At 71.6% G+C, this 56842-nt stretch carries 47 protein-coding genes and 1 pseudogene (2 of these 48 cut by a window edge); 26 read left to right on the forward strand and 22 right to left on the reverse strand.

Annotated features, from left to right (window positions below; all coding sequences use genetic code 11):
- The 4 genes in view from ACGF8A_RS20305 to ACGF8A_RS20320 are tightly spaced (at most 13 nt apart) and all read left to right on the forward strand, a layout consistent with a single transcriptional unit that may run on beyond the window.
- Positions 1-253, forward strand: the 3' portion of a protein-coding gene (locus tag ACGF8A_RS20305; RefSeq protein ID WP_393110016.1) for a hypothetical protein. Its footprint begins 821 nt before the window's first position; the window shows 253 of its 1074 coding nt (coding positions 822-1074); its start codon lies off the left edge, out of view; its stop codon occupies positions 251-253.
- A gap of 13 nt (positions 254-266) precedes the next feature.
- Positions 267-1478 (forward strand): toxic anion resistance protein, encoded by a 1212-nt coding sequence (locus ACGF8A_RS20310; RefSeq protein ID WP_393110018.1) that lies wholly within the window; start codon positions 267-269, stop codon positions 1476-1478.
- A complete protein-coding gene (locus ACGF8A_RS20315) occupies positions 1475-3016 on the forward strand; it encodes a substrate-binding domain-containing protein (RefSeq protein WP_393110020.1) in 1542 nt (513 codons plus the stop codon). The genes ACGF8A_RS20310 and ACGF8A_RS20315 overlap by 4 nt, the downstream gene beginning before the upstream one ends.
- Positions 3003-3605 (forward strand): hypothetical protein, encoded by a 603-nt coding sequence (locus ACGF8A_RS20320; protein ID WP_393110022.1) that lies wholly within the window; start codon positions 3003-3005, stop codon positions 3603-3605. Before ACGF8A_RS20315 ends, ACGF8A_RS20320 begins: the two co-directional genes overlap by 14 nt.
- A gap of 198 nt (positions 3606-3803) precedes the next feature.
- Here ACGF8A_RS20320 and ACGF8A_RS20325 read toward each other — a convergent pair whose 3' ends face one another.
- Complete coding sequence (locus ACGF8A_RS20325) at positions 3804-5627, reverse strand: phosphoenolpyruvate carboxykinase (GTP) (protein WP_393110024.1); 1824 nt, start codon at positions 5625-5627, stop codon at positions 3804-3806.
- A 328-nt stretch (positions 5628-5955) separates the two neighbouring features.
- Here ACGF8A_RS20325 and ACGF8A_RS20330 point away from each other — a divergent pair, with 328 nt between their 5' ends.
- From ACGF8A_RS20330 to ACGF8A_RS20340, 3 genes are read left to right on the forward strand one after another with little or no spacing between them, the layout of a single operon-like run.
- On the forward strand, positions 5956-6669 hold the full coding sequence (locus ACGF8A_RS20330) for a hemolysin III family protein (RefSeq protein WP_393110026.1): 714 nt from the start codon (positions 5956-5958) through the stop codon (positions 6667-6669).
- A gap of 56 nt (positions 6670-6725) precedes the next feature.
- Complete coding sequence (locus ACGF8A_RS20335) at positions 6726-7352, forward strand: TetR/AcrR family transcriptional regulator (protein WP_393110028.1); 627 nt, start codon at positions 6726-6728, stop codon at positions 7350-7352.
- Positions 7353-7385: 33 nt separating this feature from the next.
- Positions 7386-8117 (forward strand): Mut7-C RNAse domain-containing protein, encoded by a 732-nt coding sequence (locus tag ACGF8A_RS20340; RefSeq protein WP_393110030.1) that lies wholly within the window; start codon positions 7386-7388, stop codon positions 8115-8117.
- Here the strand turns inward: ACGF8A_RS20340 and ACGF8A_RS20345 are convergent.
- From ACGF8A_RS20345 to ACGF8A_RS20365, 5 genes are all read right to left on the reverse strand, one after another.
- Positions 8114-10516 carry a galactose oxidase-like domain-containing protein gene (locus tag ACGF8A_RS20345; protein ID WP_393110032.1) on the reverse strand — a complete coding sequence of 801 codons (2403 nt, stop codon included), beginning with the start codon at positions 10514-10516 and terminating at the stop codon, positions 8114-8116. The two genes, ACGF8A_RS20340 and ACGF8A_RS20345, sit on opposite strands and share 4 nt — an antisense overlap.
- Positions 10513-11715 (reverse strand): glycosyltransferase, encoded by a 1203-nt coding sequence (locus ACGF8A_RS20350; protein WP_393110034.1) that lies wholly within the window; start codon positions 11713-11715, stop codon positions 10513-10515. The genes ACGF8A_RS20345 and ACGF8A_RS20350 overlap by 4 nt, the downstream gene beginning before the upstream one ends.
- Positions 11712-13361 (reverse strand): ArnT family glycosyltransferase, encoded by a 1650-nt coding sequence (locus ACGF8A_RS20355; protein ID WP_393110036.1) that lies wholly within the window; start codon positions 13359-13361, stop codon positions 11712-11714. The genes ACGF8A_RS20350 and ACGF8A_RS20355 overlap by 4 nt, the downstream gene beginning before the upstream one ends.
- Positions 13358-14620 carry a glycosyltransferase gene (locus tag ACGF8A_RS20360; RefSeq protein WP_393110038.1) on the reverse strand — a complete coding sequence of 421 codons (1263 nt, stop codon included), beginning with the start codon at positions 14618-14620 and terminating at the stop codon, positions 13358-13360. The genes ACGF8A_RS20355 and ACGF8A_RS20360 overlap by 4 nt, the downstream gene beginning before the upstream one ends.
- Positions 14621-14815: 195 nt before the next feature.
- A complete protein-coding gene (locus ACGF8A_RS20365; protein WP_393110040.1) occupies positions 14816-16849 on the reverse strand; it encodes a thioredoxin domain-containing protein in 2034 nt (677 codons plus the stop codon).
- A 335-nt stretch (positions 16850-17184) separates the two neighbouring features.
- Between ACGF8A_RS20365 and ACGF8A_RS20370 the strand changes: the two genes are divergently transcribed.
- A complete protein-coding gene (locus tag ACGF8A_RS20370) occupies positions 17185-20385 on the forward strand; it encodes a tetratricopeptide repeat protein (RefSeq protein WP_393110042.1) in 3201 nt (1066 codons plus the stop codon).
- A gap of 112 nt (positions 20386-20497) precedes the next feature.
- Here ACGF8A_RS20370 and ACGF8A_RS20375 read toward each other — a convergent pair whose 3' ends face one another.
- Both ACGF8A_RS20375 and mca read right to left on the reverse strand, forming a co-directional pair.
- Positions 20498-20758, reverse strand: coding sequence for a hypothetical protein (locus tag ACGF8A_RS20375; protein WP_393110044.1), 261 nt, complete (start codon positions 20756-20758; stop codon positions 20498-20500).
- Positions 20751-21611, reverse strand: coding sequence for a mycothiol conjugate amidase Mca (gene mca / locus ACGF8A_RS20380; RefSeq protein ID WP_393110120.1), 861 nt, complete (start codon positions 21609-21611; stop codon positions 20751-20753). The genes ACGF8A_RS20375 and mca overlap by 8 nt, the downstream gene beginning before the upstream one ends.
- A 168-nt stretch (positions 21612-21779) precedes the next feature.
- Between mca and ACGF8A_RS20385 the strand changes: the two genes are divergently transcribed.
- Both ACGF8A_RS20385 and greA read left to right on the forward strand, forming a co-directional pair.
- On the forward strand, positions 21780-22178 hold the full coding sequence (locus ACGF8A_RS20385; RefSeq protein ID WP_393110046.1) for a DUF4307 domain-containing protein: 399 nt from the start codon (positions 21780-21782) through the stop codon (positions 22176-22178).
- Between the two features lie 168 nt (positions 22179-22346).
- Entirely contained in the window at positions 22347-22847 is a 501-nt protein-coding gene (gene greA / locus ACGF8A_RS20390; protein WP_393110048.1) for a transcription elongation factor GreA, read from the forward strand.
- A gap of 148 nt (positions 22848-22995) precedes the next feature.
- On the opposite strand, the gene ACGF8A_RS20395 is transcribed toward greA, so the two are convergent.
- From ACGF8A_RS20395 to ilvA, 3 genes are all read right to left on the reverse strand, one after another.
- A complete protein-coding gene (locus ACGF8A_RS20395) occupies positions 22996-23841 on the reverse strand; it encodes an ABC transporter permease (protein WP_393110050.1) in 846 nt (281 codons plus the stop codon).
- The gene (locus ACGF8A_RS20400; protein ID WP_393110052.1) at positions 23838-24860 is read right to left on the reverse strand and encodes an ATP-binding cassette domain-containing protein; all 1023 of its coding nucleotides are present in this window, start codon (positions 24858-24860) and stop codon (positions 23838-23840) included. The genes ACGF8A_RS20395 and ACGF8A_RS20400 overlap by 4 nt, the downstream gene beginning before the upstream one ends.
- Before the next feature lie 209 nt (positions 24861-25069).
- Positions 25070-26299 (reverse strand): threonine ammonia-lyase, encoded by a 1230-nt coding sequence (gene ilvA / locus ACGF8A_RS20405; RefSeq protein WP_393110054.1) that lies wholly within the window; start codon positions 26297-26299, stop codon positions 25070-25072.
- Positions 26300-26460: 161 nt separating this feature from the next.
- Between ilvA and ACGF8A_RS20410 the strand changes: the two genes are divergently transcribed.
- The 3 genes from ACGF8A_RS20410 to ACGF8A_RS20420 all read left to right on the forward strand — a co-directional run bounded on the left by ACGF8A_RS20410 (position 26461) and on the right by ACGF8A_RS20420 (position 27950).
- The gene (locus tag ACGF8A_RS20410) at positions 26461-26967 is read left to right on the forward strand and encodes a MarR family winged helix-turn-helix transcriptional regulator (RefSeq protein ID WP_393110122.1); all 507 of its coding nucleotides are present in this window, start codon (positions 26461-26463) and stop codon (positions 26965-26967) included.
- A gap of 220 nt (positions 26968-27187) precedes the next feature.
- Complete coding sequence (locus ACGF8A_RS20415; RefSeq protein ID WP_393110056.1) at positions 27188-27688, forward strand: sigma factor-like helix-turn-helix DNA-binding protein; 501 nt, start codon at positions 27188-27190, stop codon at positions 27686-27688.
- 52 nt (positions 27689-27740) lie between these two features.
- Positions 27741-27950, forward strand: a complete 210-nt coding sequence (locus ACGF8A_RS20420) for a hypothetical protein (protein WP_393110124.1) — start codon at positions 27741-27743, stop codon at positions 27948-27950.
- A gap of 16 nt (positions 27951-27966) precedes the next feature.
- Here the strand turns inward: ACGF8A_RS20420 and ACGF8A_RS20425 are convergent, their stop codons facing one another.
- A complete protein-coding gene (locus ACGF8A_RS20425) occupies positions 27967-29121 on the reverse strand; it encodes a cystathionine gamma-synthase (protein ID WP_393110058.1) in 1155 nt (384 codons plus the stop codon).
- Positions 29122-29329: 208 nt separating this feature from the next.
- On the opposite strand from ACGF8A_RS20425, the gene ACGF8A_RS20430 reads away from it, so the two are divergent.
- Both ACGF8A_RS20430 and msrA read left to right on the forward strand, forming a co-directional pair.
- Positions 29330-30448 (forward strand): hypothetical protein, encoded by a 1119-nt coding sequence (locus ACGF8A_RS20430; RefSeq protein WP_393110060.1) that lies wholly within the window; start codon positions 29330-29332, stop codon positions 30446-30448.
- Positions 30449-30656: 208 nt separating this feature from the next.
- On the forward strand, positions 30657-31322 hold the full coding sequence (gene msrA / locus ACGF8A_RS20435; RefSeq protein ID WP_393110062.1) for a peptide-methionine (S)-S-oxide reductase MsrA: 666 nt from the start codon (positions 30657-30659) through the stop codon (positions 31320-31322).
- 312 nt (positions 31323-31634) lie between these two features.
- On the opposite strand, the gene ACGF8A_RS20440 is transcribed toward msrA, so the two are convergent.
- A complete protein-coding gene (locus ACGF8A_RS20440) occupies positions 31635-32552 on the reverse strand; it encodes a helix-turn-helix domain-containing protein (RefSeq protein ID WP_393110064.1) in 918 nt (305 codons plus the stop codon).
- Between the two features lie 172 nt (positions 32553-32724).
- Here ACGF8A_RS20440 and ACGF8A_RS20445 point away from each other — a divergent pair, with 172 nt between their 5' ends.
- The 3 genes and pseudogenes from ACGF8A_RS20445 to ACGF8A_RS20455 all read left to right on the forward strand — a co-directional run.
- Complete coding sequence (locus tag ACGF8A_RS20445; protein ID WP_393110066.1) at positions 32725-33765, forward strand: NAD(P)-dependent alcohol dehydrogenase; 1041 nt, start codon at positions 32725-32727, stop codon at positions 33763-33765.
- Positions 33766-34084: 319 nt separating this feature from the next.
- Entirely contained in the window at positions 34085-34468 is a 384-nt protein-coding gene (locus ACGF8A_RS20450) for a VOC family protein (RefSeq protein WP_393110068.1), read from the forward strand.
- 34 nt (positions 34469-34502) lie between these two features.
- Positions 34503-34801, forward strand: a pseudogene (locus ACGF8A_RS20455) (hypothetical protein); the annotation flags it as partial.
- A gap of 323 nt (positions 34802-35124) precedes the next feature.
- Here the strand turns inward: ACGF8A_RS20455 and ACGF8A_RS20460 are convergent.
- The 4 genes from ACGF8A_RS20460 to ACGF8A_RS20475 all read right to left on the reverse strand — a co-directional run bounded on the left by ACGF8A_RS20460 (position 35125) and on the right by ACGF8A_RS20475 (position 39399).
- Complete coding sequence (locus tag ACGF8A_RS20460) at positions 35125-35808, reverse strand: ABC transporter ATP-binding protein (protein WP_393110070.1); 684 nt, start codon at positions 35806-35808, stop codon at positions 35125-35127.
- A gap of 137 nt (positions 35809-35945) precedes the next feature.
- Positions 35946-37397 carry an ABC transporter permease gene (locus ACGF8A_RS20465; protein ID WP_393110072.1) on the reverse strand — a complete coding sequence of 484 codons (1452 nt, stop codon included), beginning with the start codon at positions 37395-37397 and terminating at the stop codon, positions 35946-35948.
- Positions 37398-37571: 174 nt separating this feature from the next.
- Complete coding sequence (locus ACGF8A_RS20470) at positions 37572-38819, reverse strand: Ig-like domain-containing protein (protein ID WP_393110074.1); 1248 nt, start codon at positions 38817-38819, stop codon at positions 37572-37574.
- A gap of 238 nt (positions 38820-39057) precedes the next feature.
- A complete protein-coding gene (locus tag ACGF8A_RS20475) occupies positions 39058-39399 on the reverse strand; it encodes a hypothetical protein (protein ID WP_393110076.1) in 342 nt (113 codons plus the stop codon).
- A 109-nt stretch (positions 39400-39508) separates the two neighbouring features.
- Between ACGF8A_RS20475 and ACGF8A_RS20480 the strand changes: the two genes are divergently transcribed.
- The 3 genes from ACGF8A_RS20480 (at position 39509) to ACGF8A_RS20490 (ending at position 40494) form a co-directional block, all read left to right on the forward strand.
- Positions 39509-39856: an LPXTG cell wall anchor domain-containing protein gene (locus tag ACGF8A_RS20480; RefSeq protein WP_393110078.1), complete on the forward strand. Its 348-nt coding sequence runs from the start codon at positions 39509-39511 to the stop codon at positions 39854-39856.
- A gap of 67 nt (positions 39857-39923) precedes the next feature.
- A complete protein-coding gene (locus tag ACGF8A_RS20485) occupies positions 39924-40148 on the forward strand; it encodes a hypothetical protein (protein WP_393110080.1) in 225 nt (74 codons plus the stop codon).
- Between the two features lie 100 nt (positions 40149-40248).
- Positions 40249-40494 (forward strand): hypothetical protein, encoded by a 246-nt coding sequence (locus ACGF8A_RS20490; protein ID WP_393110082.1) that lies wholly within the window; start codon positions 40249-40251, stop codon positions 40492-40494.
- Between the two features lie 112 nt (positions 40495-40606).
- On the opposite strand, the gene hutH is transcribed toward ACGF8A_RS20490, so the two are convergent.
- A complete protein-coding gene (hutH, locus tag ACGF8A_RS20495) occupies positions 40607-42145 on the reverse strand; it encodes a histidine ammonia-lyase (protein ID WP_393110126.1) in 1539 nt (512 codons plus the stop codon).
- Between the two features lie 202 nt (positions 42146-42347).
- Here hutH and ACGF8A_RS20500 point away from each other — a divergent pair, with 202 nt between their 5' ends.
- Positions 42348-44831, forward strand: a complete 2484-nt coding sequence (locus ACGF8A_RS20500) for a SpoIIE family protein phosphatase (protein ID WP_393110084.1) — start codon at positions 42348-42350, stop codon at positions 44829-44831.
- Positions 44832-44920: 89 nt separating this feature from the next.
- A complete protein-coding gene (gene putP / locus ACGF8A_RS20505) occupies positions 44921-48508 on the forward strand; it encodes a sodium/proline symporter PutP (RefSeq protein ID WP_393110086.1) in 3588 nt (1195 codons plus the stop codon).
- Positions 48509-48573: 65 nt separating this feature from the next.
- Here putP and ACGF8A_RS20510 read toward each other — a convergent pair whose 3' ends face one another.
- Together ACGF8A_RS20510 and ACGF8A_RS20515 are read right to left on the reverse strand one after the other, a co-directional pair.
- Positions 48574-49716: a diguanylate cyclase domain-containing protein gene (locus ACGF8A_RS20510; protein ID WP_393110088.1), complete on the reverse strand. Its 1143-nt coding sequence runs from the start codon at positions 49714-49716 to the stop codon at positions 48574-48576.
- Positions 49717-49854: 138 nt separating this feature from the next.
- Positions 49855-50655 (reverse strand): enoyl-CoA hydratase/isomerase family protein, encoded by an 801-nt coding sequence (locus tag ACGF8A_RS20515; protein ID WP_393110090.1) that lies wholly within the window; start codon positions 50653-50655, stop codon positions 49855-49857.
- 1808 nt (positions 50656-52463) lie between these two features.
- On the opposite strand from ACGF8A_RS20515, the gene ACGF8A_RS20520 reads away from it, so the two are divergent.
- Complete coding sequence (locus ACGF8A_RS20520; protein ID WP_393110092.1) at positions 52464-52994, forward strand: hypothetical protein; 531 nt, start codon at positions 52464-52466, stop codon at positions 52992-52994.
- Between the two features lie 16 nt (positions 52995-53010).
- On the opposite strand, the gene ACGF8A_RS20525 is transcribed toward ACGF8A_RS20520, so the two are convergent.
- Positions 53011-54117, reverse strand: coding sequence for an adenylate/guanylate cyclase domain-containing protein (locus ACGF8A_RS20525; RefSeq protein WP_393110094.1), 1107 nt, complete (start codon positions 54115-54117; stop codon positions 53011-53013).
- Positions 54118-54209: 92 nt separating this feature from the next.
- Complete coding sequence (locus ACGF8A_RS20530; protein WP_393110096.1) at positions 54210-55073, reverse strand: biotin--[acetyl-CoA-carboxylase] ligase; 864 nt, start codon at positions 55071-55073, stop codon at positions 54210-54212.
- Between the two features lie 110 nt (positions 55074-55183).
- Here ACGF8A_RS20530 and ACGF8A_RS20535 point away from each other — a divergent pair, with 110 nt between their 5' ends.
- The gene (locus tag ACGF8A_RS20535) at positions 55184-56803 is read left to right on the forward strand and encodes an acyl-CoA carboxylase subunit beta (protein ID WP_393110098.1); all 1620 of its coding nucleotides are present in this window, start codon (positions 55184-55186) and stop codon (positions 56801-56803) included.
- Positions 56804-56828: 25 nt separating this feature from the next.
- Positions 56829-56842 carry the 5' portion of an acyl-CoA carboxylase epsilon subunit gene (locus ACGF8A_RS20540; RefSeq protein ID WP_393110100.1) on the forward strand. The gene runs 196 nt beyond the window's last position, so 14 of the gene's 210 nt are visible here — the first part of the coding sequence; its start codon is at positions 56829-56831; its stop codon lies beyond the right edge, outside the window.

Genomic DNA, 56842 nt, shown 5'->3' on the forward strand with positions numbered 1-56842 from the left:
CACCGCCATCAGCGACCACACCGTCGTGCCGCTGACCGACGAGGGCCGCGCACTGGGGCAACTGCTCTCCACCGACCCGGCGTTGCGCGAACTGGCCGTACGGTACGGGTTCCGCCCGCAGGGCGCCTCCCCCGAGTTCACGGCGGCCACCGCCAAGCACACCGACTACCTGATGCGGAAGCTGAACGTGCGGCTGGTGCCCGTGCCCACCTTCGAGGTGCTGCACGAGATGGCGCGCCGGGCGCGCGGATAGGGGGATCAGCCAGATGAGCGACTACGACCTCGGCCACAGCGCCAGTCAGGACACCAGCGCCGGCCGCGACGACTCCTTCAGCCTCACCCCGCCCGAGCCGGTCTCGCCGGTCCCGCGGGAGAAGGCGGGCGGGCTCGTCCCCGTCGACGACGGCGTCCGCACGGACATGGCCCGCAAGGCCGCCGACTACGTCGCAGCTCTCGCCGCCCTCGACGCCCGCTCGCCCGAGTTCGCCGGCAAGGTCGGTGAGATCACCGCGCTCGGCGCCGGCGAGATGCGCACCGCGGCCTCACAGTCCAACCGCATGCTGGAGCGGACCGTACGCAGCCTGCCCGGCAAGGGCGGGGACGCCCAGGCGAAGGTCGCCGGGTCGCTGGTGGAGCTGCGGCGGGTCGTCGAGGACCTCGACCCGCGCGACCTGCCCGCCGGCAAGGGGCGCAGGTTCCTGTCCCGGCTGCCCGGCGGCAGCAGGCTGCGCGACCACGTCGCCAAGTACGCCTCCGCGCAGGGCACCCTGAACAAGATCGTCGGGTCGCTGCGCGGCGGCCAGGACGAACTGCGCCGTGACAGCGCGGCGTTGCAGACCGAGCGGGTCCGGCTGTGGGAGACCATGGGCAAGCTCCAGGAGTACGTGGTGCTGACCGAGGCCCTGGACGGCGCCGTCGAGGAGCACATCGGCAGGGTCGCCGACCCCCAGCAGGCCGACACCCTGCGCGCCGACGTCCTCTTCCCCGTCCGGCAGAAGCACCAGGACCTCCTCACCCAGCTCGCGGTGTGCGCACAGGGCTATCTCGCCATGGACGTGGTACGCCGCAACAACGAGGAACTGATCAAGGGTGTCGACCGGGCGGCCACGACCACCGTGTCGGCGCTGCGCATCTCGGTCATGCTGGCCTCCGCCCTCGACAACCAGAAGAAGGTGGTCGACCAGGTCAACGCCCTGCGCGGCACCACCGAGGACCTCATCCGGGGCAACGCGGAGATGCTCGCGACGCAGTCCGGCGAGATCCAGCGGATCGCCGCGGACCCGGCGGTCGGCGCGGAGACCCTGCGAACCGCCTTCCAGCAGATCTACCGCACGCTGGACGCCATCGACACCTACAAGGTCCAGGCCACCGAGGCGATGGCCGTCACCGTGGAGTCGCTGGCGGACGAACTCCGCAGCGCCGGTTCCCACCTGGAGCGCAGCCGCTCCCAGGGCGCGCTGGAAGGAGGCCGGACATGAGACGCCGGATCGCGGCCCTCGCCCTCGCTGCCCTCACCCTCCTCACCGCCTGCACCGCCGGGCAGGACACCCCCGACGACGACCCCACGGCCTACGCTCCCGGCACTCTGCGCGTCCTCGCCTCCAGCGAGCTCAGCGACATGGCGCCCGTCCTGGAGCGGGTCCGCGAGCAGACCGGCATCACCGTGCGGCCCACCTACATGGGCACCCTGGACGCCGTCGACCTGCTGGCCCGGGGCAAGGCGGACCAGGCGTACGACGCGGTGTGGCTGGCCTCCAACGACTATCTGCGGCTGCGCCCGGAGGCGGCGAAGAAGGTGGTGTCGCAGACGCCGGTCATGACGAGCCCGGTCGCCGTCGGCGTCAAACCGGCCACCGTCCGGGCCCTCGGCTGGGCGCCCGAGGACGTCACCTGGTCCCAGGTCGAGAGGGCCGTCCGGGACGGTGAGCTGACCTACGGCATGACCGACCCGGCCCGCTCCAACTCCGGTTTCGCCACCCTGGTCTCCGTCGCCTCCGCCCTCTCCGGCGCCCAGTCCGCGCTCACCGACGCCGATGTGCGTAAGGCGACGCCGCGGCTGCGGGAGTTCTTCAAGGGGCAGAAGCTGACGTCGGGTTCGTCGGGCTGGCTGGCGAGCGCCTACACCCGGCGCGGCACCGTCGACGCGCTGCTCAACTACGAGTCGGTGCTGAAGTCCGTGCCCGGTCTGACGGTGATCCGGCCCACCGACGGCGTGGTGAACGCGGACTACCCGCTGTCCTCCCTGGCGTCCGCGAGCACCGGCGCCCGCGAGGACGTCCGCCGGCTCACGGAGGCCCTGCTCACCCCGGGCGTCCAGCAGGACATCACCGACCGCACCCTGCGCCGCCCGGTCGTGCCGTCGGTGCCACCGGCCCGCGACCTGGACACCACCCGGCGGCGCGACCTGCCCTTCCCGGGCAGCCGTTCCGTCGCCGACGGGCTGCTCGACTCGTACGAGAACGAACTGCGCCGCCCGTCCCGCACGGTGTACGTGCTGGACACCTCCGGCTCCATGGTGGGCGAGCGGCTGACCCGGCTGAAGGCGGCGCTCACCGGACTGACCGCGGACTTCCGGGACCGTGAGGAGGTGACGCTGATGCCGTTCGGGTCGGCAGTGAAGAGCGTGCGCACGCATGTCGTGGACCCGGAGGATCCGAAGACCGGCCTCGACGGGATCCGGCGCGACACCCAGGCGCTCCAGGCCGACGGCGACACGGCGGTCTACACCTCGCTGGAGAAGGCGTACGAGCATCTGGGCGCCGACGACGACACGTTCACCTCGATCGTGCTGATGACCGACGGGGAGAACACCGCCGGCGCGACCGCGGCGGAGTTCGCGGCGTTCCACGCGCGGCTCAGCGGCGAGCAGCGCGACATCCCCGTCTTCCCCGTCCTCTTCGGCGACTCCGACCGCTCCGAGCTGGAACGCATCGCCGAGCTGACCGGCGGCCGTCTCTTCGACGCCCAGCAGGGCTCCCTGGACGGCGCCTTCGAGGAGATCCGTGGCTACCAGTAGGGCACTGACGTACCTGGAGTCCCGCAAGAACCTCACGGGCTGCGCCTGCGGGCTCCTGGGACTGGTGCTCACCTTCACGGGCGTGGCAGGGCCGTACTGGCCCGTCGTGGTCGCGGGTCTGTACGGGGCGGGCGCGCTGATCGCGCCGCCGGAGCGGCCGGCGCTGCCCGACTTCCCGGACCCGTCGGCGCAACTGGACGAGCTGCGACGCGACTTCGGCAGGCTGCGCGGCTATCTCACCGAGGTGGAGCTGCCGCCGGGCGCGTCGGGGCGCCTGGCCGGACTGACCGATCTGCTGGCGGCGCTGCTGGAGCCCGGCTGGGTCGCCGAGGTACTGGCGCAGGACCCCGAGGGCGTGCACGCGCTGTCCCGGGCCGTCCGGCAGGACGTACCCGAGGCCGTCGACGCCTTCGTCCGCACCCGGTGGTGGCACCGGATGACGCCGGGACAGGAACCGCCCGAGCGGCATCTGGAACGGCAGCTCACCCTGCTCCACGAGGAGGCGGAACGCCTGGCGGCGAACCTCAGGGAGACCGAGGCCCGCCGCCAGGAGTCCCACACCCGCTACTTGGAGGACCGCTCCCAGTAAGGCCCGTGGGCGCGCGCCCGAAGGGGCGCGGGGAACCGCGCGACCAGCCACGGCACACCCGCACCCGTCGGCGCGCGGCGCCCCTCGCGCGACGAGGCGCCCCGCCCCGCCCACGGAGTGAACCGCGGCCGGCCGTGACGATGTTGCTGGTCAGGGCACTGTCGGCTGGACCGGCCGCGGGGTCTTCTCGTGTGGGCGTCAGCCCAGGCGCCGCACCAGGGCGTGGTACTCGTCCCACAGCTCCTTCGGCGTGTGGTCGCCGAAGGTGTTGAGGTGGCCGGGGACGAGCCCGGCCTCCTCGCGCCACACTTCCTTGTCGACGGTGAGCAGGAAGTCGAGGTCCGAGTCGGCCAGTTCCAGGCCGTCGGTGTCCAGGGCGTCCTTGGTGGGCAGGACGCCGATCGGCGTCTCGACGCCCTCGGCCCTGCCTTCGAGGCGCTCCACGATCCACTTCAGGACGCGGCTGTTCTCGCCGAAGCCGGGCCAGACGAACTTGCCCTGGTCGTCCTTGCGGAACCAGTTGACGTAGTAGATCTTCGGGAGCTTCGCCTGGTCCTTGCCCTTGGCGACGTCGACCCAGTGGCCCATGTAGTCGCCCATGTTGTAGCCGCAGAAGGGCAGCATCGCGAACGGGTCGCGGCGCAGCTCGCCGACCTTGCCCTCGGCGGCGGCGGTCTTCTCGCTGGCCACGTTGGCGCCGAGGAAGACGCCGTGGTTCCAGTCGAAGGACTCCGTCACCAGCGGTACGGCGGTGGCGCGCCGGCCGCCGAAGAGGATCGCGGAGATCGGCACGCCCTTGGGGTCCTCCCACTCGGGCGCGATGATCGGGCACTGCGCGGCCGGGACCGTGAACCGGGCGTTGGGGTGTGCGGCCGGGGTGCCCGACTCGGGCGTCCAGTCGTTGCCCTTCCAGTCGGTGAGGTGGGCCGGGGTCTCCTCCGTCATGCCCTCCCACCAGATGTCGTTGTCGTCGGTGAGGGCGACGTTGGTGAAGACGGAGTTGCCCCACAGCGTCTTCATCGCGTTGGCGTTGGTGTGCTCACCGGTGCCGGGCGCGACGCCGAAGAAGCCGGCCTCGGGGTTGATGGCGTAGAGACGGCCGTCCTCACCGAAGCGCATCCAGGCGATGTCGTCGCCGATCGTCTCGACCGTCCAGCCGGAGATGGTGGGCTCCAGCATGGCGAGGTTGGTCTTGCCGCAGGCGGACGGGAAGGCGGCGGCGACGTACTTGGGCTCGCCGTGCGGCGGGGTGAGCTTGAGGACGAGCATGTGCTCGGCCAGCCAGCCCTCGTCGCGGGCCATCACGGAGGCGATGCGCAGGGCGTAGCACTTCTTGCCGAGCAGGGCGTTGCCGCCGTAGCCGGAGCCGTAGGACCAGATCTCGCGGGTCTCCGGGAAGTGCGAGATGTACTTGGTGCTGTTGCACGGCCAGGGCACGTCCTGCTCGCCCTGCTCCAGCGGCGCTCCGAGCGTGTGCACGGCACGCACGAAGAAGCCGTCGGAGCCGAGTTCGTCCAGGACGGGCTGTCCCATGCGGGTCATGGTGCGCATGGACACGGCCACGTAGGCGGAGTCGGTGATCTCGACGCCGATCGCGGACAGGTCGGAGCCGAGCGGGCCCATGCAGAACGGGACGACGTACATCGTCCGGCCGCGCATGGAGCCGCGGAAGACGCCCTTGTCACCGGCGAAGATCTCCCGCATCTCGGCGGGGTCCTTCCAGTGGTTGGTCGGGCCGGCGTCCTCCTCCTTCTCGGAGCAGATGAAGGTCCGGTCCTCGACGCGGGCGACGTCCGTCGGGTCGGACGCCGCGTAGTAGGAGTTGGGGCGCTTGATCGGGTCGAGTTTGCGGAAGGTGCCCTTCGCGACGAGCTCTTCGCACAGTCGCTCGTACTCGGCCTCGGATCCGTCACACCAGACCACGCTGTCCGGCTGGGTCAGTTCGGCGATCTCGTTCACCCAGGAGATGAGTTCCTGGTGGTTGGTGGGGATGACGGGGGGAGCCGCGATGTCGCGCGCCACGATCGCTCCTAAATGAGGGATTTTTTTTCTCTGTCTGCCCCGTGGGGGCCGCGACCCGGATGCTTCGCTTACTCCCTTTGGCGCTCATCCGGTGCCGACCGCACTCATTTGATCATCCGAGTCTACTGCGCATTTGTCCAGAGGGCCGCCCAACTGAGCGGCGTGAGGAACGCCACCACCTCCATGTTCCCCTGTGTTTCTTTACGTGCACGTTGAGTTCGCATGACCGACCCTTGAGGGTGCGCGGAATCCAACTGCCGTGAGATGATGGCCACTCCCGCGGGTGACCTGATTCGTAACCTACGGTTCCGTAGGTACGATGCGGCGCATGACTGCGTCCGCCCCCGACACTCCCTCGGAGACGCCGGTCGCCGACCGGATCTCCGAAGCGCTCTCCGTGCCGCACCCCATCAAGCCCAAGCTGCGCGGCTGGCTGCACCTCGGCATGTTCCCGGCGGTGCTGGTCGCGGGCCTGGTCCTGACCGCCCTCGCGGACTCGCCGCGCGGCCGTGTCGCCTGCGGCGTCTACGCCCTCACGGCCTGCCTGCTCTTCGGTGTGAGCGCGCTCTACCACCGGGGCACCTGGAGCCCCCGGATGGACGGTGTACTGCGCCGCCTGGACCACTCCAACATCTTCCTGATCATCGCCGGCACCTACACCCCGCTGACCCTGCTGCTCCTGCCGGGCAGCAAGGGCCGCTGGCTGCTGTGGGGCATATGGGCCGCGGCGCTGGCGGGCATCCTGTTCCGCGTCTTCTGGGTCGGGGCTCCGCGCTGGCTCTACACGCCCTGCTACATCGCGATGGGCTGGGCGGCGGTCTTCTTCCTGCCCGACTTCATGCGGACCGGCGGCATCGCGGTCCTGGTCCTGGTGATCGTCGGCGGTCTGCTCTACAGCGTGGGCGGAGTCGTCTACGGCATCCAGCGGCCGAACCCGTCACCGCGCTGGTTCGGCTTCCACGAGGTGTTCCACTCCTTCACGCTGGCGGCGTTCGTCGTGCACTACGTCGGGATCTCCCTGGTGGCGTACCAGCACGCATAGCGCCGACCTGCGGTTTTTCTTGACAGCAGGCCCTTTGTGACAGCTACTGTCACTTCATGGTTACGGTGCGTTCCACCCCGGCGGGCGGCCCCTCGCCGGGGCTGCGGGAGCGGAAGAAGATCAGGACCCGCGAATCGATCCGGTCGGCGGCGTTCGCGCTGGTCGGGCGGCAGGGGTACGACGCCACGACGATCGAGCAGATCGCCGAGCGCGCGGAGGTGTCGCCGTCGACCGTCCTGCGCTACTTCCCGGCCAAGGAGGACATCGTCCTCAGCGACGGGCAGGGGGCGCCCCTGGCCGACGCGTTCCGGGCCCGTCCGGCCGGCGAGCCCTGGCCGGAGTCGCTGCGGCACGTCGTGCGCGAGGCCGTCACGCGCGAGACCCGCGCACGGCCGGAGATCACCCGGCTGCGCTGCCGGCTGATGGCGGAGGTCCCCACGGTGCGCTCCCGGATGCTGGAGGCCATGGCGGGGGCGGGGCACACACTCGCGGCCGCCGTCGGCGAGCGCTCCGGGCGGGACCCGGAGAGCCTGGAGGTGCGTGTCTTCGCCATGTCCCTCGTCGGCGGGCTGGCCGAGGCCGCCCAGTACTGGGCGGGCACCGGCTTCCGCGACGACCCGGCCGACCTGGCCGATCGCGCCCTCGCCGTCCACCACCGGGGCCTCGGTGCCGAAAACCCCTGAGGCCCACGCCGTCCGCCGTGCGATGCTGATCGAGTGAACCGACCCGAGATCCACGTCGAATTCGGCGCCGAACTGCGCCTGTTCGTCCCGCACGGCCGGCGCCGCGGCCCCACCCCGGTGGCGACGGACGGGGTCTCCACGCTCGGCCATGTCGTCGAGTCGCTCGGCGTCCCGCTCACCGAGGTGGGCGCGCTCGTCGTCGACGGCCGCGAGGTGCCGCCCGCGCACGTCCCGGAGGACGGCGAGACGGTCACCGTCCGCGCGGTCCGCCGCCCGCAGCAGGTCACGGGCGCCCCGCTGCGGTTCCTCCTCGACGTCCACCTCGGCACCCTCGCCCGCCGGCTGCGCCTGCTCGGCGTGGACACGGCCTACGAGTCCACGGACATCGGCGACCCGGCGCTCGCCGCCCGCTCGGCCGCCGAGCGCCGCGTCATGCTCAGCCGCGACCGCGGCCTGCTGCGCCGCCGCGAGCTGTGGGCCGGCGCGTACGTGTACAGCACCCGCCCCGAGGACCAACTGCGCGACGTCCTCGACCGGTTCTCCCCCGAGCTGCGCCCCTGGACCCGGTGCACCGCCTGCAACGGGATGCTGCGGGACGCCACCAAGGAAGAGGTGGCCGAGCAGCTCAAGGGCGGGACGCAGCGGTCGTACGACGTCTTCGCGCAGTGCCGCGCGTGCGGGCGGGCGTACTGGAAGGGCGCGCACCACGAGCAGCTGGTGGCCATCGTGGAGCGCGCCCTCACCGAGTTCGACGGCCGGGGCTAGGCCCGGCGCACATCACCCTTTCCGCAGGCCACGCCGTCCCTGTTCGGGTCGAGGCGCAGCGGGTCGTCCTTGCCGTTGACCTTCAGACGGCCGTAGTCGTGGCTCTTCAGCCAGGTGCAGCGGGCCGCCGTCGTCTTCTTCACGTCCTTCGGGAAGGCCGTCGGGACGCAGACGTTGGCCGAGCCGTAGTGGCGGTCGCAGCCGGCGATCGTGGTGGGCACCTTCTGCGACGCCCGCTTCTTGCCGGGCTTGGTGACCTTGCCGGACAGGTCGTCGGCGAAGGAGTGGACGTGCGCGGAGGCGTCCGTCGCCCGCAGGGCCTGCGGGCCCGACAGGTGCACCCACTCGGCCACCGAGGGCACGCCGTTCGCGTCGACCGCGAAGAGCATGTACCAGCCGGGCGGGGCCAGGTCGGGGTTGCTCGTCACGTTGAGGTCGATGTTGTTGCCGTCCACGCTCAGCGGCAGGTCCACGAACCGCTGGTTCGGGTCGGAGGAGTGGGTCACCGCGGCGGGGCGGATCAGTTCGGCCTTGGCGATGGGCCGGTCGACCGTGATGCGCTGGGTGTCGCCGTAGTTCCACTCGGTGTCGATCACCGAGGTGATCTCCGGGCGCTCGCCCTTGAGCAGGTACGGCGGGGTGTAGATGGACACGTTGTGGTTCCAGGTGCCGTTGCCCGGGTTGTCGCCGGTGGTCATCACGCGGCCGTCGGGCAGCAGGAACGCCGAGGAGTGGTAGCCACGGGCCTCGGGGTCGGCGGCCACCGGGTCGAAGGTGTTCGTCTCCGGGTCGTAGATCGACGACTCGAAGACCGGGTTGGCCCGGTTGTGCAGGGCGCCGCCGGTCTCCAGGACCTTGCCGTCGGGCAGCAGCACGGCGGAGACGTACATCTTGCCCTGGTTGCCGGTCTGCGGGACGGGGCCGTTGCCGAGGTCGACGGTGCCCTGCGGGATGGGCGGGCCGGCGACGTACGACGGGTTCGGCTGCTTCAGGTCGATGACGTCCGTCAGACGGTTCGCCACCGGGTTGGAGTCGATGTTGCCGCCACCGAGGGTGAGGACCTTCTGGTCCTGCGCCGGGGGCAGCAGCACGCTCGCCGACTGGTCCCGCTCGTCCTTGTTCTGCAGTCCGGGCACCTGGGTGATGGTGTTGGCGTCGTAGTCGTAGATCGCCGAGCCGGTGCCGGGGATGTTGTTGCCGAACACATGGCTGCCCGAGTAGAAGAGGCGGCCGTCCTGCATCAGGATCATCGACGGGTACAGGCCCCAGTACGACCAGGTCTGGTTGACCTTCCACAGCGGCTGCCACTGCTGCTCGTCCTCGGACCACAGCTCGGCGGTCACCGAACCGGTGGAGTCCTCCTTCAGCCCGCCGAAGGAGATCACGTCACCGTTGCCGAGGATGGTCGCCGACGGGTACCAGTGGCCGTCGTTCATGTCGTTGGTCTTGAGGTAGGTCTCGGTGGTGGGGTCGAAGATGTACGAGTCCTTGTACCCCTGGTAGCCGATCGTGCCGTCGGCCGACGGGTAGCCCTTGTTGCCGCTCATGATCAGCACCCGTCCGTCGGACAGCTGCACATGACCGGCGCAGAACATGTCGTCCGGCGTCGGGATGACCTCGTAGTCGCCGGTCTGCGGGTCGTAGACGGCGGAGGTGAAGGTGCCCGCCTCGAACATGTCGGTGTCGTTGCCGGAGCCCGCGATCAGCAGCACCTTGCCGTTGTGCAGCACCACGGAGTGCATCGAGCGCACCGGGTTCTGCACCGGCAGCACGTCCCACCGGCCGTCGGCACACTCCTGCGCCGTGCCCGTGCACCCGGGCTCCGGGACCGGTTCGGCGACCTGCTCCATCGTGTAGTCGTCGGTGGTGGCCGAGCCCGTGCCGTAGACGGAGACCCCCCAGGAGATGCGGTCGGTGCCGGCCGGGACCTCCGGAGTGCGCACCGTCGCCTCGGTCCAGGTGCCCGCCATGTCCAGCGTCTTCAGGTCCGTCCAGTACTGCCAGCCGGCTGTGGCGTCGTGCCGGAACAGGGTGATGTTGGCGTCCGGCGTGGTCGTCTTGTACCACAGCCCCAGGTCGTACTGCTTGCCCGGCGTGACGACCGGTGCGCAGGCGGCGGACTCGGTGATCAGCGCCTTGCGGTCGCCCTCCAGGCGGCGCGTGAGGGTGACCTTCATGGCCTTGCTGCCCGTGTGGGCGTCGGCGACCGTCTCGAAGGTGAAGTCGTTGTCGCCCCAGCCGGACTTCGACCAGCAGTACGGCATGTCGCCGGTGCCGGCCGTCTCGAAGCCGGGGTTCTTGATGAGATTCGCGGCGGACGCGGGCTGGGGTGCGGTCAGCAGCAGTCCCCCGGTCAGGCCGGCCACGGCCAGCAGTGCGGTTCGGCGTCTTGATCTCATGTGGTGCTCCTTGCTGTGCGGCTCCGTTTTCCGTGCCGGCCTGAACGGCGCGGGAGATACACCAGCGCTTCGGTCCCCACGAAGCGCAGGACGAAGGTGATGACGAGCGCCAGCGCGGTGGCCGGGAGCGCGCCCATCCCGAACGTGGCGACCAGCAGTGCGATCAGCGGGATACGCACCAGCAGGTCGGCGTTGGCGAGCAGGGCGAACCGCGCGGTGCGGTCGGCCCAGTGCCGGAACTGCCGCCGCTCACGGAACAGCAGCTTCTCGATGAGCAGGAAGTTCCAGGCCACGCCGAGCTGGTTGGCGAGGATCTCGGCGGGCAGGTAGTGCATCCCGGCCTCGGTCAGCGCCCACAGTCCGGCGAGGTTCGGCACGAAGCCGGTCAGCCCGATCAGACCGAAGACGATCATCCGGGCCAGCGGGGAGGCGGTGCGCAGCCCGACGAGATGCCGCAGGAAGCGCATCCCCTCCTGCGCGGTCGACTTGGACTCCCCGGCGAAGCGGTCCTGGAAGACGAACGGGACCTCGGTGACCTCGCGGGGGCGGCCGCGCACCGCGAGTTCGAGAAGGATCTTGTAGCCGAGCGGCTGGAGCACCTCGGCGGTGACGGCGCTGCGGCGGATGGCGAAGAAGCCGCTCATCGGGTCGCTGATGCCGTGCAGCCTGCGCGGGAACAGCGACTTGGTCAGCCAGGTCGCCCCCCGTGAGACCGCCACGCGGTAGCTGCCGGCGAGTCCGGCGCGGCTGCCGCCCTTGATGTAGCGGGAGGCGACGACCAGTGCGGCGTTCGCCCGCTCCCCCGTCCCGACCAGCTCGGGCACCAGTGAGGGAGGATGCTGGCAGTCGCCGTCCATGACGACGACCCAGTCCGACCCGGCCGCCTTGATGCCCTCGACGACCGCGCCGCCGAGCCCGCCCACGGGCTCCGCGCGGTGCAGCACGGTCACCGGAAAGGGACAGTCCTGGGCGGCCTTCTCGATCACCTCCGGGGTGTCGTCGGTGGAGTCGTCGACGAAGACGACCTCGCAGGGCAGCCGGGACGGCACCGACTCGGTGATCTGGTGCAGCAGTTCACGGATGTTGGCGGACTCGTTGAAGGTCGGTACGACGATGGTGACGGCGCCCGGCTCGGGCACCTCGGCCGCGTACGCAGCCGGATCACCCAGCTCGCCGGGGACCACGGACTCCTGGCTCATCGCTCGCCTCCCGTCCCGGCGCTCCGAATCCGCCGGATCTCGATCCGGTCCTCACCGGCGCCGAACACGGCGACCGGCGTCGAGTGCTCCATCGCGGCCTTGACGTTCGGCAGATCGACCGCGTCCCGTCGTACCGTCGGCGAGGCGACCACGTAGTCGAGGTCGCGCCAGCCGTTCGGCATGGTCCTGGTGACGGCCGGGTCGAGGTCGGCCTTGTAGAACCAGATGACGCCGAGCCCCGGCTCGTAGCCCTCATGGACGAGGTCCAGCCACATCGCGTCGTCGACGAGCACCCGGGTGTCCTCGGGCCTGTCCACCTCGGTGGCCATCCACCGCGAGGCCGCCCGGTAGGGGGCGTTGGCGTCGGCGGTCATGGCGGTGCGGTCGCCGTCGTACCAGCGCGGTACCACGTAGGCGGCCGCGGCGAGGGCGAGGGCGAGGGCGAGCGCGTACCGGCCGCCCGTCAGGTACTTGCGCTCACCCGGCCGGCGCCACCGCCGCAGGACGGCGTGGGCGACGGAGGCGGTGCCCCCGGCGAGCACCAGGGCGAGGAACGGCAGCGCCTGGATGATGTACATGGCGGGCAGATAGCCCGGCCGCAGCGCCATCCCCGCGAGGATCGCCACGGCGAGCGCGGGCCCGGCGAGCGCCCGCGCGGTCACCGACCAGCGCCAGGTGACGACGAGCAGCAGCGCGCCGGCGAGTCCGCCGAGGGGCAGCACCCGGTCGTAGTACAGCCAGGACTGGAGCACGCCGTAGGAGCCGGTGCCCTGTTCGAGGATGAAGCCCGAGCCGGGGCGGCTCATCTGGTAGACGATGCCGTCCCAGAGCGAGACATGGCCGCTGCCCGGCAGCAACTCGCCCTTCAGCAAGGCGAAGAGCGGATACGAGATCCCCAGCAGGACGCACGCGGTGACCGCGCCGGTGATGGCGAACTTGCGGGTGTCGCGATGGCTGTGCCGCCACATGGTGACCAGCACGGCCGGCAGCACGAGCAGCATCGTCTCCTTGGTGAGCACCGCGGCCGCGGCCGCCATGCCCGCGCCGAAGTGATGCCACAGGTGCCGGCTCGGGGAGGCGGCGAGGGTGAACGCGAGCAGCGTCCACATCACCGCGAGGTTGTCCAGGAAGATCTCGCGCTGGAGGACGACCGACAGCGGGGAGAGACCGAACAGCGCCATGGCCAGCCCGGCCGCCCAGCGGGGCAGCGACAGCCGGCGCGCGAGGACGTACACCAGGACCGCGCTGATCGCGCTGATCAGCAGCATCATGACGCGCATCGAGCCGACGGTCATCGACTCGGGTGCGAAGTGCGCGGGGATCCAGGTCAGCAGGGCGATCTGGATCCAGCCGAGCGGCGGGTGGTCGTACCAGTACGTGTAGTGCGCGAGGCCCCGGCCCTCCTGCACGGCCCAGGCCTGGGCGAGGTAGGTGCCCTCGTCGTCGCTGAGGGTCGGGTAGTCGGCGATGTTCCAGCCCTGCACGACGAGGATCGCCACGAGCAGCAGGCCGCACAGGATGAGGTCGGGACGTGAGGAACGCAGTCTCTTGGGCGGCTTTGCCCGGTGTGTCGCCCCGGTTCTGGGCGCAGCTGTCCGCTGCGCGGGGACCTTGACTCCGGTCGCCGCGGGAAGTGTGGAGGTCACGCAGGAACGTCCTCTCGGTTCACGTGCGCGAGATGTGCGCCGACGTGGCTGGTCAACTCCCAGTCGTTGCGGCCGCGTTGTTCACGCCACACTGCGCGGACAGCGGCCCCGGCGAGCAGCACCTGGTAGAAGGGCCCACCGATGATCAGCTTGAGGTAGTGCACCAGACGGACCCGGAGCCCGTACTGCTTGCCGAAGTCGTGCAGTCCGACGAGCTCGAAGACGAAGGTGACGAGCGCCGTGACGGCCGGCAGGAAGGTGATGAAGGCGACGCCGACCGGCACGTCGAGGAACAGCGCGATGGCCACGTTGAGCGGGATGATCACGCCGGAGATCGCCTGGAGGTACGGCGTCATCAGGGTGTAGCGGGCGAGGAGCCGCTGGCGGAAACCGGGCAGCTGCTTCCAGTCCTTCTTCCGGTAGACCTGGAGGAAGCCCTGGTTCCAGCGGGTGCGCTGCTTGAGCAGCGACATCAGGCTGCCGGGGGTCTCCTCGCGGGTGACCATGTCGGAGTCGTAGGCGACGACGACCTTCTTGCCGACGCTGGACAGCCGCACGCCCAGATCGCAGTCCTCGGCGAGGCAGTTGGGGTCCCAGCCGTCGGCCTCGCGCAGCACCTCGGTGCGGACGAAGACCGTGTTGCCGCCGAGCGGGATGAACCCCTTCTGGGCGTGCAGATGGAGCCGCGAGCGGAACCAGAAGAAGTACTCCAGGCAGTTGCGCAGGCTGTACCAGCTGGAGTGGAAGTTGATCAGCTGTACCCCGCCCTGGACCACGTCCGCGCCGGTGGACCGGAACGCGTGGTCGACATGGGCGAGCAGCTCGGGATGTACCTGGTCCTCGGCGTCGAAGACCCCGACGACGTCGCCGCGGCAGTGCGGCAGTGCCGTGTTCATGGCCTTCGGCTTGTTCTTCTTCTCGTGGGTGTCGACGACGACCCGGACACGCGGGTCACGGGCCTCCGCCCGCCGGGCCACCGCGGTGGTCTCCGGGTCGTCGTGCCCGACGATGACGATGATCTCGAAGTCGGTATGGGTGGACTCCAGCAGGCGCTGGATGGTGTGGTCGAGCACGGCCTGTTCGTGCCGCGCCGGAAGCAGCAGCGAGAACGACACGTGCTCGGCGCCGTCCGGCCGGCTGAAACGGGTGGAGGCGAGCACTTCGGGCGTACGCCACGCGTGCATCTGCCACCACAGGGTGAAGGCCGCCATCCAGAACAGGGCAAGCGAAACGGCGGCAATGAAGACAGACGTCAGCAAAAGATCCCCCCAGATCTTCAAAAATCCCCCCAGGCACGGCGGAGCAGTTCGTCAGCCGCGGCACTGTGGAGAGAGTAGGGGGGAACTGTGAAGCGCGGTAGCTGTTCCGATAAATAGCTTGTTTCGGAACGGTACGGCGCCTAGAGGGACGTGTCCGAACACATGCCCAATTGGGCAGCCCGAACCGGCGCCTGATCAGGCCTTCAGCGCGGCACTCAGCCGTTCCGGATCCGTCGTCGGCGCGTCACAGGTGAAATTACGACACACGTACGCAGTCGGTTCACCGCCGGCCAGCGGGCGATCGGCGAGCAGCGGGAACTCCTCGCTCCCCGGCACGCCGTACGCGACCACCGCGCCCGGCGCCGTGCCCAGAAGCGCCGTACGGTGCAGGGACCTCGCCGCCTCGTCGTCGAGCGCCGGCCCGACGACGGCGACCTCACGCGGACCGTCCAGACGGGCCTCGGCGACCGCGAGGCCCCAGCCGATGAACCGCGGCACGCGCGGCCCGAGCGCCTTGACCACGCCCAACGCCCCCTCGGCGGCGGCGCGATGGGGCTGGGCGCCGGTCTGGGCCGCATAGCTCAGCAGGGCACCCGCGGCGGCCGTCCAACCGGACGGTGCGGCGTTGTCGGTCGGGTCCTGCGGACGGCGGATCAGCTTCTCGGCGTCGGCCGCGGTGTCGAACAGGCCTCCGGTCCTCTCGTCCGTGAACCGGGCGAGGACGTGGTCGAGCAGCAGCCCGGCGAACTCCAGCCAGGTGCCCTCCCCGGTCACGGACGCCAGCGCGAGGAAGCCCTCGGCGACGTCCGCGTAGTCCTCGAGGACGCCCGCGTTGCCGCCGGCCCGGCCGTCCTTGCTGGTCCGGGCCAGGCGAGCCTGGTCGTCGAGGTGGACACGGACGATCAGGTCGGCGGCGGCGAGGGCGGCCTCCACCAGGTCGGGGCGGTCGAAGTAGGCGCCGGTCTCGGCGAGCGCGGCGATCGCGAGGCCGTTCCAGGCGGCGACGACCTTGTCGTCCCGCCCCGGGGCCGGCCGCTCGGCGCGCGCGGCCCGCAGCCGCCGCTTGACGGACTCGACCTTGCCGGCGTCGAACACTCCGTCGGACTGCGGGAGTTGCAGGACCGAGGCGCCCTCCTCGAAGGTGCCCTCCTCGGTCACACCGAAGTACCGCGCGGCGAGTTCGGCGTCGTCGTCACCGAGGACCTCGCGAAGCTGCGCGGGCGTCCAGACGTAGTACGCGCCCTCGACGTGCCTGCCCGTGCCGTCGTCGCTGTCCGCGTCGAGGGCGGAGGCGAAACCGCCCTGCTCGGTACGGAGTTCGGCGACCATGAAGTCGGCCGTCTCCAGCGCGACCCGGCGGGCCGCCGCCGAGCCGGTGGCGCGCCAGAGGTGCGCGTACACCCGGCAGAGCAGGGCGTTGTCGTACAGCATCTTCTCGAAGTGGGGCACCACCCAGTCCCGGTCGACGGAGTACCGGGAGAAGCCGCCGCCGAGCTGGTCGTAGATCCCGCCCCTGGCCATCCGCTCACAGGTGTCCTGCGCCATCTGCAACGCGCCCTCGGCGCCCGTCCGGGCGTGATGGCGCAGCAGGAACTCGAGGGCCATGGACGGCGGGAACTTCGGGGCCCCGCCGAAGCCGCCGCGCTGCGCGTCGTACTCCCGGGTCAGTCCGAGCAGCGCCTGCGCCAGTTCCTGCTCACCGGGCGCCTCGGTGCCACCGAACCCGATCTCCCGCTCCGCGAGGTCCCGGGCGATCTTCCCGGCAACGTCCGTGACCTCGGAGCGGCGGTCCCGCCAGGCCTGGCTGACACCTTCCAGCACCTGCCGGAAGGAGGGCATCCCGTGCCGGGGCGCCGGCGGGAAGTACGTGCCGAAGTAGAACGGCTCCCCCGCCGCCGTGAGGAACACCGTCATGGGCCACCCGCCCTGCCCGGTGGCCGCCTGCAGCGCCTCCATGTACACCGCGTCGACGTCGGGCCGCTCCTCACGGTCGACCTTGATGTTGACGAAGTGCTCGTTGAGGTAGGCGGCGGTGGCGTGGTCCTCGAAGCTCTCCTTGGCCAGGACATGGCACCAGTGACAGCTCGAATAGCCGATGCTGAGGTGCACGGCTACGTCCCGCCGTCGCGCCTCCTCGAACGCCTCCCGCGACCAGGGCCACCAGTCGACGGGGTTGTCGGCGTGCTGCAGCAGGTACGGGGACGTCTCGTGCGCCAGTCGGTTCGGCATACCTCCATCCTGCCCGACCCGCTCCCGTCCGTCCCACGACGGCGTGTCCCCCGGCCTGCCGCCCCTTGCCGCCTCGCCCGATCCGTGCCGTGCCCCACGGGCCGCACCCGCGAGTGATCCCAGACCTGGTTCCTTGCGGCGCCCGGGCGAACGAGCGCGATGCGCGGCGACGCCGGCCATGAGTCCCGGCCGGCCATCACCTCGGCATCCCGATGAACGATCGAGTAGCCCTCGTCTCACACGGTGCAGAACCGTTGATCGCGCCCCTCTCGCCATCCCGGGCCCGCGCAAGGACACTCGTAGGCGAATCAGTCGACGCCGGAGGGGGACGGGACATGCGGGACGGTCATCGGGCCGAGGCCGAGCGGCTGTTGACGCGGGCGGTGGAGGAGGAGGTACGGCGCTCCGGGGGCCGTACCGACGGCAAGGTCCTCCTGGCCCGGGCGCGCGGCGAACTGGACGCGATGGCGCGGACCGCCACCGAGGAGTACGACGCCTACACCCGGGCCCTGGACGAGACGGAGGCCGGCCGGCTGACGTTCGGGCAGCGCTACGCGCGTGAAGGCGCCGGCACGCCGCTTGTCGTGGCGGGTGTCGCCGCGGTGGCGGCGGTGGTGGCCGATCTGGCTCTCGGCACGGGGGCGTGCACGGCGCTCGGCGCGGGCGTGACCGTCGGGGTGGTGGGTGCGGCGACGACCGTGGTGAAGGTCGCCGGTTCACATCTGCCGGCCGCGCACCACAGGGCGGGCGCGGCCGGCCAGCCGGGCGGACCGGAACAGCTGCGGCTGCAGTGGCTGACGGCGCTGGAGGTGCGCGGCATCCGCCCGTTCCTCGACCAGCAGCGGGTGCTCGCCGCGTCGACCGGACCGAAGAAGTCCGGGCCCAAACTGCTGGGCGCCGACAAGAGCGGTGCGGCACGCGGGCGGAGCGTGCTGCAGCAGTCGTTCGGGCAACTCCCGGAACCGGTGGGTCCGTTCTCGGGCCGGCGGCATGAGATGGCGCGGATCAGGCAGTGGGTGCAGGCGGCGCGTGCCAGTACGCAGACCCGGCCCACCGTGGTCGTCCTGCACGGGGCGCCCGGCACCGGCCGCAGCACCCTCGCGGTGCGCGCCACCCACGACCTGAAGGACCAGTTCCGCGGCGCGTGCGTGGTGGACCTGCGCGGCGACAGCCTGGACGAGCCGCCGCTGTCCACCCGCGAGGCCCTGCTGCATCTGCTGAACCGGCTGGGCGCGCCGCGCGAGCAACTGCTGTTCCGGGAGCGTTCGTCGGCCGACCAGCAGGTCAAGCGGCTGAGCGAGCTGTACCACCACCATCTGACCGGCGTACCCGTCACCGTCGTGCTCGACGACGCCTCCGACCCGGAACAGGTGCGTGCGCTGATCCCCGAGCGGTCCGACAGCCTGGTCCTGGTCACCGCCCGGGCACCGCTCGACCTCCCCGGCGACCTGCCGGCGTGGGTCCACCAGCTGCCCGTCGAGCCACTCGACGCGGCCGGCGCGGAGGAGCTGATCGGTGCGGCCGCGCAGGGCGAGAGCGGGCCGTACGACGCCGAATCCGCCGACGTGATCCGGCAGCTGTGCGGCGGGCTGCCGCTGGCGCTGCGCATCGCCGGCTCCTCGCTGGGCCCGCGCTCGCCCCGCCGGCTGGCCTCCGACCTCGGTGCGTACGGTCCCGTCGAGCCCGTCGAACGCGCCCTGTGGCTGCGCTACACCGACCAGGCCGAGCCGGCCCGGCGGCTGCTGCGGCGGCTCGCCCTGGCCGGGCGGGCCTCGCTGGGGGTGGCCGCGGCCGCGTCGCTGCTCGCCACCGACCAGGCCGAGGCGAACCGGCGTCTCGTCGCGCTCTCCCGGGCGGGCCTGATCGACCACGTCCGCGGCAACCGCTACCGCCTGCACGACCTCGTCCGCGCCTTCGCGCACGCCCGGCTGGTGGACGAGGAGGAGGCGCACGAGCGGTCGGCGGCGCAGGAGCGGCTGATCGTGAACTACGCCGACCTCGCCGACTCCGTGCTGCGCCTGGTCGACGGCAACATGTCGACCCGCTCCGACCGCTTCGGCCCGCACGGCTTCACGTCCCTGGACGAGGCGCTGCGCTGGCTGGACGAGGAGTCCAGCTTCATCACGGCGGCGTTGCGGCACGCGGAGGGCGTCGACCAGGGCGCCGTGCTGAACCTGCTGGGCGCCCTGTGCGACTACTGCCTGCTGCGCGGCGACCTCTACCGCCTGGGCGAGATCAGTGAACTCGCCCAGGCCGTCGACCAGGGCCTGCTGATCCGCTCGGTACAGTGGCGCACCGGCATCGCGGCCCGCCAGCTGGGCGAGCTGGACAAGGCGCGCACGACGCTGACATCGGTGGTCGACCTGTACCGGGAGGCGCACCACGACGCGGGCGCGGCCCGCGCCCTGTGCTCCCTCGGCATCACCCTGCACCACCAGGGCAACCTCACCGAGGCGGCGGCCCGGCTGCGGGAGGCCCTCGACCTGCAGGCCGCGCCCTCGCTGGCCACGGACCGGGCCTGGACGATGCACGCGCTGGCGGCCGTGGAACGCGACCGCGCGCACCTCGCCGAGGCCTTCGACCTGCTGACGCGCTCCCTGGAGCTGCACCGCGCCGGCGAGTCCCTGCACGGCGAGGCCTGGGCCCATTTCCAGCTCGGCCAGCTCCATCTTCGCCTCGGTGACGTACCGCCCGCCGAGACCGAACTGCGCCGGGCCCTCGACCTGTACGGCCGTACCCGCGACGCCCGTGGCCAGGCGTGGGCCCTGACCCAGCTGGCCAGGGCCCGGCTGGTCGCGGGTGACGCCCTCCCGGCGGTGGAGGAGCTGCGCCGGGCGGCGGCCCGGCACCGCGACAACGAGGACGCGCGCGGCGAGGCGTGGACCCTCTACTACCTGGGCCAGTCCCTGGAGGAGGCGGGCGACCTCGAGCAGGCGGTCCGCGAACTGGAGCGCTCCCGCACGATGTTCTCCCGCATGCGGGACGTCTACGGTCTGGCGTGCGCCCGGCACCACTCGGCGCGCGCCACCCGCGACCAACGCGCCGCCCAGACGGGCTCGCTGCGCAACTCCGGCTTCGCCCGGCAGCTCCTGGTCGACGCCCGCGCCGACTTCCACCGCATCGGCGTCGCCCACGGCGAGGCCTGGACCTGCCTGGAACTCGCGGTCGTCGACGCGGGCAACGCCCGCACGGCGGCGGCGCTGGCGCTGTGCGACGAGGCGGTGGGCCTGTTCGCGTCGTACGGCGACCGCCGTGGCGAGGACTGGGCCTGCTTCCTGCGCGCCACCCTGCTGCCGTACTCCGCTCCGGGTGGCGTGGAGGTCGGTACGGCGGTCGCGCAGGAGGAGCTGGCGCAACTGGCCCGGGCCGGCCATCCGGCTCGTGACGAGAAGCTGGACCACTACGTGGAGGCGTACCAGCTGCTGCTGGAGCGGGGCGTGGAACTGGAGGACGGCTGGCAGGCCTGGCGCCTGGGGATGGCGCCGAGCCGTCATGCCCGCGAGGTGATGGGGGTGCCGGTGGTCACGGCGCCGTGACACGGGGGCCGTCGGCCGGCAGGCGGCGGCTGTGCGTGGGCCGGCGGGCGCAGTCCCCCTTCCGCTGCGCCCGCGGACCACGCGGCCACCGCTGTCCGGGCGGGTCGGCGGCTCAGGCCTGCGAGGACTTCCCCGGGGTGCCCGCCTCCGCCGAGTCCTTGGCGGAGACCCCCGCCGGGTCCGGGGCCTCCTTGAAGTCGACCCGGCCCATGTGCCGGTTCATCGACTTCATCAGACCCCAGACGGCCAGGGCCATCACCGCGAAGACGATGAAGCCGAGGACGCCGGGGGTCACCTTGTCCTCGTCCAGCTCCTTGGCGAGGGGGACGAGGTGGGTCATTGCCAGGCTCGCGCTTGCGCTCATGTCAGGCATTGTCTCGGACGCCCGCGAAGAGGTCGTCCTCGGGGAGGGAGGTATCCGCGAGGGACTTCGCCAGCTCGTACTCCTCGGTGGGCCAGACCTCCTTCTGGAGTTCCATGGGAACCCGGAACCAGCCCCCGTCGGGGTCGATCTGTGTGGCGTGCGCGATCAGTGCCTTGTCGCGCACCTCGAAGAAGTCGGCACACGGGACGTGCGTGGTCAGGGTGCGGTCCTTGTGCCCGGAGTCGTCCCAGCGCTTGAGCCACTCGCCGTAGGGGGACTCCATGCCACGGTCCACCAGCGCCTTGTGCAGCGCCTCGGTGCGCGGCCTGTTGAAGCCCTGGTTGTAGTACAGCTTCAGCGGCTGGTACGCCGGGCCGTACTCGGACTCCGGGTACTTCTCGGTGTCCGCCGCGCCCTCGAACGCCACCATCGAGATCTTGTGGGTCATGATGTGGTCGGGGTGCGGGTATCCGCCGTTCTCGTCGTAGGTGGTGATGACCTGGGGACGGAACGAGCGGATCCTCTTCACCAGCTCACCGGCCGCCTTGTCGACGTCCTCGAGGGCGAAGCAGCCGTCCGGCAGCGGCGGCAGCGGATCGCCCTCGGGCAGGCCCGAGTCGACGAAGCCGAGCCACTCCTGCTTGACGCCGAGGATCTCGCGCGCCTCGTCCATCTCCTTCTTGCGTACCTCGTGGATGTGCTCCTCGATGTACTTGTCGCCCTGCAACTTGGGGTTGAGGATGGAGCCGCGCTCCCCGCCCGTGCAGGTCACCACCAGCACGTCCACCCCCTCGGACACGTACTTCGCCATGGTGGCCGCGCCCTTGCTCGACTCGTCGTCGGGGTGGGCGTGCACGGCCATCAGTCGCAGCTGGTCAGTCAAGACTCAATCCTCGTTTGGTCGGCGCCCGGGGTGACCGGGTGCGAACGGCGGCTTCTATAGTGACCGAATCGGGGGCCGATTAATTCCGGGGTACGGCCCGGAAGCCCCTTCGGGATCTTCGATCCCGCCCCGGCCGAGAGGACGATCATGAGCACGGCGAGCACTCGACTGCCCGAGGGCCGTTACGGCCGTTCCTCGGACGAGCGTGCCGACCGCACCCTCAAGGTCGTCGGGGTGGCCCTGGGTGCCCTGCTCATCGCCGTGATCAGCTATTTCGCCTATCACTACATCGCGCAGAACAAAATCAGCGCCGAAGTGATCAGCTTCGACCTCTCGGACAACGCGGTGAAGGTGGAGCTGGCCGTGGAGAAGGACGCGGGCACCTCGGGCTACTGCACGGTCCGCTCCCAGGCGGCCGACGGCGCCGAGGTCGGCCGGGCCGACTTCCGCTTCGGCGGGGATGCCGAGCGCCTCACCGAGGTGGTCACGCTGCGCACGACGGCGCCGGCGACCACGGCGGAGCTGCTGGGCTGCCACGCCGACTGAGACGGCATGTTATTTGCCGCCTTTGACCTGCGTTGACGTGATTTTGGGCCCTAATGTCCTCCCCCTTCCGCCTCTGAATTGTTAGGCTCGTGGTTTCGCCCACTCATGGAGGAACATTCTTCTGGGTAGGGCGATGCTTTGTATTCCCAGTACCGACGAGGAGCACCTGTGACCCAGACCAGCGAGAACGTCACCTGGCTGACCCAGGAGGCGTACAACAAGCTCAAGGACGAGCTTGAGTACCTTACTGGTCCTGCGCGCACGGAGATCGCCGCCAAGATCGCGGCCGCGCGCGAGGAGGGCGACCTGCGCGAGAACGGCGGGTACCACGCGGCCAAGGAGGAGCAGGGCAAGCAGGAGCTTCGTGTGCGCCAGCTGACCCAGCTCCTGGAGAACGCCCAGGTCGGCGAGGCTCCGGCCTCGACGGACGGCACCGTGGCGCCCGGCATGGTCGTGACGATCGCCTTCGACGGTGACGAGGACGACACCCTGGCGTTCCTGCTCGCCTCGCGCGAGTACGCGAGTGCCGACATCGAGACCTACTCGCCGCAGTCTCCGCTGGGGGCCGGCGTGATCGGACACAAGGTCGGCGAGGACGCGGAGTACGAGCTGCCGAACGGCCGGAAGGCCTCCGTGAAGATCCTCAAGGCCGAGCCCTACAGCGGCTGACCCCGTAGGCGCGGCGGCGAGGAGCCGCTGCCGCGCCGGCCTCGGTCCGCCCGTTCCTGACAGCCCCCGGCGTCCGTGCGACGCCGGGGGTTTCGTCATGCCCAGGTCAGCCGCAGTCCGCGACCGACCGGAACGGGGCTCCGTCGCCTCACGCCGTCGCCGAGCGGTACTTCCGCACCGCGAGGGTCCGGAATATCACGATGATCAGGGCCGAGTAGATCAGCGAGGCCAGGACCGGGTGCTGCAGGGGCCAGGCGTCCGACTGGGAGACACCGGGATTGCCGAAGAGCTCCCGACTGGCCTGGACCGTGGCACTGAACGGGTTCCACTCGGCGATGTGCCGCAGCCAGGGCGTCATCTGGCTGGAGTCCACGAAGGCGTTCGACACGAAGGTGACCGGGAAGAGCCAGACCAGCCCACCGGAGGTGGCCGCCTCCGGCGTCCGCACGGAGAGGCCGATCAGCGCGCCGATCCAGGTGAACGCGTATCCCATCAGCAGCAGCAGCCCGAACGCGCCGAGCACCTCGCCCACGCTGGTGTGCGTGCGCCAGCCGACCAGCAGGGCGACGATGGCGAGCACCAGCAGGGTCAGCGCCGTCTGCACGAGGTCGGCCAGGGTGCGCCCCGTCAGTACCGCCCCTCGGGCCATGGGCAGCGAACGGAACCGGTCGACCAGGCCCTTGTGCATGTCCTCGGCGATGCCCGCGCCCGCGCCGGCCGTGGCGAAGGTCACGGTCTGGGCGAAGATGCCCGCCATCAGGAACTCGCGGTAGACGCCGGGTTCGGTGCTGCCGCCGATGTTCATGGAGCCGCCGAACACATAGCTGAACAGCACCACGAACATGATCGGCTGGAACAGGCCGAAGATGATCATCTCGGGGATCCGGGACATCCGGATCAGGTTGCGCTTGGCGACGATCAGGGAATCCCTGACGGACTGGCCGAAGGGATGCGGGCGCGCGGCCCGGGGGGTGGCGTCGGTGACGGCACTCACTTGACGGACTCCTTCTTGCGCTTGCGGCCCTTGGCGTCGGCGGAGGTGTCCCCCGCCTCGTGGTGCTCCTCGTCCTTGGCCTCGGCCGCGTGCCCCGTCAGGGAGAGGAACACGTCGTCGAGGGTCGGGCGGCGCAGGCCGATGTCGTCGATCTCTATCCCGCGGACGTCCAGTTCGCGGATCACCTCGGCGAGGAGCTTGGCGCCGCCGGTGACGGGCACCGTCAGCTTGCGGGTGTGCTCCTCGACGGTGGTGTCGCCCTTGCCGAAGCCGGCCAGCACCTCGGCGGCCGCCGCCATGTGCTCACGCTCGTGCACCACGACCTCGACGCGCTCGCCGCCGGTGCGGGCCTTGAGCTGGTCGGAAGTGCCACGGGCGATCACGCGGCCCTGGTCGACCACGGCGATGTCGTGCGCGAGGTGGTCGGCCTCTTCCAGGTACTGCGTGGTCAGCAGGAGCGTCGTGCCTCCGGAGACGAGCTGCTTGATGACCTCCCACAGCTGCTGGCGGTTGCGCGGGTCGAGGCCGGTCGTCGGCTCGTCCATGAACATCACCGGCGGCGAGACCACCAGCGCCGCGGCCAGGTCGAGCCGGCGGCGCATGCCCCCGGAGTAGGTCTTGGCGGGCCGGTCGGCGGCGTCCGCGAGGTTGAACTGGCCGAGCAGCTCGCCGGCGCGGGCCTTCGCGGCCTTCGCGCTCATCTGGTAGAGCTGGCCGACCATCTGGAGGTTTTCCCGGCCGGTGAGGTATTCGTCGACGGCGGCGAACTGGCCGGACAGGCCGATGGAGCGCCGCACCTTATCGGGGTGTGCGAGTACGTCGACACCCGCGACGACGGCACGGCCGCTGTCGGGGCGCAAAAGGGTCGTCAGACAGCGGACCGTCGTCGTCTTGCCGGCGCCGTTCGGCCCGAGCAGGCCGAGGACGGTGCCCTCGGGGACATCGAGGTCGACGCCGTCCAGTGCCCTTACGTCGCCGAAGGTCTTGACCAGACCTTCGGCGTAGATGGCGCCTGGCATATGAGTCTCCACGTCGTGTGAGGTGCTTCGGAAGCACCGGGGCTGCGGGATTCGTCCCGACCGATGGGTAGGGCCACGAGACACACCATAACGCGATGTATCGCGTCTCTCAACGAAGCTTGCCCGAACGAGTGACGAAGACTTGGCGATCTTGACCCGACACCAGCCTGACCTCGGCCTTCGCGGGCAGCGCGCCATCCGGCGGCGACTCAGTCGATGACGGTGTACCCCGCGCTGCGCAGGGCCTCGCCGACCTCGACGCAGTGCGCCGGGCCCTTCGTCTCCAGGTGCAGCTCAACCTCCGCCTCCGTGAGCCCGAGCCGTGGATCGGTCCGTACATGGCTCACGTCGAGGACGTTAGCGTCCACCACTGACAACGCCCCCAGAAGCGTCGCGAGAGCACCTGGCCGGTCCGTCAGCCGCAGCCGCACGGCCAGGTAGCGGCCCTGTGCCGCCATCCCGTGCCGCAGCACGCGCTGCATCAGGACCGGATCCACGTTGCCACCCGACAGCACCGCGACGACCGGGCCCCCGAAGGCACCCGGATCGCTCAGCAGCGCCGCCACCGGACTCGCCCCGGCCGGCTCCACGACCAGCTTCGCCCGCTCCAGGCAGAGCAGCAGCGCGGTGGACAGCTCATCCTCGCTGACCGTCCGGACCTCGTCCACCAGATTTCCGATGAGTGCGAACGGTACGTCGCCCGGCCGCCCGACCTTGATGCCGTCGGCCATCGTCACCGGGTTCTCGATCGACACCGGGCGTCCCGCGGCCAGCGAGGGCGGATACGCCGCCGAGCCCGCCGCCTGCACGCCGACGATCCGCACCTCGGGCCGCACCGCCTTCACCGCGACCGCGATTCCCGCCGCGAGTCCCCCGCCGCCGACGCCGACGACGATCGTGCGCACCTCCGGGCACTGCTCCAGGATCTCCAGGCCCACGCTTCCCTGTCCCGCGATGATGTCCGGGTGGTCGAACGGGTGGATGAACACCGCGCCCGTCTCGGCGGCGTACTCCTGCGCGGCGGCCAGGGTCTCGTCGACCACCTGTCCGTACAGCCGCACCTCGGCGCCGTAGTCCCGGGTCGCACTGATCTTGGGCAGTGGGGCACCCTTCGGCATGAACACGGTGGAGTGGACGCCGAGCAGTGTGGACGCCAGGGCGACCCCCTGCGCGTGGTTGCCGGCGCTCGCCGCGACCACACCGGCCGCACGCTCCTCGGGCAGCAGCCCGGCGATCCGGACGTAGGCGCCGCGCAGCTTGAAGGAGCCGGTCCGCTGGAGGTTCTCGCACTTGAGGTGGACCGGGGCGCCCACCAACTGGGTCAGATACCTGCTGCCCTCCATCGCGGTGACACGTGCGACGCCGCTCAGCATCTTCTGCGCACCGCGTACGTCGTCGAGGGTGACCGGGGGCAAGGAGGGGGCCTTGCGGTAGTTCATGACTCAAGTCTCGCAGTTCACACGCCGTGGTCCGCGGTGTGACCAACGTCCGAGACCGGTTTGCGCAGCGCCGGTACGACCTGCCCCCCGGCCGCGTACCCTGTCCCCCAACCCAGCACCCAGCATGAAGTGAGCCCCCGGCCATGCCCACAACACCTGAAATGTCGATGGACATGACGACCGTCGGTGACACCGGCCTTCTCGACGCGCTGCAGCACGAGGTGGCGGTGTTCGCCCGGCGTGCCGAACAGACCCGGCTCGGCGGGGTCGGCCAGGTGCGCAACTCCATGGACCGCGCCGCGTACCTGCTGCTCAACCGGCTCGACAAGGAGGGGCCGATGGGCGTCAAGGCGCTCGCCGCGAGCATGGGTATCGACTCGTCGACGGTCACCCGGCAGGTCGCTCCGCTGGTCGACACGGGCCTGGTCAAGCGGACCTCGCACCCCGAGGACGGGCGGGCGGTGGTGCTGCAGCTCTCCCCGCGCGGGTCGGCGCGGCTGGAGGAGGTGCGCTCGTCACGGCGTCAGTTGATGGCCGAACTGACCCAGGAATGGGCGCCGGAGGAGCGCGAGGCGTTCTGCACGCTCCTCACCCGTTTCAACCACGCCCTGTCGTCGCGGATGGCGGCCCAGGGGGTGCCGGAGGCGGAAGTGCCGGCAACCTCCTGACGATCTCGGCTTGCCGGGGATCGTGGCGTTCCCGGGCCGGCGGGGTTCCGCCCAGGAGACCGGGTCCCCGCGGGCGTGCACGGCTCTTGACCGAGCGGACGCGCCTGCCCTCATATGAGACCGGGTCCCCGCGGGCGTACGCGGGTTCGCAGCCGGCACGCCGGACGCGCCGGCGGCCGGGCGGGATCCGCTTCCTCAGGTCGCTCAGGCGGGAGGCGCGATGCGAGAGCGGCAAGCGTCCCAAGGTGCCCGCCGGGCCCGGGAGTTCGAGGCGTTCGTGGCCGGAGCGGCGGGGCGGCTGCTGCACACGGCCACACTGCTCACCGCGGAGGCCCCGGACGCCCACCCACGCGCGCGGCGCCTGCTCACGCAGGCGCTGGCCCACACGTACGCCTCCTGGGACCGGCTGCGCGGCGAGGACCCGTACGTCCGCACGCGCGCGTACCTGGCGACCCGCTTCGCGCACCGCGCCTGGCACGAGTACGGCGCCCGCCGGAGCCGCCCGCACCCGGGCAGCGCGCTCGCCGGCCTGACGCCGCAGGAGCGCCTGGTGGTGGTCCTCAGGCTGTACGAGGGGGTCGCCGAGGAACAGACCGCGGCACTGCTGGGGCTGCCCACCGAACGCGTCCGCGCCGTCTGCGCCCGGGCGACGGCCACCCTGCTGCACCCACCCCGGCCGCCCACGCCCACGGCGACCGGGGCCGAGGTGGCGGCATCATGACCGGGAGGTCCCCGTGAGCCAGGCCGACCGGGACTCCGCCGCACGGCGGATCATGGAGCGGACACCGCCAAGCGTGCCGCCGGATCTCTGCGCCGACGCCGTACGCCTCGGCGACCGCCTGCTGCGGCGCCGGACCCTCGCGCTGCGCCTGCTCTGGCTGCTGCTCTTCGCGGTGACCGTGGCGTTCACCGTCTGGGCGATGACCGAGCGCCCCTGGGTGGAGCCGCCGTCGGGGACGACTCCACCGCCCACCGGCTGGTAGCAGCCGGCAGGCCGGGTCAGCCGAGCGCCTGCTGGAGGTCCTCCAGCAGGTCGTCGACGTTCTCGATGCCCACGGACAGGCGCACCAGATCGCCGGGGACCTCCAGGGCCGAGCCGGCCACGGAGGCGTGCGTCATCCGGCCCGGGTGCTCGATCAGCGACTCGACGCCACCGAGCGACTCACCCAGGGTGAACACCCTGGCCCGGTTGCAGACCTCGACGGCCGCTTCCTCGCCGCCCTCGACCAGGAAGGAGACCATGCCGCCGAAGGCACGCATCTGCTTGGCGGCGATCTCGTGCCCGGGGTGGTCCGGCAGCCCCGGGTACAGCACACGCGTCACGCGCGCGTGCCGGGTGAGCATGTCGGCGATCCTGGTCGCGTTCTCGCTGTGCCGGTCCATGCGCACCGACAGCGTCTTGGTGCCGCGCAGCACCAGCCAGGAGTCGAAGGGCCCGGCGACCGCGCCCATCGCGTTCTGGTGGAACGCCAGCTCCTCGCCGAGTTCCGCGTCGCCGACGATCAGCGCGCCGCCCACGACGTCGGAGTGGCCGCCCATGTACTTGGTCAGCGAGTGCACCACGACGTCCGCGCCGAGCGACAAGGGCTGCTGGAGGTACGGCGTGGCGAAGGTGTTGTCGACGACGAGGCGGGCGCCGGCGTCCCGGGCGATCTGGGCGACGGCCGCGACGTCGGTGATGCCGAGCAGCGGGTTCGAGGGGGTCTCCACCCACACGACCTTGGTCTTCGGCGTGATCGCGGCCCTTACGGAGGCCGGGTCGCTGGTGTCGGCGACCGACCATTCCACGCCCCAGCGGGCGACGACCTTCGCGAACAGCCGGAACGTGCCGCCGTAGGCGTCGTTGGGGATGACCACGTGGTCGCCGGGGCTGAGCAGCGTACGCAGCAGGCAGTCCTCGGCCGCCAGTCCGGACGCGAACGCGAGACCGCGGCGGCCCCCCTCCAGGGCGGCGAGGTTCTCCTCGAGCGCGGTCCTGGTCGGATTGGCGCTGCGGCTGTACTCGTAACCGCCGCGCAGGCCGCCTACCCCGTCCTGTTTGTAGGTGGACACCTGGTAGATCGGCGGTACGACCGCGCCGGTGAGGGGGTCGGCCGTGTTGCCCGCGTGGATGGCGAGCGTCTCGAAGTGCTGACTGATGTGCCTGTCGCTCATGAGAACCGAGCGTAGGCGTTCCACAGGGGGTGCCGCAGTTCCCGGCGGAGTATTTCCGGATCTCGACGGGTCCCGCGGCACACTCGGGGCTGCTCAACCGCGGCTTCGGGCCGCTCGGAGGGGCACCGCCCACCGCTCGCCGGGAGTTTTCCACAGGCCGGGCCGAGGGGGTTGGCCAATTGTCGGCGGCGTCTGGTTCGCTTGAGGCATGGAGATTCTCTGGGTCCTGTTCGCCCTGCTCATGATCGGCTTTGTGCTCGGTCCCGTCATGATGCGTAGGCGCAGGGGGATAGAGCTGGTCAAGCCGGGCCACCCGGACGCGGCGGACCCCGCGAACTACGGGTTCGTGCGGCAGGAGGAGCTGGACGTCCGCATGCCCGGCCCCGACCAGGACCTGCTGGACGTGCTGGACCTGGTGCAGCGCACGCAGGACCACCGGGCCGCGGCGCAACTGCTCGCGGGTACGGAGGCGGAGAGCGAGCTGCGCTGGCAGCGCGTACAGGCCTTCGCCGGCGCCGCGGCGCTGGAGCTGCAGCAGCGGCCGGGCGGCGTCAGCGACACGCCGGGCGGCCAGTGGCTGCGGGTGTGGCGCGCGGAGTCGCCCAAGGACGCGGGCGGCGCGGCGGTGCACGCGGAGTTCCTGGTGCAGCAGGCGTGGCGGACGGCGACGCCCGGCACCGACGACTTCCGGATCATCATGGAGGAGGCGAAGGCCGCGTGCGGCGACGCGGCGCTGCTCGCCCCCGGTGACCCGATCCCGTACATCGTCGAGCTGTCGGTGGCCCGCGGCCTGGCGTACCCGCGCGCGGAGTTCGAGCAGCTGTGGCTGAAGATCCTGGACCGCGCGCCGAACCACATGGGCGCGCACCTGGCCGCGCTGCACTACTGGTGCGAGAAGTGGCACGGTTCGCGTGAGCTGGCGACCCAGTTCGCGGAGGCCGCGGCGGCCCGCGCCCCGCAGGGCTCGTTGCTGGCGGCGATGCCGCTGTTCGCGGTCTTCGAGCACCTCCCCGAGGTGAACCTGGTCGCCGGCTTCTACCGGAGCGAGGTCGTGACCAAGGCGATCCACGGCGCCCTGCACGCGGTCCACTCGGCCCGCACCGACGACCCGATGCTGGCGCACGTGCGCCATCTGCTGGTCTTCTTCCTGGTCCGCTCCGAGCGCTGGTCCGAGGCCATGAGCCAGCTGATACACATCGACGGGCATGTGGGGGCGCTCCCGTGGACGCTGTCCCCGGACCCGGCCTCGGAGTTCGCGGTCTACCGGGCACTGGCGGTCGCGGGCTACGAGGCGAACGGCGGCAGCCCGGCGACGCTGCTGCGCTGAGCGAGGCGGGACGGCGATCCGGACGGCGACGGGGACAGCGACGGGGACGGCGATCGAGCCGGCGGTTGCGACTGGTGGACGGGGGCGTGGACGCCCCGTCGTGGCGCCCGGAATGCCCCGCGGTACTGGAATGTTCAACAAAGTACCGCCCCGCCGTGTGACGGCGACGGGGCGGGAACCGTACTGAACCCAGCAGAAGGAGCCCGACATGCTGTTCCGCCGCACGCCCAGCCTGCCTACCGCTGAGCAGGCACTGAAGGGCCGCGCGGAGCCCGCCTACACCGTCCCCGAGCGCCACACCGTCCTGGGCAACCCGCTGAGCGGGCCCTACCCCGAGGGCCTGGAGGTCGCCGACTTCGGCCTCGGCTGTTTCTGGGGCGCCGAGCGCAAGTTCTGGCAGCTGCCCGCGGGGGTCTGGACGACCCTCGTCGGCTACCAGGGCGGTCACACCGAGAACCCCACGTACGAGGAGGTCTGCTCGGGCCTGACCGGCCACACGGAGGCCGTGCGCGTGGTCTACGACCCGAAGGTGATCTCGTACGACCGCCTCCTGAAGACCTTCTGGGAGGCGCACGACCCCACGCAGGGCTTCCGCCAGGGCAACGACGTCGGCACGCAGTACCGCTCGGCGATCTACACCCACACCCCCGAGCAGGCCGCGGCGGCTGAGGCGTCCCGCGAGGCGTACCAGAAGGTCCTGACCGGTTCGGGCCACGGCCGCGTCACGACGGAGATCCTCCCGGCGGAGGACCGCACGTTCTACCCGGCAGAGGGCTACCACCAGCAGTATCTGGACAAGAACCCCGCGGGCTACTGCGGAATCGGCGGGACGGGTGTGTCGTGCCCGATCGGAGTTGCCCCGGCCGACGGGTGAGGCGTCGGGCGCTGATCCAGGTCCCGGCGGACACCGGATCGGAGCAGAGGGATCGCGGCGCGGCCGTGCGGCGCAGACGTCGCGCGGCCGCGCCGCACTGCGTGAGCCTCGCAGCCCCGACGCCGGCCTCGGCCCAGCCGCCTCGGCCGCGCCGCGCGGCCCTCATCGCACCACCCCGCCCGCCACACCCCCCGTCACCGCGTGCCCTGCGACCCAGTGTTCCTCGGGTGCCTCGATGCTTCTCCGGCGACGGACGCCCCGACCTCGCCACCGTGACCAACGAGAAGTACCCACGAGATGTACGGTCCGGGCTCAGTTCGACGGCGTCGAGGTCCCCGCCCCGGCCCGGGTCGCGTCCCTGCCCCAGCTGGCGAGGAGACGCAGACCCTCCGCGGACGGGGAGCCCGGCTCCGCGTGATAGGTGATCAGGGACTGCTCGGCGTCGTCGACGAGGCGGAAGGTCTCGAAGGAGAGGGAGAGGTCGCCGACGAGCGGGTGACGGAGCCGTTTGACGCCATGGCTCTTCTCCTTGACGTCGTGCGTGGCCCACAGACGCCGGAATTCGGAGCTCTTGACGGACAGCTCGCCCACCAGTGCCGACAGGCGCGGGTCGTCGGGGTGACAGCCGGCGTCCATGCGCAGGAAGGCGACCATGTCGAAGGCCTTCTGGTCCCAGTCGACGAACAGTTCGCGGTACTCCGGCCTCAGGAACACCAGCCGCGCCCAGTTCCGCTCCTGCGCCGCCATCTCCGCCCAGTCGCCGAAGACGGCGGCCGCCATCCGGTTCCAGACCAGGATGTCCGAGCGGCGCCCGATGATGTAGGCGGGGATGCCGTCGAGCGTGTCCAGCAGCTGCCACAGCGCGCCCCGCACATGCTGCGTACGCGCCGCCGGCTTCTTCTTGTGGTGCTTCGGTCTGGCCAGGTGGGTGAGGTGGGCGTGTTCGGCGCCGGTCAGCCGCAGTGCCCGCGCGATCGCGTCCAGCACCTCCGCCGACACGTTCCGCCCGTTGCCCTGCTCGAGCCGCGTGTAGTACGCCACCGACACCCCGGCCAGCTGTGCCAGCTCCTCCCGGCGCAGTCCGGGAACCCTGCGGTGCCGTCCGTAGTCCGGCAACCCGACGTCCTCCGGCTTCAGCCGCGCCCGCCGGCTGCGCAGGAACTCGCTGAGCTCGGCACGCCGGTCCAGGCCGCCGCCGGGCTCCTCCACGTGCGCGGGCTGTTCGTCCATGCCTCCAGTATTCACGGTCGTACGCACACGAACCTGCCCCCGCCAGTGGTAGGCACAGCGGACGTACGCAAAGCCGTGGCCTGGGTGGATGTGCCGTCCGGAGGCAGCCTTGACGATGTGCCCGGCAGGAAGGCAGCCGGGTGCGGAACAGCATCGCTAGGAGACCCCCGGCATGACCACTGTCACCGCGTACGCCGCCCCCGCCGCCAAGGCACCGCTCGAGCGCACGACGATCGAGCGGCGGGAGGTCGGTGAGTTCGATGTCCTGATCGACATCAAGTACGCCGGAATCTGTCACTCCGACATTCACCAGGCCCGTGAGGGCTGGGGCGAGGCCATCTTCCCGATGGTGCCCGGGCACGAGATCGCCGGAGTCGTCGCCGAGACCGGCACCGGCGTGACCAGGTTCGCCGTCGGCGACCGCGTGGGCGTCGGCTGCATGGTCGACTCCTGCCGTGAGTGCGACAACTGCGAGGCCGGCCTGGAGCAGTACTGCACGCAGGGCGCCGTGATGACGTACAACGGCGTCGGCAAGGACGGGCAGCCGACGTACGGCGGCTACTCGCAGAAGATCGTCGTCGACGAGAACTACGTCGTCGGCATCCCCGGGGACATCGGCCTCGACGAGGCCGCGCCACTGCTGTGCGCGGGCATCACCACGTACTCCCCGCTCAAGCACTGGAACGCCGGTCCCGGCAAGAAGGTCGCCGTCCTCGGCATGGGCGGCCTCGGCCACATGGCCGTGAAGCTGGCGCACGCGCTCGGCGCGGAGGTGACGGTCCTGTCGCAGTCGCTGCGCAAGAAGGACGACGGGCTGAAGCTGGGCGCCGACCACTACTACGCGACCAGCGACCCGCGGACCTTCGAGGAGCTGGCCGGCACCTTCGACCTGATCGTGTCGACGGTCTCGGCGCCGCTCGACTTCGGCGCGTACCTCGCCCTGCTGAAGACCGACGGCGCGCTGGTGAACGTCGGCGCTCCCGAGGAGCCCATCTCCCTCAACCTGTTCTCGGTGATCGTCGGCCGCAAGTCGCTGGCCGGGTCGAGCATCGGCGGCATCCAGGAGACCCAGGAGATGCTGGACTTCTGCGCCGCGCACGGCCTCGGCGCCGAGATCGAGCTGATCCGCGCGGACCAGATCAACGAGGCCTACGAGCGGGTGCTGGCGAGCGACGTGCGGTACCGGTTCGTGATCGACACCTCGACGATCTGACCGTTGACGCCGGTCGTCGGCGGTCCGGCGGCCTGAGCCGGACCGCCGGATCGCGGGGTGGCCGGATCGCGAGGCCGCCGGGCCGCCGGGCCGCCGGATCGCGAGGCCGCCGGGCCGCCGGGCCGCCGGATCGCGAGGCCGCCGGGCCGCCGAACCGCCGGGCCGCCGGATCGCGAGGCCGCCGGGCCGCCGACGGCTGTGGACCCCGTCTCGCGGCCCTGGCGCGGAAGAGCCGCCCGGGTCCTGACGTTATGAGAAGAGGACCGGACGAGGTCGGAACAGACCGGAAGTGACCGGAGGAGACCCGAGGAGGTCACCGATGACCGTCCAGCTGAACCACACCATCGTCGCCGCCCACGACAAGGAGGCCTCCGCCCGCTTCCTCGCCGGCCTCCTGGGCCTGCCGGTGAGGCCGCAGTACGGCCCCTTCACCCCCGTCGAGATCCCCAACGGCGTGACTCTGGACTACATGGAGACGCCGGGCGAGATCACCCCGCAGCACTACGCCTTCCTCGTCTCGGAGTCGGACTTCGACACGATCTTCGCCCGCATCGAGCAGGCAGGCCTGACCTTCTGGGCCGACCCGCGCCACTCCCGCCCGGGCGAGATCAACCACAACGACGGCGGCAGGGGCGCCTACTTCGAGGATCCCAACGGGCACAACCTGGAGATCATCACGCGGCCCTACGGAAGCGACGGCTGAGGACCACGGCGGCGGTCACTTCGGCGGCGAGATCGCCGACGGACTCACCCACCGCGACGGCAACGACCTCCACGGCCGGGTGCCGCTGTTCGCCCACGGCTCCCGGCACGCGGGCACGTCGCTGTTCACCGGCGCCAAGGTCGGCTCCCACGACGACACGCTGTTCGGCGAGAAGGCGTTCCGCGTCCCGTCCGGTGACGCCGGCTGACCACCTCGGTGAAGCGGACCGTCAAGGTCGCGGCGGCCGCCACGCGGATCGACGCCGGCTGGACGTTCCGCTCCAGGAAGCGGACCGCGGACATGGCCAGGCTGCCCGCGTCCCCGGTCCGCTTTCGACGTGTCTACGCTGACGCCGTGCCGGCGGGCTCTCCCGGCCTTCCGAAGGAGGCGTCGACGGTCAGGTCGACGGCGGTCTCGCCGCCCGCCGGGACGGTCACCTCGGTCGCGCCGAGCGTGAGGAAGCCCGCCGGCGCCGGCCGCGATGGTGGCCACGTGCGTGCCGTGGCCCTGCCTGTCGGTGGCGTCGGGCGAGGTGGTGAAGTTCTTCGACGCCACCGCCTGGAGAGTGACCCGTCACGAGCCGGCCATGACGGCGGCACGGCCGCGAACGTCGTACCGGACTTCGCGGCGAACGTCGTACGGGACTTCGCGTTCCGCTACGGGGTGGCGTTCTCCTTCACCGATATCCGCCCCTTGCGGATCGTCGCCACCCGCGGGGCCTTTCTCGCGATGGCGGAGTCGTGGGTGACCATGATGAAGGTCAGTCCCAGCTCCTTCCAGGTGCGTTCGAGTACGTCCATGATCTCGTCGCGCATCGACTCGTCGAGGTTTCCGGTCGGTTCGTCGGCCAGCAGCACCTTCGGCCGCTTCACCAGCGCCCGCGCGATGGCGACGCGCTGCTGCTGGCCGCCGGACATCTCCCCGGGCAGATGCCCGAGCCGCTCGCCGAGCCCGACCGACTCCAGCGCCTCGGCGGCGCGTTCCCGCCGGTCCCGGGCCCTGATGCCGAGCGGTACGAGCGCGGTCTCGACGTTCTCCTGGGCGGTGAGCGTGGGGATCAGGTTGAAGCTCTGGAAGACGAAGCCGATGTTCTCGCTGCGCACCCGCGTGAGCCGGGCCTCGGGCAGCCTCGCCAGGTCGGTCCCGTCGAGGAGGACCTCGCCGGAGGTGGGCCTGTCGAGCCCGCCGAGCATCTGCAGCAGCGTCGACTTGCCGCCGCCGGTGGGGCCCTGGATGACCAGCCGGTCGCCGTCGGGGATGACGAGATCGACGCCGTCCAGCGCGCGCACGGTGTCCTTGCCCCGGTTGTAGTGCTTGGTGACGCCTCTGAGTTCGTACATGGTGCAGCTCCTGGGTGCTTCGGAGGGTGGGAGGCGCGCCCGAGGGGCGCGGGGCCGCGTCGTCACGTGGCTGGGCCGCGCGGGCGCGACGGGCTACGGGGGCGCGACGGGCTACGCCGGGCCCGCGCGGCGGCCGGCTATGCCACGCGCCGCAACGCGTCCGCCGGCCGCAGGCGCGACGCCCGCCAGCCGCCGAACGCGCCGGCGACGAGCCCGCCGGTGACAGCCAGGCCGACCGCGAGGGCGATGGTGGTCAAGCTGACGGGGGCCGTGAGGGCGACGTCGAGCGTGCGGCTCGCGGCCTGCCTCGCCGGGCCGCCGCCGAAGCCACCGCCGCCTGGGCCGGCCGCTCCGCCCCCGGTGCCGCCGAGTTCGGCCTCCAGGGTGGGGCTGATCGCGGTGACCGCGTACGCCCCCGCCAGACCGAGCGCGATGCCGAGCGCACCGCCGACCAGCCCGTGCACGACGGCCTCGCCGACGACCTGCCGGGTCACCCGCCCGGACCGCCAGCCCAGCGCCTTCAGGGTGCCGAACTCCCGCACCCGCCTGGACACCGCGGACGAGGTGAGCAGCCCGGCGACCAGGAACGCGGCCGCGAGCACGACGATCGACAGCCACTTGCCGACGCCGGCGGCCAGGTCGGAGGCGGTGGACAGGGAGCCGGAGACGGTGTCGGCGAGGTCGGCGGAGGTCGTCACGGTGGTGCCGGAGATGTTCTGCTGGATCTCCGACTTGACGGCGTCGATCCGCTGGGAGTCGGCCGCCTCGACGTAGATGGTGGTGACCTTGTCCGCCGAGTCGCTGAGCGTCTGCGCCTGCTTCAGGGGGATGTAGAGGTTGGCCGCCGCCTCGCCGCTGTCGGGGGTGGCGATGCCGATGACCTCGTAGGTGACGTCCTTGATGGTGACCGTGTCGTCGACGGCCAGCTTCTTCTCCTTGGCGTAGGAGGCGTCGGCGACGGCGACCTTCGCGTCGGTCTCCGAGGACGTGAAGGTACGGCCGCTGGTGATCTTCGAGGTGGTCAGCGGGCCGAGCGCGGGCTCGGTGACGTCGGTGCCGAAGACGGAGTAGCTGTTGACGCCGAAGTCCGCGCCACCGCCCTGCACCCGGCCCTCACCGGCTGGTCCGGACGGCCCGCCACCGCCTGTGCCGCCGCTGCCCTGTTGCAGCTGACCGGGGGTGAACTCGCCGCTGACCTGGATGACCTGAAGGCTCAGACCGCCGACGGCGTGCGCGACGCCGTCCTGCGAGCCGACCTTCGCCACGGTGGAGCTCGCCAGGGTCTGGAGGCCCTGAACCATGACCCGGTCGCTGCTCTGCTCCTCGCCGGAGCCGTCCTGTCGTGCGTCGAACCGGAACCGCGGCCCCTGCGCCTGCCCTTCCTCGGCGGGATCGGCGGCCTTGGTGACGGTCATGTCGGTGCCGAGGCCGTACAGCGACCGAAGGACCTTGTCCTGGGCCTGCCCCATGCCGGACGACACGGAGTTGACGACGATGACCAGCGCGATGCCCAGCGCGAGTCCGGAGGCGACGACGAGGGCCGCCTTCCTGCGGCGGCGCAGTTCGCGCCTCAGGTAGGTGAAGAACATGTGCCGCAAGCTAGGGAGGCACCGTGATGACCGGATAAGGCACGGATAAGAGAAGGATGAGAAGCAGGCCGGGGAAGCGGGAAGGGCGAGGGCGCGTGGCGGCGGGACGGGAAAGGGCGAAGGCCGCCCTGGGTGGGCGGCCTTCGTCGTCGAGTCTGTGTCAGGAAGCGGGCGTCAGACGGCGGAACCGGCCTTCCACTGCTCCCAGCTCATGTTCCAGCCGTTGAGGCCGTTGTCCGGTGCGATGGTCTTGTCGCCGGTGTTCTGGACGACCACGACGTCACCGACCATCGAGTTGTCGTAGAACCACGCGCCCTCGGTCTTCGGGTCGTTCGCGCCCTTGGTGTCGTTCAGGCCGACGCAGCCGTGGCTGGTGTTGACGTTGCCGAAGATGGAGTCGGCGCCCCAGTAGTTGCCGTGGATGAAGGTGCCGGAGCTGGACAGCCGCATGGCGTGCGGGACGTCCTTGATGTCGTACTCGCCCTTGCCGTCGTCGTCGGTGAAGCCGACCGTCGCGCCGTTCATCCGGGTCTCCTTGAACTTCTCGGAGATCACCATCTGGCCCTCGTACGTCTTGTTCTCGGGCGAGCCCGCGGAGATCGGGATGGTCTTCACGACCTTGCCGTCCTGCGTGACCTTCATCTGCTTGGTCTGCGCGTCGACGTAGGAGATCTGGTTGCGGCCGATGGTGAAGGAGACCGACTTCTGCTGGACGCCGTAGACACCCTCGGCGCCCTCGACGCCGTCGAGCGCCAGCTTCAGCGTGACGGTGGAGCCTTCCTGCCAGTAGTCCTCGGGGCGGCAGTCCATGCGGTTGGCGTTGAACCAGTGGCAGGCGACCTCCTGGCCGCTGCTGGTGGAGACGGTGATGCCCTTCTGGACGTCCGCCTTGTTGGTGATCGCCTTGTCGAAGTTGATCGAGACCGGCATGCCGACGCCGACCGTGGTGCCGTCGTCCGGCGTGAACGAGCCTATGAAGCTGTTGTCCGGGGAGACCGTGGTGAAGGAGGCGTTCTCGTGGGCCTTGAGGCCCTTGGCGTCCTTCGCGGTCACGGCGACCTTGTAGCGCGTGGAGCGCTCCAGCTGGGCGCTGGGCTTCCAGCTGGTCTTGTCGGCCGAGATCTCACCCTCGACGGCGGTGCCGTCGGCCGTCGTCATCGACACCTCGGTGAGCGTGCCCTTGCTCACGGTGACGGCCGCCGAGTTGTTGATGGAGGCGTTGGCCGAGCCGTCCTTGGGTGTGATCTTGATCTGGGCCTCTGAGGTCTTCTGCGCGGCCGCCTCGTCGACCTTGGCCTGCGAGCTGTCGTTGCCGCCGTCGCTGCCGGCGGCGTCCCCGCCGGAACACCCCGAGAGCACCAGTACGCCGCCGAGCAGTGCGGACGCGGCCGTCAGGCCCCTGCGCCGCCTACTGTTCGTCATCACACGCTTCTCCATCGTTGCCGAATCCCCAGAACCCCGAAAGCCCCGTCGAGAGTCCCCATCAACCAAGTTCAACGCTACGACCGGTTCGTCCCGTTCCACATTCCTTCGATGTGTGGGGCACACCACCTCCACCGGCCCGGTGGCCCGTGGTGCCGGTGTCGGTCCGCGCACCCCGTGAGACGAACGAACCCCGGGCGGTGGTTGCCGCCCGGGGTCACTATTTTCCCAAGCCGCGTCAGCCGACCCGCTCTTCTTCGTCGTCGTCCGCATCATCCTCGTCGAGATCCCAGTCCGGCGAATCAGGGTCGTAGTCCACCTGCTCGCTGCTCCAGGAGGCCTGCTGGAGCTCGATCCCGGGCACCTCGCTGACCAGGTCGAACGGGTCCACGAGATACGCGAGTGCCTCCGCGGTGTCTTCCGTCACAGCGCTCTCGGCGTGTACCCGCTCCTCGGCCTGCATATCGGCGTCCTCGGAGATCCGCCGCTGTGCCGCCCGGGTCACTGCCTCAGCGTCGTCGATCTGGAGGACGAGTTCCACCCGAAGCCGTACAAAACCTGCTGTCTCTGGAGTGCTCATGCCCGGAGCGTACGGCCAGGGGCCCCCGCGACTTTCCCACGACCCGCGGCTTTCACTAGCATCGCCCCACACGGCCAATTCGCCAGCGTCACAAGGGGATCGATATTCCGTGTCATCCGCTCGCCGTCCGTTGCTGACCGCCACCGCCGCGGGCACCCTGCTGGGGGCCCTGTGGTTCGTCCCCTCCGCGAACGCGACGGGTGACGGGCCGGTGAGAGAGCGGGCCATGTCGGTGATGACGACGCAGGCCAGGGCCACCACCACGGACACCGCGACGGCCACCGTCACGGACTCGGGCGCCCTCTCGGACACCGCGGTGTCCGGGGCCGGCGGGACCCGCCTCGCGGACACCGGCAGCTTCGACAGCACGCCCTACGTCCTCGGTGGCGCGCTCTGTCTCACGCTGGGTGCCGGATTCGTGGCGTACTCGGTGCGCCGCGAGCGTCCGGGTCCCTGACGAACCGCCGGCGCGGCACCGGCGGACACCGCCGCAACACGCAGCGGGAAGTTCGCCTGACGCGCAATTGACCTGCGCCTCACAGGGCGATGTCGGGGGGTACGACGGCAAGGCGCCCGACGCCCGGTTCCCCGCCTCCAAGAGCGAGGTCGAGGTCGACAGGGCGGGGTGCGAGCCGCTCGCCCACGCGCTGACCGGTCTCGCGCCGGGCGGATCCGCCGGCGGCGCCCGCGCCATGGCGACCGAGCAGAAGTCCCCCACCGACACGGCCCCCAGTCCATGCGGGACATGACGCAGGGCGAGTTCGAGGACGCGTTCTCGGACGCCCTGAGCGTCGACATGACCGCCGTCGGCCTCTCCTCGTACGACGGTGACGGCGCCGCGGCGAAACCTTGGGGTCCGTCTCGGACGCGATCGCCGTGTGCGCGGGCGGCTTCACCCTCACCGCCAAGGGCGCCGAGCAGAAGATCGTCAAGATCGCCTCGGAGAAGGGCTCCGCCACCGGTGACGAGTCGGCCGCGATCTCCGCGTCCGTCGTCATGGAGGACAAGGGGGCGCCCGGCACGGTGCACGCCGAAGGGCGCGGCACGGCGGCACACCGGCGACCTACTGCACGATCAGCATGGGCGCGCTGGTGACCGGCGAGACGTACGAGATTCCCGCCGCGGTGGTCGAAGCCCGGACCGCCAGGCTCGGGTAACCACTCGTGGGGCCCCGGCCGACGTACGCCGGGGCCCGCCGCCCCTTGGGCTACCGCAGCGGGCCGGTGACCGTCTGCACCGCCTCGACCAGCCGTCCGTCGCGCACGAACGCCTCGGCCGCGGCCAGGTCGGGGGCGAGGAAACGATCCGGCCCGGGACCGGCCACCCCGGCGGCCCGTGCGGCATCGATGACGGCCCGCGTGGCGGGGGCGGGGGTGAGCCCCTCACGCAGTTCCACGGCGCGCGTGGCGGCGTAGAGCTCGACCGCGATGACCCGGGTGAGGTTGCCGACGGCCGTGCGCAGCTTGCGCGCCGCCGACCAGCCCATCGACACGTGGTCCTCCTGCATCGCGGAGGACGGGATGGAGTCCGCGGAGGCCGGTACGGCGAGCCGCTTCAGCTCGCTCACCAGCGCGGCCTGGGTGTACTGGGCGATCATCAGCCCGCTGTCCACACCGGCGTCGTCGGCGAGGAAGGGCGGCAGCCCGTGGCTGCGGTTCTTGTCCAGCAGCCGGTCGGTGCGCCGCTCGGCGATGGACGCGAGGTCGGCGGCGGCGATGGCGAGGAAGTCGAGCACGTAGGCGACCGGGGCGCCGTGGAAGTTGCCGTTGGACTCGACCCGCCCGTCGGGGAGTACGACGGGATTGTCGACGGCGGAGGCGAGTTCGCGGTCGGCGACGAGGCGGGCGTGGGCGAGGGTGTCGCGTCCGGCGCCGGCGACCTGGGGGGCGCAGCGGACGGAGTAGGCGTCCTGGACGCGGGGCGCGTCGTCCTGGTGATGGCCCGTCAGGCCGGAACCCTTCAGCACGGCCAGCATGTTGGCGGCGCTGGCGGCCTGACCGGGGTGCGGCCGGATGGCGTGCAGCTCGGGGGCGAGGACCTTGTCGGTGCCGAGCAGGGCTTCCATGGACAGGGCCGCGGTGACGTCGGCGGACTTGTAGAGGGTGTCGAGGTCGGCGAGGGCCATGAGCAGCATGCCGAGCATGCCGTCGGTGCCGTTGAGGAGGGCGAGGCCCTCCTTCTCGCGCAGCTCGACGGGCGCGATGCCGTGTGCCGCGAGCAGTCCGGCGGCGGGCCGCACAACCCCGTCCGGGCCTTCGGCGTCCCCTTCGCCCATCAGGGTGAGGGCGCAGTGGGACAGGGGCGCGAGGTCGCCGGAGCAGCCGAGGGAGCCGTACTCGTGCACGACGGGGGTGATGCCGGCGTTCAGCACGTCGGCCATGGTCTGCGCGACCTCGGGGCGCACACCGGTGCGGCCGGAGCAGACGGTCTTCAGCCGCAGGAACATCAGCGCCCGTACGACCTCCCGTTCGACCCGCGGGCCCATGCCGGCCGCGTGCGAGCGGACGATGTTGCGCTGGAGCCGGGTGCGCAGCTCCTGGCCGATGTGCCGGGTCGCGAGGGCGCCGAAGCCGGTGGAGACGCCGTAGACGGGGTCGGGCTTGGCTGCCAGGGCGTCGACGATCTCGCGGGCCGCGGTGAGGGCGGACACCGCCTCGCCGGAGAGCTCGACGCGCGCGCCGGCGCGCGCCACGGCGAGAACGTCGGACGCGGTGACACCGGACGTCCCCACCACCACAGTGTGCATATCCATATTCAGGAGCGTACGCAGTGAATTCCAGGATGTCACGAGTGGGGACGGGATGTGACCCTTACCGCCCGATGCGCGCGAATCCGCGCGGCGTGACCCCCGCCTGCCCCGCCCCGCCAGGGACAGGGCACCGGATGGCCGCAGCGCTTACGGTATTAGTGCATACCAGGCGACTTCCTCACATATGCGGGTGTTTGGCGTGGAAGAACAGCGGACGCCCGAACTGCACGGCGTACTGGGAGCAGAGCAAGCCGCGGACCTGCCGTACCAGCGTTCCACCCTGAACACCGCGCGCGCGGTGTCCCGGGGTGCCGCCCTGGCGGGCGCCGCGCTCGGCGCCGTGGGCCTGACCGGCTGGGTGTCCGGCCTCGAGGTCCTCAGGCGGCTTCCCGGCGCCGGGGCGACGATGGACGCCAACACCACCGTGGCTCTGCTGGCACTCGGCGCCTCCCTGTTCGTGTCGGCGCTGGCGCCCGCCCGCGGACGCGTCCCCGTGGGGCTCGTCGCCGCGGCCCGCGCGGCCGCGGTCCTGGGTTCGCTGATCGGCGGGCTGACCCTGGTGCAGTACCTGACCGGCACGAGCCTGGGCATCGACGAACTGGTCGTCGAGGACGACGCGGCGCCCCCCGCGGGCATGGTGCGCGGGCGGATGGCGGCGAACACGGCTCTGGCGCTGACGATCGCGGGCGTGGCTGCGCTGTGCGCGAGCCTCACCCGGCTTCCCGCCTGGACGAGTCAGGTCCCCGGCCTGGTCGTCCTCGCCCTGGGGATGCTGCGGCTGTACGGCTTCACGTACGCCGTGCCGGAACTGGAACGGTTCGGGCTGTACAAGGGCATGGCCCTGTACAGCGGGCTGGCCCTGATGCTGCTGGGCGCGTCCGCCCTTCTCGTCCGGCCCGACGAGGGCCCCGCGAGTCTGCTGACGAACGCCGGCACCACGGGCGCGCTGGGGCGCCGGCTGTTCGCGACCGTCCTGGTGGCGCCGCCGCTGCTGGGGTGGCTCGTCCTGGCGGGCGAGGACGCGGGACTGTTCGGAACACGGCTCAGTACCGCACTGCTGGTGTTCGGGCATGTGATCGTGTTCGGCGCGGTCGTCTTCGCGGTCCTGACCGTGGGCCGCCGTGTCGAGGTGGCGCACGCCCGTGCCGAATGGCAGGTGCGCCAGAACGAACTGCTGCAGGCGTTCATGGACCACACGCCCGCGGTGCTGTTCATCAAGGACCTGGACGGCCGTTTCCTCGCGGTCAACACGACGTTCGAGGAGAGCCTCGGCCTGCCCGCCGAGCGGGTACTGGGGCGGCGGGACCAGGACGTCCTGCCGCCCGATCTGGCGCGTCAGGCGCGGGCCGCGGACCTCGACATGCTGGCGGGCGGCGAGCCCCTGCAGCGGGAGCAACGACTCGCCCTGCCCCAAGGCCCGCGCGACTTCCTCACCAGCCTGTTCCCGCTCAGCACCGCGTCCGGGAAGCCGTACGCCGTAGGCGGTGTCGTCACCGACATCACCGAACAGGTCGCCGCCCAGCGCGAGGTCCGGCAGGCCAGCCGGCGCTTCGTCGCGCTGCTGGAGTCGGCCCCCGACGCCCTGCTGATCACCAATGGCCAGGGCGCCGTCGTCATGGCCAACGCGCAGGTGCAGCGCATGTTCGGGCGTGCGCCCGCCGACCTTCTCGGCGCGGCCGTCGTCGACCTCGTGCCCGGCCCCGCGCGGCAACGGCACAGCGCCCTCCTGCGTGCCTATCTGGGGCAGGAGCATCCGAAACCGATCGTCGTGGACCGGGGCCTGTACGGGCTGCGCGGCGACGGCGGCGAGTTCCCCGTCGAGGTCAGCGTCAGCAGCCTCCAGGCCGAGGAGGAGACACTGGTGTTCCTGACCGTGCGGGACATCACCGAACGCCGGCAGGTCGAGGCCGAACGGGCCGAGCGCTACGAGGAGCACCGGCGCATCGCCTACACACTGCAGCACAGCCTCATGGGGGAGCCGCCCCGGCTGCGAGGCCTGCCCACCGCCCACCGGTATCTGGCGTCCGTCCAGGACCCCGGGGTCGGCGGTGACTGGTTCGACGTCGTCCCGCTGGGCCGGGACCGCACCGGCATCGTCGTCGGGGACGTGATGGGCCGGGGTCTGGAGGCCGCGGCCGTCATGGGCCAGCTGCGCGCCGCGTCCCACGCGCTTGCCCGCACGGGCGTCTCGCCCAGCGGCCTCATGACCGGCCTGGACGCGTTCGTCGGCGACCTGGCCGACCAGCTGGTCACCTGCGTCTACATGGTGATCGACCAAGGCACGCACGAGGTCACCGTGTCGTCGGCGGGGCACCTCCCGGTCGTCCTCCTGCCTCCCGGTGAGGCGGCCCGCCGGCTGCAGGCACCGGTCGGGGTGCCGCTGGGCGTCAACGACTCGTGCGGCAGCGGCGTGCCGTTCCGGCAGACGACCCAGCCGCTGCCCGCGGGCAGCGCGCTCGCGCTCTACACCGACGGACTGGTCGAGCGGCCCGGTACCGACATCGAGGCCCAGATCGACATCCTCACCCACACGCTCGACACGGCGCTGAAAGACGTCCCCCCGGAGGCCGAAAGCCTTGAGCGGGCGGTGGACCAGCTGATCGGAGCGCTCATTCCGGACACGGCCGTGCACGACGACGACGTGACCCTGCTGCTGGTCGGGCTGCCCGAGTCCCGTGGATGACAGGGAATCTGTACATTTGTGCGTAGAGTCCACGACCGCGAAACGTGCGGCGGTCACGTCGTGCTCACGAACCTCGCAGGCGAGGCAGCATGCTCGACTTGAGTGCACCGATCGTGGCCACGTTCCTCGTGTACCTGGCCGTCATGATCGGAACCGGGGTCTGGGCATACCGCCGCACGCGCACCCTCGCCGACTTCGCCCTGGGCGGCCGCCGGCTCAGCGCCCCCGTCGCCGCGTTGTCCGCCGGAGCCAGCGACATGTCCGGCTGGCTGTTCCTCGCGTTCCCCGGAGCGGTGTACGCGGCCGGCATCGGAGCGGGCTGGCTGGCGGCAGGCCTGGTGCTCGGCACCTACCTCAACTGGCTCTTCGTCGCGCCGAGGCTGCGCACGTACACCGAGCGCGCCGAGAACGCGGTGAGCCTGTCGGCCTACCTTGAGGAACGTTTCGAGGACCGCACGCGCCTGCTCCGCATGGTCTCGGCGGTGGTCACGCTCGTGTTCTTCACCGTCTACGTGGCCAGCGGACTGGTGGCCGGCGGACTGCTGTTCGAGAGCACGTTCGACATCAGGTTCGAACTCGGAGTGGCCCTGACCGCCCTGGTGATCGTCGTCTACTCCTGCCTGGGCGGCTTCCTCGCCGTGAGCACCACGCACGTCATGCAGAGCACGTTCATGTTCCTCGCCCTGCTCGCGCTGCCCGCCGTCGGAATCGGGGCGCTGGGCGGCTTCCAGGCACTGCGCGACGCCCTCGACAGCAAGAACCCCGAGCTGCTGGACTTCGGCGCCGAGGTCGACTACCTGGACGGACAGTGGACCGCCGCGGGGCCGCTCGGCGCGGTCGCGATGATCTCCCTGCTCTCCTGGGGCCTCGGCTACTTCGGCCAGCCGCACATCCTGGCCCGCTTCATGGGCATCCGCAGCACCGGCGCGATCCCCGCCGCGCGCCGCATCGGCACGGCGTGGGTCGTCGTCGTGCTCACCGGCGCCATCTTCGTCGGCCTGGTGGGGATCGCGCAGACCGGGGCCCCGCTCGGCGACCCGCAGACGGTGTACGTCAGCCTCAGCCAGGCGCTGCTCAACCCCTGGCTCACCGGCGTGATGCTGATCGCCGTGCTGGCCGCGATCATGTCGACCGCGGACAGTCAGCTCCTCGTGTCGTCCGTCGCGCTCACCGAGGACTTCTACCACGCGTTCCTCAGCCGCAGGGCATCCGAGTGGACACTGGTGTGGGTCGGCCGGGCCGCCGTCGTCGTCGTGACCCTGGTGGCCTTCGTGATCGCGTTCAGGGGCGGCGGGCTGCTGGGCATCGTCGCCTACGCCTGGGCGGGCTTCGGAGCGGCGTTCGGACCCGTCGTTTTGCTCTCGCTGTACTGGCCGCGCATGACCTGGGCCGGTGCCATGGCGGGGATCGTGTCGGGCGCGGCGACGGTCCTGCTCTGGCAGGAGATCAATCCGCTGCTCGGCCCGCTGGAGTCGGACGTCTACGAAATGGTCCCCGGCGTCCTGGTCGCCACGGCCGCCGCCCTGGTGTTCGGCAGATTCATCGGGCGGCCTCCGAAGCGGGCCTTCTGGCGGATACCGGGCGGCGGTGTCAGTCAGATGATGCTCACCCCCCACCTCATGCACGCGCCGGTCGGCATCGCCGTCCTCGACACGGATCTGCGCTACGTCTGGGTGAACGAGCCGCTGGACCGCCTGATCCCCCTCGAACGGCGACTGGGGCGGCGCATGGCGGAGGTGCTGCCTCAGGCGGAGGCGGAGGCCTTCGAGGACAAGATGCGCGAGGTCTTGGAGAGCGGCACTCCGGTGATGGACTTCGAGTACCAGGGTGCCGCCTGGGCGGACACCGGCCACGGAGGCGAATCCGACCACGCGGTCTCCGCCTCCTTCTTCGCCATGACGGACCGGCACGGCCGGAACGTGGGCGTCTGGTACATGGTCATCGACGTCACCGAGCGCCGCCGCGCCCAGGAACGCCTGGCCCTGCTGAACGACGCCGCATCCCGCATCGGCAGCACCCTGGACGTGACGCGCACCGCCCAGGAACTGGCCGACGACGCCGTGCCCGCCATCGCCGACTTCGTCGCCGTCGACCTGCTGGACTCGGTGATGTCGGGAGAGGAACCGGCCCCAGGGCCGGTCGGCATGGTGCCCGTCATCCGGCGCGCGGGGCAGCAGTCGGTGCGCGAGGGCTGCCCGGAGTCGACGCTTGCGGTCGGAGAGACGATCCGGCGTGCCCCCCTCTCGCCCGTGACCCGCTGCCTGCTGGAGAGCAGGACCCTCGTGGAGCGGGTCCTGAACCAGGGCTCCAGCCCCTGGGTGACCGAGGACGAGTCGCTGCGCGCCTCCATCCGCGACTACGACTGCCGTTCCCTGATGGTGGTTCCGGTGCGGGCGCGCGGCGTCACCCTGGGCGCGGCCACCTTCGCCCGGTCCAGACGGCTGGGCCCCTTCGAGCGGGACGACGTACGCCTCGCGGAGGAACTCGTCTCCCGCGCGGCGGTGTGCATCGACAACGCGCGGCGCTTCACCCGGGAGCGCACCGCGGCCCGCTCGATGCAGCGCTACCTGCTGCCGCAGGACCTCGCCGGGGGATCCGCCCTGGAGGTGGCGTCGTGGTACCTCCCCGCGGACGCCCCGAGCGGTGTGGGGGGTGACTGGTTCGACGTGATCCCGCTCTCCGGGGCACGGGTCGCACTGGTCGTCGGGGACGTGGCCGGGCACGGCATCACCGCGGCGGCGACCATGGGACGCCTGCGCACCGCGGTACGCACCCTCGCCAACCTCGACCTCTCCCCCGACGAGCTCCTCGCCCACCTGGACGACCTGGTCATCGGCCTCATGGGAGCACACGCCGACGACGTGTCCCCGGCGGACGAGGGGGAGGCCGCGGGCACCGCGTTCATGGGAGCCACCTGCCTGTACGCCGTCTACGACCCGGTCAGCAGGCGGTGCACACTGGCACGGGCCGGGCACCTCCCACCGGTGATCGTCCGTCCCGGCGGCGGCGCCGAGATCCTGGACCTGCCGGCCGGACCACCACTCGGCCTCGGATACCTCCCCTTCCAGTCGGTCGAACTGGAACTGGCGGAGGGCAGCCTCGTCGCCCTCTACACCGACGGCCTCATCGGCTCCGTCGATCCGGACATCGACATCGGGCTCTCCCGGCTGGGCGCCGCCCTCGCGGAACCCCTGCCGACCCTGAAGGAGACCGGCCGCACGGTCATCGACGGTCTGCTGACCGCACCGCCGCCCGACGACGCCGCCCTGCTCCTCGCCCGGACCCGCGTCCTCGCACCGGACCGGGTCGTCTCCTGGGACATGCCCAGCGATCCGGCCGCCGTGGCCGACGCCCGGGCGCGCGCCGCACGGCAGCTGAGGGAGTGGGGGCTGCCCGATCTGGAGTTCACCACCGAGCTCATCGTCAGCGAACTGGTCACCAACGCCGTCCGCCACGCGTCCGGACCGGTCTGTCTCCGCCTCATCCGGGACCGCGGCCTGATCTGCGAGGTCTCCGACGCCAGCAGCACCTCGCCACGGCTGCGGCACGCCCGGACCACCGACGAGGGCGGGCGGGGCCTGTTGATCGTGGCCCAGCTCGCCCACCGCTGGGGCACCCGCTACACCCCGACCGGCAAGATCATCTGGGCGGAGCAGACGGCTCCGGACGTCGAGTGAGCGGTGCGGAACACCCGCTCCCGCGTTCACCGCCATCGTGCCCGGACCCGCTTCCGTGCCCTGGGTCAGCGGCGGCCCCGGAAGCGGCGGCGTTCGGGGGCGGGGCCCTCGGGTGGCGCGTCGGCGAGGCGTACGACGGGGTCGTCGGGGCCCTCACGGCCGGCCACGACCGCCTTGGCGGCGCGCAGACTCTTGGCCCGGTACTGGGCCGCGTCCGCGAGCCGGAAGAGCCGGCGGGCGGAGCGTACCTGGCCGATCGGGTCCGCGGTGGACGCGACGCCGCAGGCGACACCGTCGCCGAGTTCCAGTTCGGCGGCGCGGCGGCAGAGTTCGTCGGCGACCTTGACGACGTCGTCGGCGGGCGGCCCGACGGCGAGCAGGCAGAACTCGTCGCCGCCGAGGCGGGCGGCGAGGGTGCCGGGCAGCATGGCTCCGCAGAGGGAGAGCACGGAGCCGAAGCGTTCGAGGAGCCGGTCGCCGACGGCGTGCCCGCCGGTGTCGTTGACGCGCTTGAGGCCGTTGAGATCGCAGACGACCAGGCTCACCACCGCTCCGTCCATGCGGTGCCGCTCGACGGCCTCCTCCAGGCGCGTGTCCACGGCGCGGCGGTTGGCGAGACCGGTGAGGGAGTCGGTGAACGCCAGCCGCCGGGCCTCCTCCAGCCGCTCGGTCTGGGCGATCCCGGCGGCGACGACCGCGGCCAGTACGGTGGCGAAGTCGGCGTCGCCACGGTGGAAGACGGGGACCCCGAGGGGCCGGGCCACATACAGCTCACCCCAGGCCCGGCCGTGCAGGACGACCGGGGCGACGACACAGCACCCCCGCCCTCGGCGCCGCAGTGCGGCGACCCGCTGATGACAGAAGCCGGCGCGCCCGGCGGTGGGCCCCTCGGCGGTCTCCACCCAGGCGTCGGGCTCACCGCCCCCCGCCCACTGCTCGTGCAGGAACTCGGTGATCTCGGCGAACTGGTGCACCGGGTAGGCCTCGTCCTCCGGGAACTCCTCCTCGTCCTCCGCCCGCTCGCCCACGTTCACGAGCACCCGCAACCGTCCGAGGTCCCGCTCCCACACCGAGAGCGCGGCGAAACTCCCGTCCAGCGCACGGCACGCCCCCAGCGCGGCGGCCCGCCAGGAGTCGCGCGCGGACTGTGCGGCGGCCATCCCCTGCGCCAGCGCCACCACGGCCGCGAGCCGGTCGTCCTCACCCATCACCCCAGGCTAGGGAGATTCGGGAGGAATGGGGAGGTTTGCGGGGCGGTGGGGTGAGAGGGGGAAGCGCGGAGCAGCGCACGACCGATCGGGTGAGTCGCCCGGCTCCCCGGAAGTCACCCACCCGGCTCCACGGGCTCACTCACCCGGCCACCGCGGCTTGCGCTTGTCGTTGAAGGCCGCGACGCCCTCCGCCCGGTCGCCCGAGAACGCCACCGAGCGCCACGCCGCGTCCTCCACCTCCAGGCCGGCCCGCAGGTCCAGCCCGTGCCCGAGCCGCAGGGCCCGCTTCGCCGCCCGCAGGCCCACCGGTGAGTTCACGGCGATCCGGGACGCCAGCGCCAGCGCCTCCCCGCGGTCCTGCCCGTCCTCCACCAGCACGTCCACCAGCCCCAGCTCCCGGGCCTCGGCCGCCTCCACCCGGCGCGCGCTGAAGATCAGCTCGGCAGCCCGCGCCGCCCCCACCCGGCGCGGCAGCAGCTGCGTACCGCCGCCGCCGGGGATGACGCCGACGGACACCTCCGGCAGGCCCACCACCGCGGTGCCGTCCGCCACGATCAGATCGCAGGCCAGGGCCAGCTCGAAACCACCACCCAGGGCGAACCCGTGCACCGCCGCGACCGTCGGCACCGGCAGCTCCAGCACGCCGGTGTACGCCCCCCGCGCGACCGGCCGCTGCCGCACCAGCTCGGCGTCGCTGAGCGAGTTCCGCTCCTTGAGGTCGGCGCCCACACAGAACGCCCGTTCGTGCGTGGACGTCAGCACGACCACCCGTACCTCCCGGTCGGCCCCCAGCGCGGCGCAGGCACCGGCGACCGACCGGGCCATCTCGGTCGACACGGCGTTCATGGCCTTCGGCCGGTCCAGTGCCAGCTCCGCGACATGCCCGTCCTCGTGCCGCCGCACCAGCACGAACTCCCCGAATCGCTCCTCGCCCATGACACCCTCCCGGTTAACGTGGGTTAACAACACTCGGCCCGATCATTCCAGCCGCCCCCCTCCGGGGGAAGCCCGGGCCTCCGCGCCCCCGGTTCCCGATTCACCCACCGACACCCCGTTCGAGTGACATCCCGCCCATCTCGCTCCCCCCGCCCCGGGCGAGCGCATAGCGTGCGCACCGCGACGGCGCACCGGGGGGCGCGAGCGCATCGGGAGGGACCGCCATGAGGACCGACACGTCGCCGGACAACCCGGCGAGGAACGGCCGGAAGGCCGCACAGAGGGACGACGCCGGAGCGGCCGACGGCGTGCCCGCCCCGGCGGAGGACGGCGGCACGGGGCGCCCGACGGTGACGCCCCGCCCCCTGCACACCACCGGCCACCCGCCCCACCCGAGAACTCCACAGCCGACGGCACCGGCACCGCGCGCCAAGGGGACGACGAACACGTCGCCGACCACCGCGGGGCCTACGCCTTCACCGACGCCGACAGCGGCATCCGCACCCGCACCCAGGCCGACGACGGGCCCGGGATCCGCACCGCGCCCCGGGGCCACGACGGGACCGGGTCCCACACCCACGGCCGGTGCCACGACAAAAGCGGCACCCACGCCCAGGGCCGGGGCCACGACAGCAGCGGCGCCCACACCCCGGCCCGGGACGGCGACGGCGACGGCGTCCACACCCGAACCCGGCGCCACAACAGCGCCCCGGCCCGGTGGCAGCCTCGCCACCGGGCACGCAGCCCTCGCCGCTGGCGCCACTGCCACCGCCCGCCCGGCCTCCCGGCCCAAGGGCGCCACTCCCACCGGCCCGTCCTCCCGGCCCGAGGGGACGACGGCCACCGGGGCGCCCGCGCAGCCGAGAACCACCGCCGCTTGCGGACCCCAGGCCCCCGCTCCCCCGCACGCAGCGGAGCGCCGGAAGGCCCCGGCCGACGCGCGCCCTCCGCAGGACGAGGGCGGCACCAGCGCCGAGCGGCCACGCGGGCCGGAGGGCACGTCCGCAGCCGCGGCCGGCCCACCCCGGCGAACGGGTACGCCGACTGCCAGGTCCGCGCCTGCGCCGAAGAGCACACCCACGGCCGCCCGGCCGACTCCCCAGGCCAAGGGCACGCCCGCAGCCGCCGCCCGACCGCCCAGGCCGACGGGCACGCACTCCACCGGGTCCGCGCTTCATCCGACCAGCATTCCCAACCCCGGCCGCGCCGCCCACTTCAAGGTCAGACTCAACGGGCCCACGCACGCGCGGCCGGCCAAGCCACAGCCCGAGGCTGCCGGAACCACACCCGCCCCCACGCCCAAGGACGCCACGGCCGCCGAGCCCCAGCGCCACAAGCGCGGTGCCACCGCCCCCGGCGAGCGTCCGCGAGCGACGGGCACCACAACCGCCGGACCCACGCCCCAACCGCCCGGCCCGCCCACCACCGGACCCACGCCACCCCAACCGCCCAGCCCCTCCACCACCGGACCCACGCCGCCTCAATCACCCGGCACCACCACGGACACGGGCACGCCACCCCGACCGCCCGGGCCCACCACCGCACGCACAACACCCCAACCCCCCGATCCCACCACCACACGCACAACACCCCAGCCACCCGGTATCACCGCCACCAGGCGCACGACGTCTCAGTCCTCGGCACACAGTCCGGGAGGCCCTGCGCAGCAGCGGCGCCCCCAAGCGCCCGCCGCCGGACCCGCGCGTAAGCCTTCTGCCCGGACCGCCGCCCCGCCCGCCCAGGACGGCGGGCCCGACGCCGCCTCTCCCGGTGGCCGGGGACGGCACCGGCGGCCACGGCGGCGCAAGGTGCTTCTGGCGCTCGGCGGGCTGGTCCTGGCCGCCGGGCTGATGAGCGTCGTCCGCGTAGGGACGCCCGAGTACGGCGACGGCGGTCCCGGAGCCGGCGCGGCCGGGCGGAGCCCCGGGGCCGTGGCCGGGAGCGAGCCGGCGACCGATACCGTCGCCACGGTTCCCGCCGGCACCGGGGACACCCGGGCCACGAATCCGCCGGACTCCGCCGCGCAGGGCAGTCCGGACATGCCGCACGCGCACGGCACGGCCCCCGGCACGCCGTCGGCCCCGAGCGCCGCCGCCCGGCCTCAGGGGAACGCGCCCGCCCCGGTCCCGGGCCGGTCCACGACCGTTCCGCACGCCCCCGAGGCTCCGCAGGTGCCTGGCGTCCCGTCCGCCTCGGCCACCAGCGGTCCCACCAGTCCGCCGCCGCGCCCGCCCACGGACGGCCCGGCGCCCTCCCCCACGCCCAGCGCCCCGGCTCCCGAGCCGGACCGGCCCGGCCTCTGCCTGCCGATCGTCGACCTGTGTCTGGGCCTGCGCTGACCGAGGGGAGGCGCGGCTACGAGGATCCGTCCCGCCGCGTGAGCAGCCACGGCTCGACCACGCCCAGCCCACGCACCGGGCGCTGCCACATCGGCTGAAGCCCGAAGCGGTACGCGGGCGGCGCCTCGCCCTCCTTCTCCGCGGCCGCCGCGGCCTCGGCCGCCTCCGCCTCGGAGGCGGGGGCCTCACCGCTGCGGATCAGCTCCTCGGCGAACGCGCTGTCGACCAGGACCGCGTCCCGTGGCGCTATGGACGTCAGACGGGAGGCCAGGTTCACCGTGGTTCCGAAGACATCACCCATGCGGGTGGTCACCGTGCCGAAGGCGATGCCCACCCGCAGCTCCGGCATCGTCTCGTCGTTCGCCAGGGTCTCGATGAGCCGTAGCGCGATCTCGGCCGCGACGGCGGAGTCGTCCGCGGCGTACAGCACCTCGTCGCCCAGCGTCTTGATCAGACGTCCGCCCCGCGCCGCGACCAGGTCGGCCGCCGTGGTCTCGAAGGCCTCGACCAGTTCGCCGAGTTCCTCCTCCTCCAGGCGACGCGTCAGCCGCGTGAATCCGACCAGGTCGGCGAAGCCGACGGCCAGCCGCCGGTCGACCATCTCCTCGTCGTCCCCCGCCTGCACGACCCGCCCGGTGGCCGCGGCGAGCTGGCGACGCCAGACGTAGACGAGGAACTCCTCCAGTTCCGGCAGGAGCAGCTCGATCAGCGGATAGGTCACCTCGGTGCGGGTCATGCCGGGCTCGGGCGGCTCGGTCAGGCCCTCCAGGAAGGAGTCGATCTGCCACTCGGCGAGCCGGGCGGTGGTCTGCCCGGTGGAGCGGGCGACCTGCACCGCCATCGCCTCGCTGAGCAGTCCCGCCTCGACCAGACCTGCCAGGCGCCGCAGCGCCAGGACGTCCGCCTCGGTGAGCGCCTTGGCCTGGCCTATGTCGGCGAAGCCCATGGCGCGCCAGAAGCGGGAGGCCAGTTCCATGGAGACACCGGCGCTGCGGGCCGCCTGGAACGGCGTGTAGCGCCGCTCGGCGCCCAGGATGAGCCCTTCGAGCCGCAGGGCGAGCGGGTCCTCGCCGGAGTCGGCGCCCTGCGGGTCCATGCCGGAGCCCGTGTCGTCGACGGTCACGCCTGCTGCCCTTCCGATCTGCCGCGGTCAGGTATCGACCGGCCCCAACTTTACGTCAGCTGTGCCCCAGGTCACTCCTCCCGGAACCGCGGCTAAACCCCCCTCAAGTGCACGATGTCGCCCGCGCCGACCGGCTCCTGCACGCCGTCCGCCGTCGCCAGCACCAGCCGTCCGTCGCCGTCCACCGCGACCGCCTCTCCGATGATCGACCGGTCTCCCGGCAGTTCGGCCCGCACCGTCCTCCCCAGCGTCGCGCACCCGGCGGCATACGTCTCCTGCAAGCCACTGGCCGCCGGGTCGCCCCCGGCCGTCCGCCAGCGCCGGTACCACTTCTCCAGGGACCGCAGCACGGCCCGCAGCAGCGGGTCCCGGTCCGTGTTCGCCGCTCCGGCCAGCGCCAGCGATCCCGCCGTCGGCACCGGCAGTTCCTTCTCGCGGAGCGTGACGTTGAGGCCCACGCCGATGACCACGCCGTCGTCGGCCGCCCGCTCGGCGAGGATGCCGCCGGCCTTGCGTTCCTCGCCGCCGACGGTGACCAGCAGGTCGTTGGGCCACTTGAGTGCCGTGTCGACCCCGGCCGCCCGGGACAGGCCCGTCGCCACGGCCACGCCGGTGAGCAGCGGCAGCCAGCCCCAGCGGGCCACCGGAATCTCCGCCGGACACAGCAGCACGGAGAAGAACAGGCCCGAGCGCGGTGGGGCGGTCCACTGGCGGTCGAGGCGCCCCCGCCCGGCGGTCTGCTCCTCGGCGACCAGCACCGCCCCCTCCGCCGCCCTGCCCTCGGCGGCGCGGGCCACCAGGTCGGAGTTGGTGGAGCCGGTGCTCTGCACCACGTGCACCTCGGACCACACGCCGCCCTCGCGCACCAGCGCCTTGCGCAGGGCCGCGGCGTTCAGGGGCGGCCGGTCCAGATCGGTCCAGCGGTTGCTCGGGTCTGATGCATCTCGGGGCGTCATGCAAGCCACCCTAGGTGTGGTAAACGCCGCACTGCCGATCGATAGGCACCCCACTACGCTACGGATGAGTAACCGTCCCCCCTTTTGAGCAGGCAGGGAGCCACATCCCGATGTCCGAGCCGGAAGAGCGTCAAGAGCGTCAAGAGCGTCAAGAGATCGACATCCACACGACCGCGGGCAAGCTCGCGGATCTCCAGCGCCGTATCGAGGAAGCGACGCACGCCGGCTCCGCTCGCGCCGTCGAGAAGCAGCACGCGAAGGGCAAGTTGACGGCGCGTGAGCGGATCTCACTGCTGCTCGACGAGGGTTCCTTCGTGGAGCTGGACGAGTTCGCCCGGCACCGCTCCACCCACTTCGGCCTGGACCGGAACCGCCCCTACGGCGACGGTGTGGTGACGGGGTACGGCACCGTCGACGGCCGTCCCGTCGCCGTGTTCTCGCAGGACTTCACCGTCTTCGGCGGGGCGCTCGGCGAGGTCTACGGGCAGAAGATCGTCAAGGTGATGGACTTCGCGCTGAAGACCGGCTGCCCGGTCATCGGCATCAACGACTCCGGCGGCGCCCGGATCCAGGAGGGCGTGGCCTCGCTGGGGGCGTACGGCGAGATCTTCCGCCGCAACACCCACGCCTCGGGCGTGATCCCGCAGATCAGCCTGGTCGTCGGGCCCTGCGCGGGCGGCGCGGTCTACTCGCCCGCCATCACCGACTTCACGATCATGGTCGACCAGACCTCGCACATGTTCATCACCGGCCCGGACGTCATCAAGACCGTCACCGGCGAGGACGTCGGCTTCGAGGAGCTGGGCGGCGCCCGCACCCACAACACCGCCTCCGGCGTGGCCCATCACATGGCCGGGGACGAGAAGGACGCCATCGAGTACGTCAAGCAGCTGCTGTCGTACCTGCCGTCCAACAACCTCAGCGAGCCCCCGGCGTTCCCCGAGGAGGCGGACCTCGCCCTCACCGACGAGGACCGTGAGCTGGACACGCTGGTCCCGGACAGCGCGAACCAGCCGTACGACATGCACACGGTGCTCGAACACGTCCTGGACGACGGCGAGTTCTTCGAGACGCAGCCGCTGTTCGCACCGAACATCATCACCGGCTTCGGCCGCGTCGAGGGCCGCCCGGTCGGCCTGGTCGCCAACCAGCCGATGCAGTTCGCCGGTTGCCTCGACATCGCCGCCAGCGAGAAGGCGGCGCGGTTCGTCCGGACCTGCGACGCGTTCAACGTCCCGGTGATCACCTTCGTCGACGTGCCCGGCTTCCTGCCCGGCGTCGACCAGGAGCACGACGGCATCATCCGGCGCGGCGCCAAGCTGATCTTCGCGTACGCGGAGGCCAGCGTCCCGCTGATCACCGTCATCACGCGCAAGGCGTTCGGCGGTGCCTACGACGTCATGGGCTCCAAGCACCTGGGCGCCGACCTCAACCTGGCCTGGCCGACCGCCCAGATCGCCGTGATGGGCGCGCAGGGCGCCGTCAACATCCTGCACCGCCGCACCATCGCGGAGGCGGAGGCCGAAGGCAACGGTGACGCCACCCGGGCGCGGCTCATCCAGGAGTACGAGGACACGCTCCTCAACCCCTATGTCGCCGCGGAGCGGGGCTACGTCGACGCGGTGGTCATGCCGTCCGACACGCGCAGCCACATCGTGCGCGGTCTGCGTCAACTGCGCACCAAGCGGGAATCCCTGCCTCCGAAGAAGCACGGCAACATCCCCCTCTAGAAGACCCCGACCTGCTGGAGCAGATATGACGATCAAGGT

Origin of the sequence: Streptomyces sp. NPDC047706 (genome assembly GCF_043204795.1) — a bacterium.
Taxonomy (GTDB): Bacteria; Actinomycetota; Actinomycetes; order Streptomycetales; family Streptomycetaceae; genus Streptomyces.

Coding starts and splice junctions, on each gene's coding strand:
- ACGF8A_RS20310 (WP_393110018.1), top strand. CDS start 267: ATGAGCGACTACGACCTCGGCCACAGCGCCAGTCAGGACACCAGCGCC.
- ACGF8A_RS20415 (WP_393110056.1), top strand. CDS start 27,188: ATGCGAGAGCGGCAAGCGTCCCAAGGTGCCCGCCGGGCCCGGGAGTTC.
- ACGF8A_RS20460 (WP_393110070.1), bottom strand. CDS start 35,808: ATGTACGAACTCAGAGGCGTCACCAAGCACTACAACCGGGGCAAGGAC.
- ACGF8A_RS20425 (WP_393110058.1), bottom strand. CDS start 29,121: ATGAGCGACAGGCACATCAGTCAGCACTTCGAGACGCTCGCCATCCAC.
- ACGF8A_RS20345 (WP_393110032.1), bottom strand. CDS start 10,516: ATGAGATCAAGACGCCGAACCGCACTGCTGGCCGTGGCCGGCCTGACC.
- ACGF8A_RS20400 (WP_393110052.1), bottom strand. CDS start 24,860: ATGCCAGGCGCCATCTACGCCGAAGGTCTGGTCAAGACCTTCGGCGAC.
- ACGF8A_RS20420 (WP_393110124.1), top strand. CDS start 27,741: ATGGAGCGGACACCGCCAAGCGTGCCGCCGGATCTCTGCGCCGACGCC.
- ACGF8A_RS20510 (WP_393110088.1), bottom strand. CDS start 49,716: ATGGGTGAGGACGACCGGCTCGCGGCCGTGGTGGCGCTGGCGCAGGGG.
- ACGF8A_RS20445 (WP_393110066.1), top strand. CDS start 32,725: ATGACCACTGTCACCGCGTACGCCGCCCCCGCCGCCAAGGCACCGCTC.
- ACGF8A_RS20385 (WP_393110046.1), top strand. CDS start 21,780: ATGAGCACGGCGAGCACTCGACTGCCCGAGGGCCGTTACGGCCGTTCC.
- ACGF8A_RS20475 (WP_393110076.1), bottom strand. CDS start 39,399: ATGAGCACTCCAGAGACAGCAGGTTTTGTACGGCTTCGGGTGGAACTC.
- ACGF8A_RS20350 (WP_393110034.1), bottom strand. CDS start 11,715: ATGAGCCAGGAGTCCGTGGTCCCCGGCGAGCTGGGTGATCCGGCTGCG.
- ACGF8A_RS20370 (WP_393110042.1), top strand. CDS start 17,185: ATGCGGGACGGTCATCGGGCCGAGGCCGAGCGGCTGTTGACGCGGGCG.
- putP (WP_393110086.1), top strand. CDS start 44,921: ATGCTCGACTTGAGTGCACCGATCGTGGCCACGTTCCTCGTGTACCTG.
- ACGF8A_RS20470 (WP_393110074.1), bottom strand. CDS start 38,819: ATGACGAACAGTAGGCGGCGCAGGGGCCTGACGGCCGCGTCCGCACTG.
- ACGF8A_RS20365 (WP_393110040.1), bottom strand. CDS start 16,849: ATGCCGAACCGACTGGCGCACGAGACGTCCCCGTACCTGCTGCAGCAC.
- ACGF8A_RS20375 (WP_393110044.1), bottom strand. CDS start 20,758: ATGCCTGACATGAGCGCAAGCGCGAGCCTGGCAATGACCCACCTCGTC.
- ACGF8A_RS20440 (WP_393110064.1), bottom strand. CDS start 32,552: ATGGACGAACAGCCCGCGCACGTGGAGGAGCCCGGCGGCGGCCTGGAC.
- ACGF8A_RS20515 (WP_393110090.1), bottom strand. CDS start 50,655: ATGGGCGAGGAGCGATTCGGGGAGTTCGTGCTGGTGCGGCGGCACGAG.
- ACGF8A_RS20410 (WP_393110122.1), top strand. CDS start 26,461: ATGTCGATGGACATGACGACCGTCGGTGACACCGGCCTTCTCGACGCG.
- ACGF8A_RS20430 (WP_393110060.1), top strand. CDS start 29,330: ATGGAGATTCTCTGGGTCCTGTTCGCCCTGCTCATGATCGGCTTTGTG.
- hutH (WP_393110126.1), bottom strand. CDS start 42,145: ATGCACACTGTGGTGGTGGGGACGTCCGGTGTCACCGCGTCCGACGTT.
- ACGF8A_RS20530 (WP_393110096.1), bottom strand. CDS start 55,073: ATGACGCCCCGAGATGCATCAGACCCGAGCAACCGCTGGACCGATCTG.
- msrA (WP_393110062.1), top strand. CDS start 30,657: ATGCTGTTCCGCCGCACGCCCAGCCTGCCTACCGCTGAGCAGGCACTG.
- mca (WP_393110120.1), bottom strand. CDS start 21,611: ATGGCCGTGCACGCCCACCCCGACGACGAGTCGAGCAAGGGCGCGGCC.
- ACGF8A_RS20330 (WP_393110026.1), top strand. CDS start 5,956: ATGACTGCGTCCGCCCCCGACACTCCCTCGGAGACGCCGGTCGCCGAC.
- ACGF8A_RS20335 (WP_393110028.1), top strand. CDS start 6,726: ATGGTTACGGTGCGTTCCACCCCGGCGGGCGGCCCCTCGCCGGGGCTG.
- ACGF8A_RS20315 (WP_393110020.1), top strand. CDS start 1,475: ATGAGACGCCGGATCGCGGCCCTCGCCCTCGCTGCCCTCACCCTCCTC.
- ACGF8A_RS20535 (WP_393110098.1), top strand. CDS start 55,184: ATGTCCGAGCCGGAAGAGCGTCAAGAGCGTCAAGAGCGTCAAGAGATC.
- ACGF8A_RS20465 (WP_393110072.1), bottom strand. CDS start 37,397: ATGTTCTTCACCTACCTGAGGCGCGAACTGCGCCGCCGCAGGAAGGCG.
- ilvA (WP_393110054.1), bottom strand. CDS start 26,299: ATGAACTACCGCAAGGCCCCCTCCTTGCCCCCGGTCACCCTCGACGAC.
- ACGF8A_RS20450 (WP_393110068.1), top strand. CDS start 34,085: ATGACCGTCCAGCTGAACCACACCATCGTCGCCGCCCACGACAAGGAG.